The organism is Cobetia sp. UCD-24C (genome assembly GCF_001306765.1).
Taxonomy (GTDB): Bacteria; Pseudomonadota; Gammaproteobacteria; order Pseudomonadales; family Halomonadaceae; genus Cobetia; species Cobetia amphilecti.
This window is the reverse complement of record NZ_LJTD01000015.1, coordinates 1-56,581: the sequence shown is the minus strand read 5'-3', so window position 1 is coordinate 56,581 and position 56,581 is coordinate 1. Positions and strand designations below refer to the sequence as shown.

The 56,581-nt window shown below is 64.0% G+C and carries 44 protein-coding genes and 1 pseudogene; 29 read left to right on the top strand and 16 right to left on the bottom strand.

What is annotated here, in order from left to right; genetic code table 11:
• Positions 1–1,231 (bottom strand): beta-ketoacyl synthase N-terminal-like domain-containing protein (locus tag AOG28_RS16610; RefSeq protein WP_268750742.1); only part of this gene is annotated, 1,231 nt, incomplete at its 3' end.
• Between the two features lie 478 nt (positions 1,232–1,709).
• Between AOG28_RS16610 and trmB the strand changes: the two genes are divergently transcribed.
• A complete protein-coding gene (gene trmB, locus AOG28_RS16605) occupies positions 1,710–2,399 on the top strand; it encodes a tRNA (guanine(46)-N(7))-methyltransferase TrmB (RefSeq protein WP_054557238.1) in 690 nt (229 codons plus the stop codon).
• A 6-nt stretch (positions 2,400–2,405) separates the two neighbouring features.
• Here the strand turns inward: trmB and AOG28_RS16600 are convergent, their stop codons facing one another.
• Positions 2,406–3,332 carry a LysR family transcriptional regulator gene (locus AOG28_RS16600; RefSeq protein ID WP_054557237.1) on the bottom strand — a complete coding sequence of 309 codons (927 nt, stop codon included), beginning with the start codon at positions 3,330–3,332 and terminating at the stop codon, positions 2,406–2,408.
• 141 nt (positions 3,333–3,473) lie between these two features.
• Here AOG28_RS16600 and AOG28_RS16595 point away from each other — a divergent pair, with 141 nt between their 5' ends.
• The 3 genes from AOG28_RS16595 to dacB all read left to right on the top strand — a co-directional run bounded on the left by AOG28_RS16595 (position 3,474) and on the right by dacB (position 5,875).
• Positions 3,474–3,923, top strand: coding sequence for a PACE efflux transporter (locus AOG28_RS16595; RefSeq protein WP_054557236.1), 450 nt, complete (start codon positions 3,474–3,476; stop codon positions 3,921–3,923).
• Positions 3,924–3,927: 4 nt separating this feature from the next.
• Positions 3,928–4,257 carry a DMT family transporter gene (locus AOG28_RS16590; RefSeq protein ID WP_043334608.1) on the top strand — a complete coding sequence of 110 codons (330 nt, stop codon included), beginning with the start codon at positions 3,928–3,930 and terminating at the stop codon, positions 4,255–4,257.
• A 67-nt stretch (positions 4,258–4,324) separates the two neighbouring features.
• A complete protein-coding gene (dacB, locus tag AOG28_RS16585) occupies positions 4,325–5,875 on the top strand; it encodes a D-alanyl-D-alanine carboxypeptidase/D-alanyl-D-alanine endopeptidase (RefSeq protein WP_235507070.1) in 1,551 nt (516 codons plus the stop codon).
• Between the two features lie 303 nt (positions 5,876–6,178).
• Here dacB and AOG28_RS16580 read toward each other — a convergent pair whose 3' ends face one another.
• Together AOG28_RS16580 and nhaB are read right to left on the bottom strand one after the other, a co-directional pair.
• Positions 6,179–7,156, bottom strand: a complete 978-nt coding sequence (locus AOG28_RS16580; protein WP_054557235.1) for an MDR family oxidoreductase — start codon at positions 7,154–7,156, stop codon at positions 6,179–6,181.
• 197 nt (positions 7,157–7,353) lie between these two features.
• Positions 7,354–8,886 carry a sodium/proton antiporter NhaB gene (gene nhaB, locus AOG28_RS16575; RefSeq protein WP_043334613.1) on the bottom strand — a complete coding sequence of 511 codons (1,533 nt, stop codon included), beginning with the start codon at positions 8,884–8,886 and terminating at the stop codon, positions 7,354–7,356.
• A 287-nt stretch (positions 8,887–9,173) separates the two neighbouring features.
• Between nhaB and AOG28_RS16570 the strand changes: the two genes are divergently transcribed.
• The 4 genes from AOG28_RS16570 to AOG28_RS18845 all read left to right on the top strand — a co-directional run bounded on the left by AOG28_RS16570 (position 9,174) and on the right by AOG28_RS18845 (position 14,610).
• Positions 9,174–9,545 (top strand): diacylglycerol kinase, encoded by a 372-nt coding sequence (locus AOG28_RS16570; RefSeq protein ID WP_043334615.1) that lies wholly within the window; start codon positions 9,174–9,176, stop codon positions 9,543–9,545.
• Positions 9,546–9,647: 102 nt separating this feature from the next.
• Positions 9,648–12,737, top strand: coding sequence for a bifunctional [glutamate--ammonia ligase]-adenylyl-L-tyrosine phosphorylase/[glutamate--ammonia-ligase] adenylyltransferase (gene glnE / locus AOG28_RS16565; RefSeq protein WP_082388935.1), 3,090 nt, complete (start codon positions 9,648–9,650; stop codon positions 12,735–12,737).
• Positions 12,738–12,816: 79 nt separating this feature from the next.
• Positions 12,817–13,584 (top strand): hypothetical protein, encoded by a 768-nt coding sequence (locus tag AOG28_RS16560; protein ID WP_054557234.1) that lies wholly within the window; start codon positions 12,817–12,819, stop codon positions 13,582–13,584.
• 141 nt (positions 13,585–13,725) lie between these two features.
• Positions 13,726–14,610, top strand: a complete 885-nt coding sequence (locus AOG28_RS18845) for an ion transporter (protein ID WP_082388934.1) — start codon at positions 13,726–13,728, stop codon at positions 14,608–14,610.
• A 125-nt stretch (positions 14,611–14,735) separates the two neighbouring features.
• On the opposite strand, the gene speD is transcribed toward AOG28_RS18845, so the two are convergent.
• From speD to AOG28_RS16535, 4 genes are all read right to left on the bottom strand, one after another.
• The gene (gene speD / locus AOG28_RS16550; protein WP_043334620.1) at positions 14,736–15,530 is read right to left on the bottom strand and encodes an adenosylmethionine decarboxylase; all 795 of its coding nucleotides are present in this window, start codon (positions 15,528–15,530) and stop codon (positions 14,736–14,738) included.
• Between the two features lie 292 nt (positions 15,531–15,822).
• Positions 15,823–16,248: an OsmC family protein gene (locus AOG28_RS16545; protein WP_054557233.1), complete on the bottom strand. Its 426-nt coding sequence runs from the start codon at positions 16,246–16,248 to the stop codon at positions 15,823–15,825.
• Between the two features lie 178 nt (positions 16,249–16,426).
• Positions 16,427–17,278 (bottom strand): nucleotidyltransferase family protein, encoded by an 852-nt coding sequence (locus tag AOG28_RS16540; protein ID WP_054557232.1) that lies wholly within the window; start codon positions 17,276–17,278, stop codon positions 16,427–16,429.
• Positions 17,278–18,543: an aminoglycoside phosphotransferase family protein gene (locus AOG28_RS16535; protein WP_054557231.1), complete on the bottom strand. Its 1,266-nt coding sequence runs from the start codon at positions 18,541–18,543 to the stop codon at positions 17,278–17,280. The genes AOG28_RS16540 and AOG28_RS16535 overlap by 1 nt, the downstream gene beginning before the upstream one ends.
• Before the next feature lie 381 nt (positions 18,544–18,924).
• On the opposite strand from AOG28_RS16535, the gene AOG28_RS16530 reads away from it, so the two are divergent.
• The 8 genes and pseudogenes from AOG28_RS16530 (at position 18,925) to AOG28_RS16495 (ending at position 27,926) form a co-directional block, all read left to right on the top strand.
• On the top strand, positions 18,925–21,309 hold the full coding sequence (locus tag AOG28_RS16530) for an LPS-assembly protein LptD (RefSeq protein WP_082388937.1): 2,385 nt from the start codon (positions 18,925–18,927) through the stop codon (positions 21,307–21,309).
• Positions 21,310–21,391: 82 nt separating this feature from the next.
• Positions 21,392–22,675 (top strand): peptidylprolyl isomerase, encoded by a 1,284-nt coding sequence (locus AOG28_RS16525; RefSeq protein WP_043334629.1) that lies wholly within the window; start codon positions 21,392–21,394, stop codon positions 22,673–22,675.
• A gap of 27 nt (positions 22,676–22,702) precedes the next feature.
• A complete protein-coding gene (gene pdxA, locus AOG28_RS16520; RefSeq protein WP_054557230.1) occupies positions 22,703–23,719 on the top strand; it encodes a 4-hydroxythreonine-4-phosphate dehydrogenase PdxA in 1,017 nt (338 codons plus the stop codon).
• A 194-nt stretch (positions 23,720–23,913) separates the two neighbouring features.
• A pseudogene (gene rsmA, locus AOG28_RS16515) lies at positions 23,914–24,702 on the top strand (16S rRNA (adenine(1518)-N(6)/adenine(1519)-N(6))-dimethyltransferase RsmA); the annotation flags it as partial.
• A 191-nt stretch (positions 24,703–24,893) separates the two neighbouring features.
• Positions 24,894–25,274, top strand: coding sequence for a Co2+/Mg2+ efflux protein ApaG (apaG, locus tag AOG28_RS16510; RefSeq protein WP_043334633.1), 381 nt, complete (start codon positions 24,894–24,896; stop codon positions 25,272–25,274).
• Positions 25,275–25,345: 71 nt separating this feature from the next.
• Positions 25,346–26,185: a symmetrical bis(5'-nucleosyl)-tetraphosphatase gene (locus AOG28_RS16505; RefSeq protein ID WP_054557229.1), complete on the top strand. Its 840-nt coding sequence runs from the start codon at positions 25,346–25,348 to the stop codon at positions 26,183–26,185.
• A 78-nt stretch (positions 26,186–26,263) separates the two neighbouring features.
• Positions 26,264–26,590, top strand: a complete 327-nt coding sequence (gene glpE, locus AOG28_RS16500; protein ID WP_054557228.1) for a thiosulfate sulfurtransferase GlpE — start codon at positions 26,264–26,266, stop codon at positions 26,588–26,590.
• 91 nt (positions 26,591–26,681) lie between these two features.
• Positions 26,682–27,926 carry a polynucleotide adenylyltransferase gene (locus AOG28_RS16495; RefSeq protein WP_054557227.1) on the top strand — a complete coding sequence of 415 codons (1,245 nt, stop codon included), beginning with the start codon at positions 26,682–26,684 and terminating at the stop codon, positions 27,924–27,926.
• 165 nt (positions 27,927–28,091) lie between these two features.
• Here AOG28_RS16495 and AOG28_RS16490 read toward each other — a convergent pair whose 3' ends face one another.
• On the bottom strand, positions 28,092–28,712 hold the full coding sequence (locus tag AOG28_RS16490; protein WP_082388932.1) for a glycerol-3-phosphate acyltransferase: 621 nt from the start codon (positions 28,710–28,712) through the stop codon (positions 28,092–28,094).
• Between the two features lie 161 nt (positions 28,713–28,873).
• Here AOG28_RS16490 and folB point away from each other — a divergent pair, with 161 nt between their 5' ends.
• Positions 28,874–29,251, top strand: a complete 378-nt coding sequence (gene folB, locus AOG28_RS16485) for a dihydroneopterin aldolase (protein WP_043334640.1) — start codon at positions 28,874–28,876, stop codon at positions 29,249–29,251.
• Positions 29,248–29,787, top strand: a complete 540-nt coding sequence (gene folK, locus AOG28_RS16480) for a 2-amino-4-hydroxy-6-hydroxymethyldihydropteridine diphosphokinase (RefSeq protein ID WP_054557226.1) — start codon at positions 29,248–29,250, stop codon at positions 29,785–29,787. The genes folB and folK overlap by 4 nt, the downstream gene beginning before the upstream one ends.
• A 156-nt stretch (positions 29,788–29,943) precedes the next feature.
• On the opposite strand, the gene tsaD is transcribed toward folK, so the two are convergent.
• Positions 29,944–30,984, bottom strand: a complete 1,041-nt coding sequence (gene tsaD, locus AOG28_RS16475; RefSeq protein WP_054557225.1) for a tRNA (adenosine(37)-N6)-threonylcarbamoyltransferase complex transferase subunit TsaD — start codon at positions 30,982–30,984, stop codon at positions 29,944–29,946.
• A 425-nt stretch (positions 30,985–31,409) separates the two neighbouring features.
• On the opposite strand from tsaD, the gene rpsU reads away from it, so the two are divergent.
• The 3 genes from rpsU (at position 31,410) to rpoD (ending at position 36,123) form a co-directional block, all read left to right on the top strand.
• Positions 31,410–31,625 (top strand): 30S ribosomal protein S21, encoded by a 216-nt coding sequence (gene rpsU, locus AOG28_RS16470; protein WP_024951433.1) that lies wholly within the window; start codon positions 31,410–31,412, stop codon positions 31,623–31,625.
• Between the two features lie 228 nt (positions 31,626–31,853).
• Positions 31,854–33,959: a DNA primase gene (gene dnaG / locus AOG28_RS16465; RefSeq protein ID WP_054557243.1), complete on the top strand. Its 2,106-nt coding sequence runs from the start codon at positions 31,854–31,856 to the stop codon at positions 33,957–33,959.
• 325 nt (positions 33,960–34,284) lie between these two features.
• Positions 34,285–36,123 (top strand): RNA polymerase sigma factor RpoD, encoded by a 1,839-nt coding sequence (rpoD, locus tag AOG28_RS16460; RefSeq protein WP_043334650.1) that lies wholly within the window; start codon positions 34,285–34,287, stop codon positions 36,121–36,123.
• A 210-nt stretch (positions 36,124–36,333) separates the two neighbouring features.
• Here the strand turns inward: rpoD and AOG28_RS16455 are convergent, their stop codons facing one another.
• From AOG28_RS16455 to AOG28_RS16445, 3 genes are all read right to left on the bottom strand, one after another.
• Positions 36,334–36,660, bottom strand: a complete 327-nt coding sequence (locus AOG28_RS16455) for a hypothetical protein (protein ID WP_054557224.1) — start codon at positions 36,658–36,660, stop codon at positions 36,334–36,336.
• Positions 36,661–37,083: 423 nt separating this feature from the next.
• Complete coding sequence (locus AOG28_RS16450; protein ID WP_107335965.1) at positions 37,084–37,818, bottom strand: hypothetical protein; 735 nt, start codon at positions 37,816–37,818, stop codon at positions 37,084–37,086.
• A gap of 153 nt (positions 37,819–37,971) precedes the next feature.
• Positions 37,972–38,982 carry a LysR substrate-binding domain-containing protein gene (locus tag AOG28_RS16445; protein WP_082388931.1) on the bottom strand — a complete coding sequence of 337 codons (1,011 nt, stop codon included), beginning with the start codon at positions 38,980–38,982 and terminating at the stop codon, positions 37,972–37,974.
• Between the two features lie 264 nt (positions 38,983–39,246).
• Between AOG28_RS16445 and AOG28_RS16440 the strand changes: the two genes are divergently transcribed.
• From AOG28_RS16440 to AOG28_RS16415, 6 genes are all read left to right on the top strand, one after another.
• Positions 39,247–40,629, top strand: coding sequence for an L-serine ammonia-lyase (locus tag AOG28_RS16440; RefSeq protein ID WP_043334655.1), 1,383 nt, complete (start codon positions 39,247–39,249; stop codon positions 40,627–40,629).
• A 603-nt stretch (positions 40,630–41,232) separates the two neighbouring features.
• Positions 41,233–42,066, top strand: coding sequence for an ABC transporter ATP-binding protein (locus AOG28_RS16435; protein WP_052384708.1), 834 nt, complete (start codon positions 41,233–41,235; stop codon positions 42,064–42,066).
• Positions 42,063–42,860, top strand: coding sequence for an ABC transporter ATP-binding protein (locus AOG28_RS16430; protein WP_152965467.1), 798 nt, complete (start codon positions 42,063–42,065; stop codon positions 42,858–42,860). Before AOG28_RS16435 ends, AOG28_RS16430 begins: the two co-directional genes overlap by 4 nt.
• A 263-nt stretch (positions 42,861–43,123) precedes the next feature.
• Positions 43,124–44,305 carry an ABC transporter substrate-binding protein gene (locus tag AOG28_RS16425; protein WP_054557241.1) on the top strand — a complete coding sequence of 394 codons (1,182 nt, stop codon included), beginning with the start codon at positions 43,124–43,126 and terminating at the stop codon, positions 44,303–44,305.
• A gap of 107 nt (positions 44,306–44,412) precedes the next feature.
• A complete protein-coding gene (locus AOG28_RS16420; protein WP_043334657.1) occupies positions 44,413–45,300 on the top strand; it encodes a branched-chain amino acid ABC transporter permease in 888 nt (295 codons plus the stop codon).
• A 1-nt stretch (position 45,301) separates the two neighbouring features.
• Positions 45,302–46,303, top strand: coding sequence for a branched-chain amino acid ABC transporter permease (locus tag AOG28_RS16415; protein WP_082388929.1), 1,002 nt, complete (start codon positions 45,302–45,304; stop codon positions 46,301–46,303).
• Between the two features lie 498 nt (positions 46,304–46,801).
• Here the strand turns inward: AOG28_RS16415 and nirD are convergent, their stop codons facing one another.
• The 3 genes from nirD to AOG28_RS16400 are packed head-to-tail and all read right to left on the bottom strand — an operon-like array spanning position 46,802 to position 51,338.
• Complete coding sequence (nirD, locus tag AOG28_RS16410) at positions 46,802–47,245, bottom strand: nitrite reductase small subunit NirD (RefSeq protein ID WP_054557223.1); 444 nt, start codon at positions 47,243–47,245, stop codon at positions 46,802–46,804.
• Positions 47,242–49,899: a nitrite reductase large subunit NirB gene (gene nirB, locus AOG28_RS16405; RefSeq protein WP_082388928.1), complete on the bottom strand. Its 2,658-nt coding sequence runs from the start codon at positions 49,897–49,899 to the stop codon at positions 47,242–47,244. The genes nirD and nirB overlap by 4 nt, the downstream gene beginning before the upstream one ends.
• On the bottom strand, positions 49,896–51,338 hold the full coding sequence (locus AOG28_RS16400; RefSeq protein WP_054557222.1) for an NAD(P)/FAD-dependent oxidoreductase: 1,443 nt from the start codon (positions 51,336–51,338) through the stop codon (positions 49,896–49,898). The genes nirB and AOG28_RS16400 overlap by 4 nt, the downstream gene beginning before the upstream one ends.
• A gap of 841 nt (positions 51,339–52,179) precedes the next feature.
• On the opposite strand from AOG28_RS16400, the gene AOG28_RS16395 reads away from it, so the two are divergent.
• The gene (locus tag AOG28_RS16395; protein ID WP_054557221.1) at positions 52,180–55,044 is read left to right on the top strand and encodes a nitrate reductase; all 2,865 of its coding nucleotides are present in this window, start codon (positions 52,180–52,182) and stop codon (positions 55,042–55,044) included.
• Complete coding sequence (cobA, locus tag AOG28_RS16390) at positions 55,013–55,999, top strand: uroporphyrinogen-III C-methyltransferase (protein ID WP_235507068.1); 987 nt, start codon at positions 55,013–55,015, stop codon at positions 55,997–55,999. The genes AOG28_RS16395 and cobA overlap by 32 nt, the downstream gene beginning before the upstream one ends.
• The last annotated feature ends 582 nt before the right edge of the window (positions 56,000–56,581 follow it).

Sequence of the window (56,581 nt, the reverse complement as noted above, 5' to 3'; positions counted from 1 at the left end):
GCGCCAGCGCCACCGCCTTGCTCAGGGTGATGTAGTTGCCGACGCCGGGCGCCGAGATGGAACGCTTCCAGCCGTCGGCATTGACGAACACGTCCGGCACGCTGCCGATGATGCGAGCGCCGGTGTCCAGCGCCAGATCATCCGCCATCAGGATCACGAACTGGGTCGCTTCCGCGATGGTGAAGCCACAGTTGCGCGCGAACGGGCGACAGGCCTTCTGGTAATCGCTGTCGGTGAGCACTTCCAGCGCGTCGAGGGCCTTGAGGCTCTCGTCATCGGCCAGGGCGCCCATACTGCGGAAGCCCTCGATGACTTCCGGCGTGATCGGCGCATCGGCGGTGCCGACCATCACCACACGGCGACGGCCGCTGCGGATGTCGTTCAGGCCCAGCTTCAGGTTGTAGAGGAAGCTTGCGCAGGCGCCCATTGCGGCACCGGCGCCGCCGACATTGCCCAGCACGTAGGCATTGAGGAAGTCGGCGGGCATCTGGGCATAGCCCAGCGGCATCTGCTTGGAGGTGGCGCGCTCACCGGCCACGAAGGACTTCATCAGTCCGCCCCAGCCTTCGGCGTCCATCTGGCCGATGGAATTGCCGGCGTAGACGGCAATATCGTCCGGATCGAGGCTGTCGCGCAGCGCATCCCAGTCCAGGCCGCTGTCGCCGAGGCAATCGCTGGCACCGAAGATGGTCATCGACAGGCCGCGCGGGTGATGCACGCTGCGATAGAGCTGCTCCGGCGCGAAGCCGCTGGGCAGCTGGCCCGCGGCGCGCACCAGCGCCTGACGATGATCGGGCAGCAGGACATCGAATTCGCCGGCCGGTACCGTGACTTCGACATGACGGTTGTCCAGCTCGCGGATCTGCCAGTCAGCGGGCGGCTGTTCCGGCAGCTGGCGGCTGCGCAGCGTGAAGGTCAAGTCCTGGCCCAGCGTCAGCTTTGACTGACGATTGGCAGGAATGCCGGTCGCGTTGAAGCGCTCGTCTTCAATGCGACGAATCAGGGTGTGGGACAGCACCTGGTCTGCCAGACGCTCCGCAAGCGCCTGAGCCTCGGCGGGCTGGCCTTCGGCATCGAACCACTGGCCCTGATCATCGCAGCGGGCGAGGTTCATGAGCGACGCGAGACCCAGCAGGGTCTCTTGACGGTCTGTCTCCGGCAGGGAGTCGAGCACCGTGCGTCGGAACGCCTGATGGCCCGAAGTTCTGCCGGCGGCATTGACGCCGCCCATGCCGACGATCACCGGTAAGTGTGACAAGCCGCTTTCCTCGTAAAAATACTGTGAGTCGTTGGTCTGGGCGATACCTCTGCGGATATTCGTCCAAATGATGGGCGGATGATAACACCCCCTCAATACAGGCGTCATGCACCCCCGCCTCTACGCGGGCGCGCCAGCGAGCGCTTGCTGCGAACACTGTGCGATATCTCTGCGCTTAGTGCGAGTTCCACTGGCCTGTTTTTGCGCTCGTCATGGCACGGGATGATCGTGATTAAACGTTTGTTTGATTTTCGAATCGCAAGCTGCCATTCTGTCGTGGCTGTTTGAGTTGGTGTAGGCGCGTGCCGCGAGGCAGGCGCCTTTTTTTGTGCCCAGGCCTTCCTGCGCCGCCGGCCCCGGATGGGCTGTACGCCATATGGCGCAGCCCGATGCAGGCGCATCTGCTAGACTCCGCGCGTGATTTTCCTGCCCGTTGCTATCGGAACTGCTGATGTACGCCAACTCCCGCCAGATCGATTCTCCCCAGACCGGCCCCCACGAGGATATCGAGCGTCGCGTGCGCCGTGCGATGGCGCATCCGCTGCGCAAACCCGTGGCGGAGCATACCCGCGAAGCGTTCCTGCAAGCGCAACAGTGGTTGTCGGCTCAGGCGAAGCCCCTGTGGCTGGACAGTGGCTGCGGCGTCGGGCGATCGACCCGTCAGCTGGCACTGGCGCATCCGGACCATGCCGTCATCGGCGTGGACCGCAGCGAAGACCGTCTCAGCCGCAAGCATGGCGAGTTGCCGGACAACGCCTTGCTGGTGCGCGCAGACCTCGTCGACTTCTGGCGCCTGGCGCTTGCCGCGGGCTGGGCACCTGCGCATCACACCCTGCTGTACCCCAATCCTTATCCCAAGGCGCGTCATCTCAAGATGCGCTGGCAGGGCCACCCGGTATTTCCGATCATCATGGCGCTGGGCGGTCAGCTGGAGCTGCGCACCAACTGGGAGATCTACGCCCGGGAATTCGCCCAGGCCATCGGGCATGCCACCGGTGTCGAGGTGACAGCGCACGCCTTCGAGCCGCAGGGCGATTATCTGACGCACTTCGAGCGCAAGTATCACGAGTCTGGCCAGGCGCTGTGGCGACTCGAATGCCAGCTGGAACACACGCCCGAGCGTTACCCACTGCAGGTCTGACGCGAATCACGCCGGGGGCAGGTTCTGGTTGGCGATAGCGGCGTGGCTGTTGTGGAAGGTGTCGCGCAGTGACTGGCGCAGCCAGCTGGCCGCGGGGCCGCGAGGGCTGTCGCGGCGCGAGATCAGTTCGATATCGATGTCGGCGGTGGCGCCCAGCGCGCTCAAGTCCAGAATCTTCAGGCGCTGCTGGAAGGGCGGGTAGTGGGCGATATGGCGCGGAACCTGCGCCCAGCCCAGCCCGCGCGTCGTCAGCTCAGCCATCGCATAGAAGCTGTTGAGCTGCCAGAAGCGCTGTGAGCGCGGCCCCTCGTGGCCGGGTTCCAGTTGCTGGCGTTGGCCAATCATCAGCTGGCGGTGATCGGCCAGATCGCTATGGGTCGGGCTCTCGAGCTGAGCCAGCGGGTGATCGCGTGCCACGATCAGCACCTGCTCCAGTCGCCCCAGCGCCTCGCGCTCCAGCGCCATGACACCCAGCGGCTGATAGAACAGGATGCCGAGATTGGCCTGGTGCTGCTCCACCCAGCGGGCCACCTCATCCTGCGCGCCATTGAGCAGATTCAGCGTCAGCGTCGGGTATTGCACCGCCATCTTTTCCAACACCGCCATCACCGGCGGCATTTCCACCAGCGCCTCATCGATCGCCAGCGTCAGGCTGGCTTCCAGCCCCTGGCTGAGGGTGCGGGCGCGTGCCTCCAGGCGCTGGCATTGCATCAGCACGCTGTTGGCTTCATGCAGCATGGCCTCGCCCGCGGGCGTCAGCACCGGCGTACGAGGGCGGCGATCGAACAGCTCGCAGCCCAGGTCCAGCTCCAGATTGGCGATGGCGGTGCTGACCGCGGACTGCGCGCGACCCAGACGCCGCGCCGCCGCCGAGAACGAGCCCATCTCCGCCACGCAGCGCAGTGTCTGCAGTTGCTCCAGTGTCCAGTTCATTGCCTCGCCTCGCGCTTTGATCCATCTGAATAATAGATGGATACCAACTTTAAACCATCTTGTATCTCTCTAGAATGCCTCCTCCATCCGCGTCGTTCAGCCCATCCGGCATCACACGCGGTGATCGAGAGGAGGTATGACATGCGTTCCAAGAAAGAACGTCTGGCTCAGGCAGGATTGCTGGAATTGGGCGGCATCCTGCTCGTGGCGCCGCTGTCGGCACTGGTCACGGGGCATGACCTGGCGAGCATGGGCAGCCTGGCGGTGGTGATGTCCACACTGGCGGTGATCTGGAGTACGGTCTGGAACTGGATGTTCGATCGCTGGGTGCCGACCCGCCAGCGCAGCGCGACCCAGCGCATCGCTCAGGCACTCGGCTTCGAGCTCGGCCTGGTACTGGTGACCGTCTTCATCGTGGCCGCCTGGCTTGACCTGGGACTGTGGCAGGCATTGCTGCTGGATCTGGGCTTCGTTGCCTTCTTCCTGGTCTGGGCCATGATCTTCAATCCGCTGTTCGATGCCGTGATGAGTCGTCTGCTGGCGCGCAAGGCCGCGCGTGAGCAGCAGCTGGCCCCCCACAATACGAGGTGATTCGATGAGTTATGTCTTCCTGGCAGTGGCCATACTGGCGGAGGTCATCGCGACCAGCGCGCTCAAGGCCTCCGAGTCATTTTCGCGACTCGGCCCCAGCGTGATCGTGGTGGTGGGCTACGGCATCGCCTTCTATTTCCTGACGCTGGTACTGCGTGATCTGCCGTTGGGCGTGACCTATGCGGTGTGGTCCGGGCTCGGCATCGTGCTGGTCACCGTGTTCGGTGCGGTGGTCTATCGCGAGATGCCAGACCTGCCGGCCATCCTGGGGTTGGCGATGATCGTGGGCGGTGTCGCCGTCCTGCATCTGTTTTCCAGCGCCAGTCCTCATTAAGCTAGGGGCATCACGGCGCCTCCCGGCTGTGACATGGATGCTCACCGACGACGTCACTGGATGCCTCATGCCCCTATTTCGCACTGCACCGACCTCTGCGCGACCCTCCCGGCTGTCTCCCCTGTTGCCCTTGCTGAAGGCAGCGCGCCCCGTAGCAGCGAGCAAGTCGCTGCGTTTCACGCGCTCGCTGCGCCGACTGGCCATGGCGGCCGGTGCGACGCTTGTCGTGGCGGGCCCGGCGCAGGCGGCGGGCTTTGACAACCTGACGCGACTGACTGACAAGGGCTTCATCATCAGCGCCCAGGCGCGCATGCTCGATACCGGCGAGACGCTGGCCTCGGTCAATCCCGACCAGCAACTGACGCCGGCTTCGCTGTCCAAGCTCTATATCGCCGGTGCGGCGCTGGACCGTTTCGGCCCGCAGTATCGTTTCTCCACGCGCCTGCGCAGCACGGGCACGATCAGCGGCGGCGTCTTGACCGGTGACCTGGTGCTCGAGGGCAGCGGCGACCCGGCGCTGACCAGTGAAGAGCTGTGGCGTCTGACCGAGGAGCTGCGCTTTCGGGGCATCCGCCGCGTCGAAGGGCGCCTGTTGATCAGTCAGTGGCGCTTCGGGCCGGTGCCCTGCATCAGTACCGATCGCTGCAATGCCTCGCGGCGTTCCAGCAATGCCTATGATGCGCTGCTGTCGTCCGCGGCCAGCAACTATGCCAGCTGGTGCGTGAAGGTGATGCCGGGCGCGGGCAGTCAGGCGCCGGCGCGACTGGCCAGCTGCGACACCACCCAGCCCACCGAGATCTTCGACAACCAGGTCACCACGGTCGGCGCGGGGGGCAAGAGCGCCATCAATGCCCGGCGCACCACCAGCAACGGTCGCGATACGCTGGTCGTCACCGGCACCATCGCCGCCGACAGCCAGCCGCGCAGTATCTACCGCGCCGTCTCCAATCCTGCGCTGTACACCGGTGAGCTGATGCGCGACATCCTGGCGCGCGCCGGGATCACGGTGACCGGCGGGGTGGACATCACCTCGACGGCGCCGCCCTCCAGCGCCGCGCAGCTCGGTAGCGTCGAAGGCAAGCCGATGCAGGAGTTGCTGACGCGCATGCTCAACTACTCCAACAACTTCATGGCGGACCAGCTGACGCTGGCGCTGGTCGGCGGCAGTCAGGCCACCTTGCGCCAGGGCGGCGCCAAGCTCGAGACCTTCGCCAGCGCGATTCCCGGGCACGGCCCGCTGACGATGTATTCCGGCAGCGGCCTGACCTCCCAGAACCGCACCAGCGTCAGTGGGCTGGTGGCGTTGCTCGACAGCATGTATCACCGCCCGGCGCTGTTCCCCACCTTCGTGGCGGGCCTGCAGGCACCGGTCAATGGCCCGATGCGCTTCATCCGGCGTGGCAGCGAGACCTTCCGCAATCACGTGATGGTCAAGACGGGCACGCTCAACAACCCGGTGCCGGTGCGCGCCATCTCGGGATACTTCCGCACGCAAAGTGGCCGCTGGGGCGCCTTCGCGGTAATGGTCAACGGGCGGGCGGCGGTGCCTTATCTGTCCTGGCCGCAGGTGCTGGATCCGGTCGCCGAGGACCTGACCGCGATGATCGAGCGCAATTGAGCTCCTGATCGCGCGCATGAACACGAAAGCCCCGCCAATCGGCGGGGCTTTCGTGTTCATGGCCTGAGTGACAGACACAAAAAACCCCGCCCGAAGGCGGGGTGGTCCTCCACACGCCCGGCATGGCTGAGGGGAGGGCACTCGGGACGCTCGACAGGGCGCAACGAGATAACAAGAGCATAGCGTTGTGTGACGGCGTTGGCTAACGCCAAAATCGCTATTGCACCGCAACAATCAAGGACTTGAAGCGTTTTTGGCGCTGCGAGGGCAAATTTTCCGTCGCGGTTCGTGCGTCGAGTGTCTTCAGCGCGTCGGGTCGAGCAGCACGCGACCGCTGACGCGTCCGTCGATCATCGCCTCGGCGCGTTCGGCGAGGCCTTCCAGGCCGACCGTCTCGAGCTGCATCTGGGCGTGCATCTCGTCCGGCAGGTCGGCCAGACGCTGCCAGACCTTTTGACGGCGTTCGGCATTGATCATGACGCTATCGACGCCCAGCAACGAGACACCGCGCAGGATGAACGGCATCACGCTGGTGGGCAGGTCGGCGCCCGCCGCGAGGCCCACGGCCGCCACCTTGCCATCGTAATTCATCTGCGCCAGCAGATTGGCCAGCACCTGGCCACCGGCGGTATCCACGGCGCCTGCCCAGCGGCTCTTCTCCAGCGGACGGCCCTTGTCCTCGAAATCACAGCGCAGATGGACCTCGCTCGCGCCCAGTGACTCGAGCCAGTCGCGCTGCTCGGCCTTGCCGCTGACCGCGTGAACCTCGAAGCCTTGCCCGGCCAGCATCTGCACGGCCCAGCTGCCGACCCCACCGGTGGCGCCGGTGACAATCACCGGGCCCTGCTCGGGCGTCAGGCCGGCTTCCTCGAGACGCATCACGCACAGCATGGCGGTCAGGCCGGCGGTGCCGAAGGCCATGGCCTGCTCGGCGCTCAGATTGGCGGGGCGCTTGACCAGCCACTCGGGCTTGACGCGCATGCGCTCGGCCAGGCCGCCCCAATGGCGCTCGCCCACGCCCCAGCCGGTCAGGAGGACCTCATCGCCCGGCTGATAGTCCGGCGAGTCGGAGGCCTCGACGCGCCCCGCGAAATCGATGCCCGGCACGAAGGGCAGCTCGCGAACGATCTTGCCACGGCCGGTGATGGCCAACGCGTCCTTGTAGTTGAGCCCGGAACGCTCGATGGCCACCGTGACAGGCAGGTCAGGTAGCTGATCATCGGAGAGGTCGACGACTCGGGCGCGAGGTGTCTCTTCGTGCAGCATCAGTGCGCGGGACATGGCTGTCTCCTTGTGGATGGCGTGGGTGTTGGCGGTCTTCCTGCTTGAGGGTGTCACGGCGTCTGATCGAGACGCGTCATCTCACAGTGCCTGCAAGCGACGCTGTGGGGAAGCCTCGCGATATCGACATTGGGATGAGACTGACGCAACCGGGGCCAGCCGGAGGTGCGGCCGGCCCCGGTAACAGGAGGCGCTGGCTAGATGAAGCTGCGCACGGTGGCCAACCCGACCAGCGTCATCAGCACCGTGTAGGGCAGCGCCATCCACACCATGCGCCCGTAGGAGAGCCTGACCAGTGGCGCGATGGCGGAGGTGAGCAGAAACAGGAACGCTGCCTGGCCATTGGGGGTCGCAACGCTGGGCAGGTTGGTGCCGGTGTTCACCGCGACCGCCAGCGCATGGAAGTGCTCGCGGCTGATATTGCCGGCCACGAACTCGTTCTTGACCTGGGTGATATACACCGTAGCCACGAAGACATTGTCCGAGATGGCCGAGAGCAGCCCGTTGGCCAGAAACAGCGCACCGGCCTGTTCCTCGATGGGCAGACTCAGTACCCACTGGATGAACGGCTGGAACAGATGCTGCTCGTGGATGACCGCGACGATGGTGAAGAACACCACCAGCAGCGAGGTGAAGGGCAGCGATTCCTGGAAGGCGCGGCCGATCTGATGCTCATCGGTGATGCCGTTGCCGGCGGTGAGCAGGATGATCACCGCCAGTCCGATCAGCCCGACCTCTGCCATGTGCAGTGCCAGCGCCAGGACCAGCAGCACGGCCACCACGGCCTGCACGATCAGCGCGGCGCGCTCCCGCGGCGTGCGCCGTGAATCCTGATGATGATCATAATCCTCGAGAATGCGTCGTACGCTGGCGGGCAGGCGTTGGCCGTAGCCGAACCAGCGGCCACGCTCAAGCAGCACGCACAGGGCGAGGCCGGCGAAGAAGGTCGGCACGGTGACCGGCGCCATGGCGAGGAAGAAGTCGATGAAGTCCCATTCGGCGGCCTTGGCGATCACCAGATTCTGCGGCTCGCCGATCATGGTGCTGACGCCTCCCAGCGCGGTTCCCACCGCGCCATGCATCAGCAGCGAGCGCAGAAAGCCGCGGAAATCCTCGAGGTCTTCGCTGTGCACGGCCTCGACGCTGACATCGTTGGCATGGTCATGCTGGGTATCGAAATGCTTGCCCGAGGCCACCTTGTGGTAGACGGAGTAGAAGCCCACCGCGATGCCGATGATCACCGCCGTCACTGTCAAGGCATCGAGAAAGGCGGACAGCAGGGCGCTGGAGAGACAGAACATCAGCGACAGCCAGGTCTTGGAGCGCACGCCGAGGATGATCTTGGTGAAGGCATACAGCAGCAGCGGCTTCATGAAGTAGATGCCGGCCACCATGAACATCAGCAGCAGGATCACCGGCAGGTTGCGCTCCATCTCCTGCATGATGGCCTCCGGCGAGGCCATGCCGATGACGACGGCCTCCAGTGCCAGCAGACCGCCTGGCTGGAGGGGATAGCACTTGAGCGCCATCGCCAGCGTGAAGATGAATTCCCCCAGCAGCAGCCAGCCGACGATCACGCCACCTTGCGGACCGCTGAACCACAGCAGCAGCGGATTGGTGATCAGAAACAGGCACATCAACTGCTTGTACCAGCGTGGCGACTGGCCGAGGAAGTTGCGCGCCAGTCCGCGGCTGAGCGTCTGGCGTGTGTCGTGTGATAGCGAAGGCATGGGCAGTTCCCGGCGTTGATTTGTTGTTGTTGGAGGACGGGATCGGCAATGCCGCTTCAGCGCGTGCTTTGCTATCATCGCCGCCGTCATCGAGCGCCTGGCGGTATTAGAGCACGCCCGTCGATGAGGTCTCGGGTAGCCTTTGGTCGTGAAAATCGCGCAGGCAGCGCTGCGCTGTCGCTGGCCGGTGTGCTGCGAGCTCTCCCGAGGCGTGTTGCTGGCAGACGTCGTCCGATTGAAAGATCGGCCTTTGCAGCCTCCGTGCTGCTTCTGTACGAGACCCGAAGATGAAATCACGGCATACCGGCTTGACCCACCTCAAGCATTCCGCGCGTTACTCGCTCAAGGGCCTCAAGGCCGCCTGGAGCAACGAAGAGGCCTTCCGCCAGGAGATCGTGCTGTGCGCCTTGCTGCTGCCGTTTGCCTGGTGGATCGGTGATTCGCATGTCGAGTGGCTGCTGCTGGTCGGCTCCACGCTGATCGTGCTGATGGTCGAACTGCTCAACTCGGCGGTGGAATCCGCGATTGACCGCATCGGCCCGGAATTCCATGAACTGTCCGGGCGCGCCAAGGACATGGGCTCGGCGGCGGTGATGATCAGCCTGATCTTCGCCGGGCTGACCTGGGGCACCTTGCTCTACGACAAGCTGTTCGGCTGAGCGACCAAGACCCGACCACATCAATGAAAGGGGCAGCGGGCAGGGCCGTGTCATGTGCCTGCGGCCTCCGTTATGCTGAGGGCTGGATCGAAGGAGACGACCATGCCCCAGCCATCCCCCGCGCAGTTCCGCCCACTGTTGCCCGCTGATTTCCTCGCGCCGTCATCGCTGCTGGCCGAGCAGTCGGCTGACAGCCGTGCCACCCTCGAGAGCGCCTTGTACGCAGCCCAAGAGCGCCTCGAAGAGAGCCTGACTCAGGCTGAGAACCTCAGCGAGATGCGTGGCGATGACAGCTCACCGCTTGCGACCTTTCTGGCTCTTGATGAGCGTCAGCGCAGCCAGCTGGGGCGTCTGATCACGCTGTCCGACTTCGCGCTGGAGACGCTGTGCCGTCGCCCAGAACTGCTGTCCGAGCTGCTCGAGAGTGGCGAGCTGGAGCGCGGCTTGCCGGTCGCCCAGCTCACTGAGCGCCTCGCCGCCGGCCTCGCCAGTGCCGATGATGAGAAGGCGATGCAGCAGGTGCTGCGGCGCTTCCGCCAGCTGCGCATGCTGGGCATCGTGTGGCGCGACCTCAACGGCGCCGACATGTGGCAGACCGCGGCGGCGGTCTCGCACCTCGCCGAAGTCACTCTCGAGGGCGCGCTTGGCTGGCTGGAAGCCTCGCTTGAGCCGCGTTACGGCCGCCCCGCGCCGGACCGCTTCGGCGAGCCGCAGCGGCTGGTGGTGCTCGGCATGGGCAAGCTGGGCGCCGGCGAGCTCAACCTCTCCTCCGATATCGACCTGATCTTCGCCTTCCCCGACAAGGGCGAGACATCTGGCGGCCGCAAGTCATTGGATCATCAGGAATATTTCACGCGTCTCGGCCAGAAACTGATTGCCGCGCTGGACGCGATGACCGCCGATGGCTTCGTGTTCCGCGTCGACATGCGGCTGCGTCCGCTGGGGGACGGCGGGCCACTGGTCGGCAGTTTCTCGATGCTGGCCAGCTACTATCAGGATCAGGGCCGCGAATGGGAGCGTTACGCGATGCTCAAGGCGCGCCCGGTGGCGGGCAGCGTCGCTGCCGGCGAGCGTCTGATCGCGCACCTGCGGCCCTTCGTCTATCGCAAGTATCTGGATTTCGGCGCCATCGAGTCGCTGCGCGAGATGAAGGCGATGATCAATCGCGAGGTCAAGCGGCGCGGGCTGTCCGACAACATCAAGCTCGGCTCCGGCGGCATTCGCGAGGTGGAGTTCGTCGCCCAGGCCTTCCAGCTGATTCGGGGCGGGCGTGAGTCGGAATTGCAGGTCACTTCACTCAAGCAGGCCTTTGCGCGCCTGCCAGCCCTGGGCTTGCTGCCGCAGGCGGTCGTGGATGAGCTGGTGCCGGACTACGTCTTCCTGCGCGATATCGAACACGCTCTGCAGGCACAGGCCGACCGTCAGACCCAGACACTGCCGCTGGACCCGCTGGGCCGCGAGCGCCTCGCGCTGGCCATGAAGCTGCCCGATTGGGAGGCGCTCACCGCGCGGCTGGAAGAGGTGCGTACGCGCATCCGCCATCACTTCGACAACGTGATCGCCGCGCCGGAAGACGACGAGGCCGAGCAGGGCGAAGGCCAGCAGGCGCTGGATGAGTGGCGAGCACTGTGGCGTGGCGAGCTGACGGCCGAGGAGGGCGAGGCTCTGCTCGCCGAGAGTGGCTTCGAGAGTGCAGCCGAGAGCTTCCGGCGTCTCGACAGCCTGCGGCGGTCACGTGCAGTGCAGGGCATGCAGCGCATCGGCTTTGACCGCCTCGATGCGCTGATGCCGCCATTGCTGCAGGCGCTGGGCTCGGCGGCGGGCGACCCCGAGAAGCCCGGCGAGCACGATGCCAGCCGAGTGCTGGAGCGTGTGTTGCCGCTGATTGAGGCGGTATTGCGGCGGACGGCCTATCTGGCGCTGCTGCGCGAGAACCCGGACGCGCTGGCGCAGTTGATGCGCCTGTGTGCGGCCAGCCCGTGGATCGCCGAGCAGCTGGCGCGTTATCCGGTGCTGCTCGACGAGCTGCTGCATCCCCACAACCTCTATTCACCCGCCGACAAGACGCGCCTCGCCGATGAGCTGCGCACCGCGCTGTCGCGCATTCCCGAAGATGATGAAGAGGCGTTGCTCGAGGCCTTGCGGGTGTTCCGTCATGCCCAGGTGCTGCATGTGGCGGCCTCCGATATCGCCGGTGTCCGCCCGCTGATGAAGGTCAGTGACTATCTGACCTTCATCGCCGAGGTGGTGCTGGAACAGGTGCTGGCGATGGCGTGGAAGACCCTGACCCGCAAGCATGGCTTCCCCATCGGGCGCGATGGCCAGCCGATCACCGGCGACAGCCTGAGTGGCAGCTTCGTGATCGTCGGCTACGGCAAGCTGGGTGGCATCGAGCTGGGCTATGGCTCGGACCTGGATCTCGTCTTCCTGCATGATGCGGCCAGCAAGGGCCAGACGGATGGCCCGCGGCCGCTGGACAACCCGCTGTTCTTCACGCGTCTGGGGCAGCGCATCATCCACCTGCTGACGGCGGTGACGCCGGCCGGTGCGCTCTACGAGGTCGACATGCGCCTGCGTCCGTCGGGCAATTCGGGACTGCTGGTCTCGAGTCTGGCGGCCTTCCGGGACTATCAGCTCACGCAAGCCTGGACCTGGGAGCATCAGGCGCTGGTACGCGCGCGGGCCGTGGCGGGAGACCCGGCGCTGGCGCTGGCCTTCGAGGAGGTGCGCCGTGAGGTGCTCGGTCAGCAGCGGGACGAGAAGACGCTGCGCCAGGAGGTGATCGCCATGCGCCACAAGATGCGTGATCACCTGGGCAGCAGCGCCAAGGACCGCGAGGCCGGCCAGTTCCATCTCAAGCAGGACGCCGGCGGCATCGTCGATATCGAGTTTCTCGCCCAGTACTGCGTGCTGGCGCTGAGTCATCAGGTGCCTGCTCTGCTCGAGTGGAGCGACAACATGCGGTTGCTGGAAACCCTCGAGTCCTGCGGACGGCTGCCGGGCGAGCAGGCCGGTGAGCTGCGCGAGGCCTATCTGGCCTATCGCGATGTCAGTCATCGCCTGGCGCTGGAGAAGCACGGCAGCCTGATGCGGCTGGAGCAGCACCCGGTGATTGCCGCCCACCGTGAGCGGGTCATCACCCTCTGGCAGGCACTGCTGGGCGAGGATCAGGTCAGCCACGAGGGAGTTTAACGCCAAATCAATGCTCGCAATCCCCTGTCGCTGTCCCCAAGAAAGGGTGCACCAGACAACGTTGACAGGGGAGGTCAGCATGATGGAGTGGATTGCGAATCACTCGAAAACCATCTCGGCGATAGCCAGTATCGGCTCGTTCTTCATCTGGCTGGTCTATGCGCAGCTGCTGTATCACAACTTCCGTCGCCAGCGTCGCCCGCGAGTGCTGATCAATCGCGGGAAGTCCAAGGGTATCGACAGTCTGTGCATCGTCAGCAACATGAGTGCCGAATCGATCTTCATCGAGCACATCATCGCCAGGCTGGATACCAGTCATGGCAGCTTGCTGATGGATGTCACCGAGTTCGAACGCAGCTATCAGGAAGGTGACGAGCAGGGTAACAATCAGCAGGACGGCGACAGCGAGCAGTCCGCGCAGGAGGCTTCCAGCAGCAGTGAATGGCGTATCTCCGATACCACGCGTCAGGGGCCGCTGGGCTCGGGCGACTTCCTGCATATCGGGACTTTCTCTGAAGTCATCGAGCGCATGGCGCGCCGTAATGGCATCTCGCTCGACGGTCACTGGCCCAGCAATGAGCAGCTGGAATTCCAGCGCCTGACGCTGAGCATCATCGGCATCTATGGCAGTGAGGACCATCCGATCGGCGTCGAGCGTGCCTTCCGCCTGCACGATGCCAATGGAGAATGTGCGCTGGTACCGGAGCGCTGGGATTCCAATCGCCTGTCATCACGCAGGCAGCGTCACAAGTTGCGCAAGCTTTTGAATCGCATCAGTGGGGAGGACATCAGCGAGCAGTCCACCTTCCAGCCCCCGAGTGACGAGGAGTCGCGCAACAAGGCTTGATGAGCGCGGGCGCCTGAGCCCAGGGACGCATGAACCATCGGACAGATGAGTGCCCGGGCGCACGCCAGCGGTGGCTGCACACTGTCAGGGCGACGAGGATGGGGTAGGCTTTCCAAAGCCCTATTCACGGAGAGTCTTCGGATGCAGGAACGCGTCACGCCCTTTCAGCTGTTCATCCTGGTGCTGTCGATCTATGTGATCGGCGCCATGGTGGTGGACCTTGTCTTTGTGTTGTCACCCCAGGTCCAGCGGTTGCTGGAGTACATGGACTACGTGGTCTGCCTGTTCTTCTTCATCGATTTCTGCAAGCGCTTCGCCAGTGCCAAGAGCAAGCGCGAGTACATGAAGTGGGGCTGGATCGACCTGCTGGCCTGTATCCCGGCGGGGCTCTTCCAGGGCGCGAGGCTGTTTCGCGTGGTGCAGGTGCTGCGGGTGCTGCGCGCCATCAAGTCGATGGAAATGATCTGGAAGCTGCTGTTCCGCAACCGAGCCGAGGGGGTCTTCGCCTCGGCGGCCACCGCCACGGTGCTGCTGGTGGTGTTCGGCGCCCTGACCATGCTGATGGTGGAGACACCGAATCCCGACAGCCCCATCAATACCGCCGAGGAGGCGCTGTGGTGGGCGGTGGTGACGGTGACCACCGTCGGTTATGGCGACTACTATCCCATCACGACGCTCGGTCGCGTGGTGGCGGTGCTGCTGATGGTCGGGGGCGTGGGGCTGTTCGGGAGTTTCGCCGCCTATATCAGCTCGATCTTCATCGAGGATGACAGCGAGCAGGAGGCCCGGGCGGCGCGTGCCCAGCGCGACATGACGCGGGCGCTCTATCATCAGATCAGCGAGCTGACGACGGAGGTGCGCGAGCTGCGTGAACGGCTGGACCAGGTCGCGCAGGAGCGGGGTGAGTCGCTGGCTGAGCGCGAGCGCCACCGCGAGGCGCTGCATCGCCAGGTGAATGAGGAGATGGAACAGCGCCTGGGGGATGCCGCTCCGCCAGACAGGGAGGGCCCCGCCGGAGAACGTTGAACCGGCAGGCAGGCAACAAAAAGCCCCTGACACCGTGAGGTGTCAGGGGCTTTTTTCGGACTGTCATCAGGCGTCAGGCAAGCAGGCACAGGCGCTGCGACTGCCGTGCATGACGCAGGCGATGATCAGTCGAAGTTGCGCGAGTAGAAGATCTCGAGCATTTCACGACGCAGACGGCCTTCGATGTTGGTGGCTTCCTCGAAGGTCAGCTCGCGACGCGAGGTGCCGAAGAGGTAGTTGTCCAGTTCGAAGTCCTTGAGCAGCATCTTGGTGTGGAACATGTTCTCTTGATACACGTTCACATCGACCATCTGGTAGGCACGCTTGGTGTCTTCCGCCAGGTAATCCTGGATGGAGGTGATGTCGTGATCGATGAACAGCTTCTTGCCATCCACGTCGCGCGTGAAGCCACGCACGCGGTAGTCCATGGTCACGATATCGGAATCGAAGCTGTGGATCAGATAGTTCAGCGCCTTCAGCGGGCTGATCATGCCACAGGTCGAGACATCGATATCGAGACGGAAGGTGCTGATGCCGTTGTCCGGGTGGGACTCGGGATAGGTGTGCACCGTGACGTGAGACTTGTCCAGATGGCCGACGACCGTTTCCGGCAGCGGGCCCGGGCCCGGCGCGGTCTGGGACACGTCCTGCTCTTCCAGCTCGTGCTCGGCGATCAGGATGGTCACGCTGGCGCCATGCGGCTCATAGTCCTGGCGTGCGATGTTCAGCACGTGGGCACCGATGATGTTGGTGACATCCTTGAGGATCTGGGTAAGACGCTCGGCATTGTAGAGCTCATCGATGTAATCGATATACGCCGTGCGCTGCTCTTCGGTCTGCGCGTAGCAGATGTCGTAGATATTGAAGCTCAACGAACTGGTGAGGTTGTTGAACCCGTGAAGGCGGAGTTGATCGCTCACGTCCAGGCCTCCTTGAGATGGGAGGGTGGTATGACATCCGATGCCTCTATCACGCCCGTGTGGCGTTGCCATCCAGGGGTGAACATCGGGCCGAAGAAGGTGTCCTGCGGCGCTCGTTTCGTGGCCGATGGCCGAGGAGCGACCGGGAAGACAACCGGTTTGAGGGGCGTATTATGCACAGGCAGGGCTGACACGCCAGCGACAATTCCCGCCGATTCTGGCGAGACGTCGTCAGTGGTGCACTCCCTCCCGCCGTCGGCGGGGCCTTGAGCGGCGGGAGGGCGAGGCGTGATCAGGCTGCGATGTCGATGACTTCGTAGGAGTGAGTGATCTCGACACCCCCGGCGCTCAGCATCAGGGAGGCGCTGCAGTACTTCTCGGCGGACAGCTCGACGGCACGCTTGACCTGGGATTCCTTGAGGTTGCGACCGGTGACCACGAACTTGACGTGAATCTTCGTGAACACGCTCGGCACGCTATCGGCGCGCTCGGCGCTCAGTTCGGCGTGACAGTCGGTGACCTGCTGGCGGGCCTTTTCCAGAATCTGGATGACATCGAAGCTGGTGCAGCCGCCCAGACCCATCAACAGCATTTCCATCGGACGCGGACCGGTGTTGCGACCGCCGTTGTCCGGATTACCGTCCATGACCACGCTGTGGCCGCTGCCGGATTCGGCGAGGAACTGGCGACCATCGGTCCATTTGATGCTGGCGTTCATTGCCATGTCGGAACTTCTCCTTCTGATAAGTCGTTGATGCTCCACCGGCCCGGCGCTAGTGGCTATAAAGGCCAGGGGCTACAGGAATAAGGGCGCGGTGAGCACGATGGCGCACAGGGTAGCATTGTCATCGGCGTGCCCGGAGGAACGTCCAGCGCTGAGCTTATATCGCGCTGGCTCAGGTCCTGGCGTGGCTCAGCAGCTCATCCAGCTCGGCCAGACGCTGTGGTGTGCCGACATCGATCCAGGCGCCGCGATGATGCAGGCCGCGCACCTCGCCATGCTGCATGGCGTCACGTAGCAGTGACGCCAGCTTGAAGACGCTGTCGGGGCCCTGGTAGGCCGGCGTCTCGGCGATGGCTCGGCGGATCAGGCGCGGTGACAGCCACGACACGCCGGAGAAGGTCAGGTGGGTGCCGGCCTGCTCTTCCTGCTCATCTTTCTCGTCCTGCTCGTCACTCGCGGCGCCGGCTTCATCCTTCACTATCCCCGCCGGGGTGAGCAGGAAGTCCCCCCCGGGATGATGTGGCGGGTTATCCACCAGCACCAGGCCCGCAAGCGCCTGCGGCTGGTCGGCGAGCGGAGCCAGTGAATGGCTCGCCAGCGCCTGGATGGTCAGCAGCGTGAGGTCGACGTCACACCAGACATCGCCATTGATCAGCAGGAAGGGCGTGTCATCGCCTGCGTCCTGCGTCAGCGCATCGGAGAGTGACAGGGCGCGAGCGATGCCGCCGCCGGTTTCCAGCGGCGTCTCCTCGCGCGAGAAGATCAGCGTCAGGCAGCGCTTGCGGCCCTGCCAGCAAGCCTCGAGCTGGCCCTGGGCATTCGGCTTCGCGGCGAAGTGGCTCAGAATCCTGTCGGCCAGATGGCCGACATTGATGACGACCTTGTCCACATCGATCGCTTCCAGGCGCAGCAGATGGTGCTCCAGCAACGGCAGCCCGGCGACTTCCAGCAACGGCTTGGGGGTGTGGTCGGTCAGCGGGCGCATGCGCGTGCCGAAACCGGCCGCCAGAATCATCGCGCGCATCAGTGGCTCCCTGACTCGTTGTCGGCATTTGCTGCGCTTTCCTTGCTTTCCCCACTTTCCTTGCTTTCCCCACTTGCCGAAGCGCTCTTCGCCGTAGCGGCGGCCGCATTGCGCTGCAGGCGGGCGGCGCGATCGGCGAGGGCTGCCAGCTCATCGTAATCATCGAGGTTGATCTCGGGGCGCTCGCCATTGGCGAGGCGTAGATCGCGCGCCTCGCATTCCTTGGCCAGCCGCAGCGACAGCGCCGGCGTCAGCACCTCATCCAGCCAGTGGGTAAAGGAGATCAGTTCCGGGCAGAAGGCCAGACCTTCGCGCAGGTGGCCGAGGAAGCGCGGCATCAGCGTCAGGTAACGGGGCTTGGCGTCCCGCAGTGTCAGACGCGCGAAGATGCCGAGAATCTTGAGATTGCGCTGCACGCCCATGCGCTCGACGCTCTGGCGGTATTCCAGCGGGCTCGGTGCCGGCAGGCCGGCCGCGGCGTAGCGTGGCAAGGCGGCCAGACGCGCCTGCTCGATCCAGCGCGCCATGGCGGGTTCCGGCCAGCGCCAGTGACGGTCACGCAGCAGCGAGATCAGGTCGTAGTTCTCGGGGCCGCTGACGGCGTCCTGGAAGTCGATGATCCACAGCCGGGGCTGGTGCTGGGATGCCGACTGATGCAGGAACAGGTTCTGGGCATGGAAGTCGCGATGCACGGTCACCACTGGTTGCGCGCTGGCGGCCGCGAGCAATTGCCCCGTCAGCTTGTTCCAGGCGGCGTAGCGGCGGTCATGCGGCATGTCGAGCAGCTGGCCGAGACACCACTCCGGAAACAGCTCCAGTTCGGCGGACAGGCGGGTGTCGTCATAGGCAGGCAGGTTGCCGGACGGCAGCTGATGCAACTGCTCGAGCAGCCCGATGGCTTCGCCATAGTAGTGGTCGGCGTGCTCGGTGCTGGTCAGGGCGGTCATCAGCGGGGTGTCGCCGAGGTCTTCCAGCTCCAGAAAGCCGAGTGCCTCGTCGAAGGCGAAGACCTCGGGCAGCGGCAGGCCGGCGTCACGCCATTGGCGGGCGATGGCGACGAAGCCGTGGCTGTCTTCCTTCTCGGGCGGGGCGTCCATCAGGATGCGCGCCGGCGTGGCCGGGTCGAGCTCCTCGAGGTGCAGGCGGAAATAGCGGCGGAAGCTGGCGTCGTCAGCCACGGCGCTCATGCGCACGGCCTCTGGCGTGAGGTCGTGGCGGGCGGCGGCCCAGGCGTGCAGCGCCTGGCGGCGGGCGTCGGATGTCATGGGGCTTGGGCTCCTGTCGGCGTGTGCGGGGCCGGCTGTCAGTTGACGCCTGTGCCGCGGCCCCGCATGCTGTCGTGTGGTGACGAGAAGGCAGGCGGAACCGGCAAGCAGGAAGGCCGGTTGCTGGGCCTGTATAATACCGATTCCCCCAGCCAAGGACACAGAGCAGCCATGGCCCAGCGCAGCCATTCATCCCATCCGGGCAAGCCGACGACCGCTCCCGGGCGACGTCAGCGTCGCTTCGCGACTCCCTCTCTGTCTGCTCATTCCCGGCAGGCACCGATAGCCCGATTGGGCGATGACCGCCCGGTCTGGCAGCTCAAGCCACTGGTTTTCCGTCTGTTGTGGACCCTGGCGCCTCTGGCCGCCGGCGCCCCTCTGATGGCACAGGCCGCTCCGCCCGAGCCCCTGTCAGCCAGTCAGCTCGACTGGCAGCCCTATGATGAGGTGCCGCAGGGCAAGCTGTGCTCCGGGCGCTATGTCACGCCGGCCTACCGTATCGAGGCGGGCGACACGCCGGAGCAGGTCACGACCTCGGCTGACAAGGCCAACTACGGCAACGATGGTGTCGCCACCCTGATGGGGGAGGTGGTGCTGCGCCGCGGCGATTCCCAGCTGGAATCGCCCGAGGTCAGCGTCAACGAGGCGCGTGACACCGCCACCGCCAAGGGGCCTGTCACCTATCGCCAGCCCGGGGTCCTGCTGCGCGGCGACGACGCGCGGGTCTCGCTCAACAGCGATGCGGCCAGCGTCGACAACGGCCACTACGTCTTTCACGAGCAGCATGTGCGCGGCGACGCGGTGCAGCTGGCGCGTCTCGAGGATGGTCGCTACCGCCTGAAGGATGCCAGCTTCACCTCCTGCGAGCCGGGCAACAGCCTGTGGCGCCTGGTCGGCAGCGACATCACCATCGATCAGGACTCCGGCTGGGGAACGGCCAAGCATGCGCGCATGGAAATGGGCGGGGTGCCGGTCTTCTACTGGCCCTACGTACGCTTCCCGGTCGATGACCGTCGCCACACGGGCCTGCTGTGGCCGCAGTTCAGCTATACCAGCTCCAGCGGCTTCGATTACGCCCAGCCGATCTACCTGAATCTGGCCCCCAATTACGATGCCACCCTCACGCCGCGTTACATCTCCGAGCGTGGCGAGATGCTGGAAGGCGAGTTCCGCTATCTATTGCCGCGTGGCGATGAAGGCAGCATCGAGGGTGCCTGGCTCGCCGATGACGATGGCGGCAGCGACCCCGACGATGACGAGGAAGACCTGATCGGTGAGGACCGCTGGTACATCAACTACCAGCATGCTGGCCGCTATGATGCCCGTACCGACTACCAGTTGAAGTACGGCGCCGCCTCCGATGGCAATTATTTCGACGACTTCGGGCGCAATTTCGGGGAAACGGAAACCGATAGCCTCGAGCGTCTGGCACAGCTCGATTACCACGGCGATGTCTGGGACCTGCAGTTCAAGGCGCAGGGCTACCAGCGCATGGACTACCCGCTGGATAACGATGACAAGCCGTTCTACCGTCTGCCGAGTCTGACCGCGGATGGTCGCTGGAGTCAGTCCAACGGTTTCTACGAAGAGTGGAATTCCAACGCGACCTACTTCTGGCGTGATGTCGATGAGACGGATACCGACATCGACGAAGACCAGGCCGCCAATGGTTCGCGCCTGCGTCTGGCGCCGGCGCTGGGCTGGCGCAGCGATCAGAGCTGGAGCTTCATCGAGCCGCGCGCGCAGCTGGTCAGCCTGTCATACAGCCTGGACTACGGTGATCGCGAGACCGATCGCAGCACCAGTCCATCCGCCACCATCCCGGTGCTGTCACTGGACAGCGGCCTGATCTTCGATCGCGAGACCGAATGGTTCGGCGACGGCTATACCCAGACGCTGGAACCGCGCCTCTATTACGCCTACGTGCCGGAGGTCGACCAGTCCGATCTGCCCGACTTCGACACCTCGGAAGACGCCTTCAGCTGGAATCAGCTGTGGTCGCCGTACCGCTTCAGCGGGGGTGACCGCGTCGGCGATACCAACAAGGTCTCCTATGGCGTCTCGTCACGCTTCATCAGCGATGAAAGCGGCCGTGAACGCCTCAAGCTGGGCGTCGGCCAGTCGAGCTATCTGTCGGACCGCAACATCGACATGGACGGTGATCCGGACAAGACCTCACGCTCCGACTTCGACAGCTACTCCGACTACTATCGTGCGACGCGTGACCGTTCGCCGGTAGTCTTCCAGGCCGATGTGGTGCTCAACGACCAGTGGACCGCCTCCCAGGCCGTGTTCCAGGATTTCGATCGTGGCGTGACCGAAAGTGCCCAGACCTCGCTGCGTTATCGTGCGGAACAGGGCACGGTACTGAACTTTGGCTTCAATCGTGAGATCGAAGGCTTCGTGCCTTACGACGATGAGGACGCGGATGACGTGCTGGGCTATACCCGCAACGAGTGGGATTTCTCCTTCGCGACGCCGATGAGCGAGAGCTGGTCGCTGCTGGGCCGCTACATGTATGACAGCACCAATTCCCGTTCACTGGAGAAGGTGTTGGGCGTGCAGTACAACGATTGCTGCTACGGCGTGCAGGTCACCTGGCGTGAATGGCAGGATGACAACGACACCGCCAACACCATCTCGGATGACGAAGAGAAGAATGGCATCTTCCTGACCTTTGAATTCAAGGGCTTGGGAGGCGTTGGCCAGAGTGCTGACAGCTACCTGGAACAGGCCGTACCGGGCTATCGCAACGCGGGCTTCTGAGTCGCCGCGCCAGGCCGTGAATGACGCCAAGGCGCCGCCGCAGGGCGGCGCCATCAACATTTTTACGCCGAGAGAACATGTGATGCGCAAGACCCTGATTGCCCCGCTGGGGCTGGCATTTGTGCTGGCGAGTCTGCCGGCCGGTGCCGCCGAGTTGCTCGACCGCGTGGTTGCCGTGGTCAACAAGGACGCCATCATGCAAAGCGACATGGAGCAGCGCGTCACCCAGGCGAGTCAGCAGTTGCAGAGCCGTGGCATCAACCTGCCGCCGCGCGACGTGCTGGAGCGTCAGGTTCTTGATCGTATGGTCAACGAGCAGATTCAGCTGCAGCTGGCGGAGCAGGCCAACCTCAGCATCGACGATACCCAGCTCAACGCCACCCTGCGCGGCATCGCCAAGGACAACGGCATGAGCCTGGAAGCCTTCGCGGACAAGCTCGAGCAGGACGGCATGTCGCTGGCCCAGGTGCGCGATCAGGTGCGTCGTGAGCTGCTGGTGCAGCAGATCCAGCAGCGCAGCGTCGCCAGCCGGGTGCGGATCTCCGATCGTGAGATCGATCGCTATCTCAATCAGCAGAATGTCGGCAGCGACGTCCAGTACCATCTGGCCCACCTGCTGGTGGCGCTGCCCCAGGAGCCGACGCCGGACCAGGTCAAGGCCGCGCGCGCCAAGGCCGACAGCCTGCGTCAGCAGATCGAGCAGGGCACCGATTTCGCCCAGCTGGCTGCCGCCGAATCCGCCGGCAGTCAGGCGCTGAGCGGCGGCGATCTCGGCTGGCGTTCCGGCGGTGAGCTGCCGACGGTGTTCGCCGATGTCATCCCGAACATGCAGGCCGGTCAGGTCTCTGAGCCGCTGCGCAGTGCCAGTGGCTATCACCTCGTCAAGCTGATCGAGAAGCGTGGCGCGGGCAAGGCGTTGATCTCCCAGACGCGCGCACGCCACATCCTGATTCAGCCCAACCCGAACCTCAGCGATCAGCAGGCGCTTGAGCGTGCCGAGTCCATTCGCCGCCGTCTGCTGGGGGGCGAGGACTTCGCCGCGCTGGCTCAGGAATTCAGCGACGACAAGGGCAGCTCTCTCAAGGGCGGCGAGCTGGGCTGGGTCAGCCCGGGCCAGACGGTCTCCTCTTTCGAGACGGCCATGAATGGTCTGGACGTGGGCGAGATCAGCCAGCCGGTCAAGAGCCGCTTCGGCTATCACATCATCGAAGTCGAGGAGCGTCGCCAGCAGGATGTGACCAACTCCAGCCAGCGTGACAAGGTGCGCAAGACCCTGTTCCAGCGCAAGCTCAATGATGAGCTCGAAGCCTGGCAGCAGCAGGTGCGTGCCGAGGCCTATGTCGACAACCGTCTCGATGAGCAGTAAGTCCAAGTGGAGCAGCGAGACACCGCCATGAATCGTCGCGAAGAGACTGCGCCCGACATCATCGCCCTGACCGCCGGTGAGCCGGCGGGTATCGGCCCGGAACTGCTGGTCATGCTGGCCGGTCAGGCGGAAGCGTTCCCCGCGCAGCTGGTCGCCGTGGCAGACCCCGCCTTGCTGATCAGTCGTGCCCGCCTGCTGGGTCTGCCGCTGGTGGTGCATGAGCTGTCGCCGGGTGACCCGCTGCCGCCGGCCCGCAATGGTGAGCTGGCCGTGTGGCCGGTGCCGCTGGCAGTGCCCAGCGAGCCGGGCGTGATCGATGCGCGCAATGGCGATCATGTGCTGGCGATGCTGGATGTCGCCATCGCCGCCTGCCAGGCGGGTCATGCCAGTGCGATGGTGACGGCGCCGTTGTCCAAGGCCGCCGTGATCGAGGCCGGGCATGCGGGCTTCACCGGCCACACCGAATACCTGCGCGATGTCTGCGGGGTCGAGGAAGTGGTCATGATGCTGGCGTGCCCCGGGCTGCGGGTGGTGCTGGCCACCACGCACCTGCCGCTGCGCGAGGTGGCCGATGCCATCACGCCCGAGGGCCTGACGCGGGTGATGAAGATCCTCGCCAAGGACCTGACGCGCTACTTCGGCTGTGCCGCACCGCGCATCGCGGTATGCGGGCTCAACCCGCATGCCGGCGAGGGCGGGCACCTGGGGCATGAGGAGATCGAGGTGATCTCCCCGACGCTCGACGCCCTGCGCGCGACCGGCATGCAGCTGGATGGCCCGCTGCCGGCTGATACCCTGTTCACGCCGCGACATCTGGAGGGCGTGGATGCGGTACTGGCGATGTACCACGACCAGGGCCTGCCGGTGCTCAAGTATGCCGGCTTCGGTGAAGCCGCCAACATCACGCTGGGCCTGCCGATCGTGCGTACCTCCGTGGATCACGGCACGGCGCTGGACCTCGCCGGCAGCGGACGTGCCGACGTCGGCAGCCTGTTGCAGGCCGTGCGTGTCGCCATCGAGATGGCAGCCGCCGCGCGAGCCTGAGATAATCCCCGCATCACTCGGGCGTGACCGCATGGCGGCACGTCAGGCGTGTGCCACAGCGTGGCGTCTCGCTACCCCAGTCATTCGACCATCGAGGATGGTCTCGCCGCCCCGGTCTGCCTGTGTCCCTGCAGGCCATGGCGGCGTCTTGTTGTCGGGAATCCCGACGGATTCCCAGGAGGAAGGTCAGTCCCATGTCCCAACATTTCCCCGCGCATCGCGCTCGCAAGCGTTTCGGTCAGAACTTTCTGCAGGACCTTGGCGTCATCTCTCGCATCGTGAATGCCATTCGTCCCGCGGAAGGCGAGCGCCTGGTCGAGATCGGTCCGGGGCAGGGTGCCTTGACCGGCCCGCTGCTGGAAGCGGCAGGCAAGCTGGAAGTCATCGAGCTGGACCGTGACCTCATCCCGGGTCTGCGCGTGCAGTTCTTCAACTACCCGGATTTCGTGATCCACGAAGGCGATGCTCTGCGCTTCGATTTCCCGGAGCTGGTCGGTGATGGCCCGGCACTGCGCGTGGTCGGCAACCTGCCGTACAACATCTCCACCCCGCTGATCTTCCACCTGCTGGAAGCACGCGGCGCGATCTCCGACATGCACTTCATGCTGCAGAAGGAAGTCGTCGAGCGTCTGGCCGCCGAGCCGGGTGGCACCGACTGGGGCCGCCTGTCGGTGATGACCCAGTATTACTGCGCGGTGGAAAATCTGTTCCTGGTGCCGCCGAGCGCCTTCTTCCCTGCGCCGAAGGTGGATTCCGCCATCGTGCGTCTGGTGCCGCACCGTGAACTGCCGCATCCGGCCAAGGACGAGAAGCTGCTCGCTGTCATCGTGCGCGAAGCCTTCTCCCAGCGCCGCAAGACGCTGCGCAACAACTTCAAGGGCCGCATCGATGCCGACCAGCTGACCGCGCTGGGCATCGATCCCTCGCGTCGTCCGCAGACGCTGACCGTCGCTGAGCTGGTGATGATCAGCAACCACCTCAGTGAGCAGGGCATGACGGTGGACAAGGCCGACAAGGCACCGAAGAAGCGTCCACGCAGCAATGTCGGCCACGGTGCGCCGGCAGCCGACAGTGCCAGTGGTAGTGATAGTGATGGGAATAGTGACAGTGGCGAGCGCCTCGATGCCGAGAGCGATGCCAAGGGCGATGCCCGCAACGCCAGCGACCACGACGCATGAGTAGCGTGGCGGACATCCGTATCGACGCCGTACCCGAGTACTGCGCCGACGAGAGTCGTCCGAGCGAGAACCGACACGTGTTCCGCTACACCATCACCGTGCACAACGGGACGGATGAGACCGTGCAGCTGCTGGCGCGCTACTGGAAGATCACCCAGGGCAGCGGCGATGAGCAGGAAGTACGTGGCAAGGGCGTGGTCGGCAAGCAGCCGCTGATCGCGCCCGGCGAGAGCTTTCGCTATACCTCGCGCGCCGTGCTCGACATGCCGGTCGGCGTGATGCAGGGGGCCTATACCTTCTGTGACGCGACCCATGCGCGCACCTTCGAGGTCGCCATCGCACCGTTCCGTCTCGCCGGTCCGCATCAGGTTCACTAGGGTGGCCGCGTGACGCAGCGTTTCGTATTCAAGACAGCAAGTCAGACCGCCACGGCGGTCAGGGAGTGGGCATGACGCAGTGGGCGATTGGCGATTTGCAGGGCTGCCATCAAGAGTTTGAACTTCTCTTGCAGCGCCTCGATTTCACGCCGGGGCGCGATGTGCTGTGGCTGGCGGGAGACCTGGTCAATCGCGGGCCGGGCTCGCTGGAGTGCCTGCGTCTGGTCAAGTCGCTGGGCGATGATGCGCGGGTGGTGCTGGGCAACCATGACCTCCACCTGCTGGCGGTGGCTGAGGGCTTCAGCCGCCACAAGCGCTCCGATACGCTGACGCCGATTCTCGAGGCGCCGGACCGTGAGGAGCTGCTGGACTGGCTGCGTCGTCAGCCGCTGATGGTGGATGCGCTGGTCGGCAATCGCCGCACGGTGATGAGCCATGCCGGCGTGTTGCCGAGCTGGACGCTGGACCAGGCGGCCGGTTATGCCCGTGAAGCGCACGCCGTGCTGGCGGGCGACGACTATCGAGGCTTTCTCGGCGAGATGTACGGCAATACGCCGGACCGCTGGCAGGAGGATCTCGAAGGCACGCCGCGCCTGCGCTGTATCGTCAATGTCTTCACGCGCATGCGCTTTCTGCACAGTGATGGCCGACTGGATTTCGCGGCCAAGGAAGGGCTGGACAGCGCGCCGGAGGGGAGCCGTCCCTGGTTCCAGTACCCGCGTCCCGAAGGGGCCTGGGATGATTCGCCGCGCCTGCTGTTCGGTCACTGGGCTGCTCTGGAAGGCGAGGCGCCGGCGGCGCGTCAGGATGTCGAGGCGCTGGACACCGGCTGCGTGTGGGGCGGTGGCCTGACGGCGCTCAATCTCGAGACGGAAGAGCGCGTCTTCGAGCCGGCGCTGACCTCGCGCTGAGCGCCCTCCCGTCGCCAGTGACAGCAGGTCTGCCGTCGCTGGCGAATGCCTTTCCCTTACTCAACAAGCGGAGTCCGCATGAGTTTCGAACATCTTGATCTCGCAACCCTCAGTGACTGGCGCCAACGCGACCCGTCGCTCGTGGTACTCGATATCCGCGATCCGCTCAGCTTCACGCAGGGGCGTATCCCGGGCAGCCGTCATCTGGACAACGCCAGTGCCGGTGCCATTCTGGAAGACACCCCGCGCGACAAGCCGCTGGTGGTGGTCTGCTATCACGGCCATTCCAGTCAGCAGGCCGCCGCCTGGCTGGCGGGTCAGGGCTTCGAGAAGGTCTATTCCCTCGATGGTGGCTTTACCCAGTACCAACTGACACATGGCGATGACGTCGAGAGCGGTAGCTGACGCCGTCTGCACGTGGCTGCCATCACTGGCCTTACTTCCTCGCTTTCCTCATTCAGCTTTGTATCTCGTGCCGCAGGGCAAGGACATTCGCATGACTCAGACGACGCCTTCTTCACTGACCGATTCGCGTGACCGCCTGTTGAGCGGGCTTGAGGTCTATCGCGTGGGCGGCGCGGTGCGTGATGCGCACCTGGGTTGGCCGTGGCACGAGTGTGACTTCGTGGTGGTGGGCGCGACGGTGGAAGACATGCAGGCGCGTGGCTTCCGACCGGTCGGGCGGGACTTCCCGGTCTTTCTGCATCCGCAGACCCAGGAGGAGTACGCGCTGGCGCGTACCGAGCGCAAGTCAGGCCACGGGTATGTCGGCTTCAGCGTGCATGCCAGTCCCGATGTGACGCTGGAAGAGGACCTCATTCGTCGCGATCTGACCATCAATGCCATGGCCGAACCGCTCGACAGCACGCCGGGGCAGGGCGAGGTGATCGACCCCTACGGTGGCCTGGCGGATCTCGAGGCGCGCGTGTTGCGTCATGTCTCGAGCGCCTTCAGCGAAGACCCGCTGCGCGTATTGCGCGTGGCACGCTTTCTGGCGCGCTATCAGGGGCTCGGCTTCACGGTCGCGGAGGAGACACGGCAGATGATGGTCGCCATGGTCGAGAGCGGCGAGGTCTCGCATCTGGTGGCCGAGCGGGTCTGGAAGGAGACCGAGAAGGCGCTGGGCGAGGCCAGTCCCGAGGCCTACTTCCAGCTGCTCGATGAGCTTGGGGCGCTGGCGGTGCTGATGCCGCCGCTGACCCGCGATGCCGAACAGCTCACAGCGGCGCTGGCGCGTCTGGACCGCCTGCCGCGTCAGCTGGTCGATGAGGCGGAGATGGTCTGCTGGCGCATGGCGCGCCTGGTGGAGCACCTGTCACGCGACGAGATCGATGCCCTGGCGCAGGACTTGCGCCTGCCCAGCGCCGTGCGTGACGCCGCCCAGCAGGCACGTCTGTGCCGGGAATTGAACGAGGCCTCGCGGCGGGAAGGTGGCGTGAGCGCAGCCGATCTCAAGGCCTGGCTGGATGGTGTCGATGCCTGGCGGCGTGGCGAGCGCCAGCCGGTGCTGGTGGCCCTGCTGGCCGTCGAAGACAAGGGCCTGGCGCGGCTGGGCAATGCCGTCTGGCAAGCCGCGACGGCGGTGTCGCCGCAGTCTCTGGTCGAACAGGGCCTGAAAGGGGCGGAGATCGGGCGTGCGCTCAGTGAGCAACGCCAGCAGGCCATCGAGCAGGCGCTGAGCGAATGGCAGGCCATGCCGGAAGTGCACGCGCCTCATTGCGGCTGCGGACACAGTCACTGAGCACCTGCTCTGAGCAAATGACCCGAGCATATGATCCCGCAAGCCCCGGCCCTGTGCCGGGGCTTTTGCGTCTTGGCCGCAGGAAGGGGGCTCTGTGAGGCGTAGCGTGCGTTTGAGCAGAGCGTGTTTTTCATGAGCAGTGCGCTGCGTGCGAGCAGAGCATGCTTACAGGCGCGGCTCGCTGCCATCGCTCAGGCGGCGTAGATTCAGCGCATGACGAATCACGATCAGACTGGCGAAGACCAGAATCACGCCGCTCATCTGCGGCGCCAGCCACAGGCTGAACAGGGGTGCCGCCAGTCCGGCCACCAGCGAGGCGATGGCCGCCGTACGCAGTCGCCAGGCCAGCCCGACCCACAGCGCGGCGCAGCTCAAGGCGACGCCCGGCGCCAGCATCAGCAGCACGCCAAAGGCAGCGGCCACGGCCTTGCCGCCGCGATGGCCACGGTGCCACAGCGGCAGGCTGTGGCCGATCAGCACGGCCAGCCCGATCAATCCCAGTGCCCAGGGCGGCAGCGAGAGCGCCAGCCCCAGCCAGAGTGCCGGCATACCCTTGGCGGCATCGAAGACCAGCACCAGGGCGGCGGGCAGTGCGCCATGCAGCCGCAGCACATTGGAGAAGCCCGGATTGAAGGACCCCGCCAGGCGTGGGTCGGCCAGCCCCAGTCGCTGACAGATCCACACCGCGCCCAGCACCGAACCGCTGGCATAGGCCACGGCCATCAGCAGGCTCAACTGTTGCCAGGCGGCCAGTTGCGCGGCCCACTCGATCAGGCCCGTCAGCATGATGTCGACTCGCTGCGTGCCCGAGGTGTCGCACACAGGCAGGGAGATAGGGGCAGGCAGCTTGGCCAAGCAGGGGCCGGGTGCAGTAGAATCAGTCGCATGATGGCGGGGCCTTGGGCGTCGTTTTTATTCGTTCATTCGACAAGCATAGAGGTAACGCCGTGGATCGTGTGCTGATCGAGGCTCTGGCCGTGGAAACCGTGATTGGTGTCTATGACTGGGAGCGTACCATTCGCCAGCGTCTGGTGATGGATCTGGAAATGGCCACGGATATTCGTGCCGCAGCTGCCGACGATGACCTGACGCACACCCTGGACTACGCCGCCATCAGCGCGCGCATCCAGACCTTCGCCGAAGAAAGCCACTTCGAGCTGGTGGAAACCTTCGCCGAGCGCCTGGCAGCGCTGCTGCGTGAAGAGTTCGGCATTCCCTGGCTGACCATGACGGTGCGCAAGCCGGGCGCCGTGCCGGAAGCCGCCGCCGTTGGCGTGCGCATCGTGCGCGGCAGCCTCGAGACCGTCTCGGATGCGCCGGCATGAGTCTGGTACTGATCTCCATCGGTAGCAATATCGAGCGCGAGCATCATGTGCGGGTCTGCCTGGATGCGCTGGAGGCGACCTTCGGCAACCTGACGTTGTCCTCCGTCTACGAGAGCGAGCCGGTGGGCTTCGTCGACGGGCGCAACTTCCTCAACCTGGTCGCAGGTTTCGAGAGCGACTGGAGCGTCGGCGAATTGCAGGCCTGGTGCAAGCAGCTCGAGCTGGCCAATGGTCGCCTCAAGAACAGCGCCAAGTTCAGTCCGCGTACCCTGGATCTGGACCTGCTGACCGTCGGTACCCTGACCGGGGAGATCGATGGCGTGATGCTGCCGCGCGATGAGGTCGATCGCAATGCCTTCGTGCTGCTGCCGCTGGCCGAGTCGTTCGGCGAAGAGCGCCACCCCGTCACCGGCGAGGATTACGCTTCGCTGTGGAAGGCCTTCGTGGCCGCCGGGCGCGCCGAACAGCAGCCGCTATGGCCGGTGGACTTCAGCTGGCGCTGTCGCATGATCTCGCGCGCCGATGCCACGGTCTGACGCTGCTCTCTGATGTCTCGGTCTGATACCATCAGGCAGCACGTCGCTGGTGTCAGTGTCCGGCGGTGAGCATGACTGGCCCCTCAACAACAACGCCCTGCCGATTCTCATCGGCAGGACGTTGTTGTCTGGTAGGGTACCGGCGTCTGACAGGGCTCAGTCCTGCGCTGTGCTCGGGGCCGCCAGGCTGTCCAGCGGCCAGCGCGGCACGGCCTTCATCGGGCCGGTGTCCTGCTCGCCGGCATTCAGGCGCTGCGCGCCCACGTAGGCGATCATCGCGCCGTTGTCGGTGCAGAAGCGGCCACGCGGGTAGTAGGCGCGGGCATTGCGCTTGGTCAGCTCATGGCTCAGACGCTCACGCAGGCGGGTGTTGGCACTCACGCCACCGGCGACGACCAGACGCTTGAGGCCGGTCTGGTCCAGTGCGCGACGACACTTGATGACCAGAGTGTCGACCACGGCTTCCTCGAAGGCGCGTGCGATATCGGCGCAGTGCTGCTCATCCAGGTCATCCGCAGCCTTGGCCTTCTTGAGCGTGACCATGGTGTGGGTCTTGAGGCCGGAGAAGCTGAAGTCGAGGCCCGGGCGATCCGTCATCGGGCGCGGGAAGCGATAGCGTTTGGGGTCGCCCTGTTCGGCCAGCTTCGCGACCTGCGGGCCACCGGGGTAGGGCAGTTCCAGCATCTTGGCGGCCTTGTCGAAGGCTTCGCCGGCGGCGTCATCCACGGACTCGCCGAGCAGCTCGTATTCGCCCAGTCCGCGCACCGCGACCAGCTGGGTGTGTCCGCCGGAGACCAGCAGCGCCACGAAGGGGAATTCGGGCGCGTCGTCTTCCAGCATCGGCGCCAGCAGGTGGCCTTCCATGTGGTGGACGCCGAGCACCGGCACTCCCCATGCCTTGGCGAGGCCATGTGCGGTGGACGCGCCGACCATCAGCGCGCCGACCAGGCCCGGGCCTGCGGTATAGGTGATGGCATCGATGTCAGCGGCCTTCAGCTGCGCCTCATCCATCACCTGCTGGATCAGCGGCAGCAGCTTGCGAGTGTGATCACGCGACGCCAGTTCCGGCACCACGCCGCCGAACTCGGCGTGCATGGCGATCTGGCTGTAGAGGGCATCTGCAAGCAGGCCCTGGTCCGTGTCGTAGATGGCGACGCCGGTCTCGTCGCAGGAAGTCTCGATGCCGAGCACACGCATGGCTGACTCTCAGGAAATATCAGAAGTAGAGGACGGCACGGCCAGCGAGGCTGCCTGAGCGAGCCCGAGAGGCGTGTGTGCCGTGAATGCGCGACATTCTACTGGCTGAGAGCACGGGTGTCGCGCCAGCTGGCGTTGAGGCAGAGAGGATTTCCGGTTTCCGCGTTTGCAAAGCCGGGGGCGGGTGTCTAGAATATGGCACTCTGCAAGACTGGGTCGTGCATCCGACCACCCCGCAAAAGCTCCCCGAATCATGATTCCAGCCAGCGACGGCTACCCTCACCGGTGGTGTCGCAGGCGACTGATTGATGCTGGATCGACCTGCAGGTGGCGGTTTACCGTCGCTGGCTGGTAGCTCCTGAGGAGTGGCTGCACCGGATGTGCGTTCAAACCGAACTCATGATCTCAAGGTAGGTGAGTGTTTAATGCCTTCAGTTAAAGTACGTGACAACGAGCCGTTCGACGTCGCCCTGCGCCGTTTCAAGCGCTCCTGCGAAAAAGCCGGTGTTCTTTCCGAAGTGCGTCGTCGTGAGCACTACGAGAAGCCGACAGCTGTTCGCAAGCGTCAGCAGGCGGCCGCTGTAAAGCGCCACGCCAAGAAGGTTCAGCGTGAGCGCAAGCGTTTCGAGCGTCTCTACTGATCCGTACTTTTGGGGAGTGATAGTCTGCTCTCTGGAAGGACACCAAGCGGCTGCCTCACGGTGGCCGCTTGTTTTTGTCTCTAGTGGTCCGTTTGTTCTCGAGCCGTGTGCCGTTGCCTGGCACATGTCGCTAACTCGAGGAATGGCCTGACCCGAAGGTAGCCGCTCACTTTGCTGAGTCGTCACTATCTTGCGGTCAGTCCGTTTTTCCACGACTTCTGGCGAATCATGGCTGGTCTTATCCCCCAAGGCTTTATTGACGATCTGCTGGCCCGCACCGACGTGGTCGAGGTGGTGGGTGAGCGCGTCCAGCTGAAGAAGGCCGGCAAGAGCTATGTCGGCCTCTGCCCGTTCCATCAGGAAAACTCTCCCTCGTTCAATGTCATCCCGGACAAGCAGTTCTATCACTGCTTCGGGTGCGGGGCGAGCGGCAGTGCCCTCAAGTTCCTGATGGAGTTCGATCGCTTGCCGTTCCCCGAGGCCGTGGAGCAGCTGGCCTCGCGGCTGGCGCTTGAAGTGCCGCGCGAAGGCGGCAACCAGAGTCCGCACGAGCGCCGTGAGCGCCAGCGTCGCGAGCAGGCCCGCGAAGAGGGCGTCAATCTGCTCGAGGCGGCCGCGGACTTCTATCGTCAGCGCCTGACGGAACCGGCCGCGCAGCCGGCACGTGAGTATCTGGAAGGCCGTGGTCTGTCGCGTGAGGTCATGCGTGACTTCGGCATCGGCTTCGCGCCGGAAGGCTGGGAGCACCTCAAGCATCACCTGAGCAAGCTGGGTGTCAGCGAGGATGTGCAGATCGAATACGGTCTGCTGATCCATCACGAGGAAAGCGGTCGCCGCTATGACCGCTTCCGCGATCGCGTGATGTTCCCGATCCGTGACTGGAAAGGCCGCACCATCGCCTTCGGCGGTCGCGTGATGGGCGACGCCAAGCCCAAATACCTGAATTCTCCCGAGACTCCCGTCTTCCACAAGGGACGCGAGCTCTACGGTCTGTTTGAAGCCCGTGAGGCGAATCGCAAGCTGGAACGCATGCTGATCGTCGAAGGCTACATGGACGTGGTGGCGCTGGCGCAGTACGGCATTCGCAATGCCTGCGCGACCCTGGGCACCGCGACCAGTGAGGAGCACCTCAAGCGCCTCTATCGCCTGGTCGATGAAGTGGTGTTCTGCTTCGATGGCGACAAGGCCGGCCGCCAGGCGGCGCGCCGCGCGCTGGAGACCGTGCTCGAGGTCATGATCGATGGGCGTCAGGCGCGCTTCCTGTTCCTGCCGGAAGGCGAGGACCCGGATTCCCTGGTGCGCAGTGAGGGTCAGGAGGCATTCGAGAAGCGTGTCACCTGCGCCTCCGGGCTCTCCGAGTTCCTGTTCGAGCAGGCCGCGGAAGGGCGTGACCTCAAGCGCATGGAGCAGCTCGAGCGGTTCGTGACCCAGGCGCTGGAGTGGATCTCGCGCGTGCCCGAAGGCGTGCTGCGCTCGCTTTTGCTCAAGGAACTTGAGCGGCGCAGTGGTCTGGAGCGTGAGCGGCTGGATGCCATGCTGGTGGAGCGCGCCGCGGCGCGTGAAGCCCAGCAGGCACGGCTGCGTCAGCACCAGCAACTACGTCAGCAACCGCAACAACGTCAGCAACCGCAGCGTTCGCAACAGCAGCAACGTCAGCCCGGCGCGACACATTCGGCACCGCGTTCAACGCCCGCTGCCAGTTCTCAGGACGGCGCGACGCTGAGTGACGCGCAGGATGAGTGGTCGTCGCTGGAGGCGATGGCAGATGCCGGCTTCGGCGACAGCGAGCCCGATGACTGGCAGCCGGATGACTGGCAGTCGCATGGCGAGATGCCTGCGGGCCAAGGCGCTCAAGCCGCGCGTGCGACGCCGGCCAGGTCTCAGAAGCGCACCTCGGTCAGCATGCTGACGCGCCTGTTGCATCTTCTGGTGCACGAGCCGCAGCTGGTCGCCGAGCTGCCTGACTCCAATGAGTGGATCGAAGGAGCGGGCGAGCCGGTCGACAGTGAGGATGCGCAGCTGTTGAACGACGTGGTGCGTCTCTTGAAGGCGGGGCAGTATCGTTCGCCACAGGTGCTGTTGGCGCACTTCCTCGGTACCGCGCAGGGACCGAGGCTTGAGCAGCTGGCAGCCCGTGAATTGCTGATTCCGCGTGACGTGCGCAGCGAAGAGCTGAAGGGGCTGGTGGAGCATTGCCAGCATCAGCAGGCGCGCACCACGCCGGAAGCGGAATATCAGGCCTTGCTGGCCAAGGAAAAGCGTGGCGAGAAGTTGTCGGCAGAAGAGAAGCAGCGGCTGATGGCCCTGCTGATGGAGCTGGCAACACGGCGCTGACGCAGTCTCGGTGCAAGGAAGGCCGACAATGGTGGAAATGCCGTGAGAGCTGAGGCGATGGCGCAGGAAAATACGCCCATGGCCTTGAAAGACGCACTCATGCCCACTATTTAATGAGGTAGCTCCCGATGCGGACTGCCGCAACGTAACCGATAACGCTAACACACCTGGATGGTCCGGCAAATACGCCGCTGGCAGCATCTCCTGATGGCACGCTATACTGGTGCGCTTGATGCTCTCTTCGTCCCTATACCGGCGCCATGCTCACTCGCTGAGCCGCGTCGCGTCCAGGTGCTTCATTCTTCTTCGTCGAGATAGGGGTTCTATGGCTGGTAATGCGCAGCAGCAGTCGCGTCTCAAGGAGTTGATCGCGCGCGGCAAGGAACAGGGTTACCTGACCTATGCCGAGGTCAACGATCACCTGCCCGAGGATATCGCTGATCCCGAACAGGTGGAAGACATCATCAGCATGATCAACGATATGGGCATCAAGGTCGCGGAAGAAGCGCCCGATGCCGATACCTTGATGATGTCTGATTCCTCCACTGACGAGTCTGCCGCCGAAGAGGCCGTTGCCGCCCTCGCCGCGGTGGAAAGCGATGTGGGACGCACCACCGACCCCGTCCGCATGTACATGCGTGAGATGGGCACCGTGGAACTCCTGACCCGCGAAGGCGAAATCAAGATCGCCAAGCGGATCGAGGAGGGCACGCGTGAGGTGATGTCGTCGCTGGCATTCTTGCCGGGGGCAGTCGACTCCATCCTGGAAGCCTACGACGGCACTCTGGGCGAAGACGGCGGACGTCTGTCCGATCTCTTCTCCGGTTTCATCGACCCTGACGAAGGCGTGCCGGGTGTCGCTGAAGTCGAAGTCGAGGAAGTCGAAGAGATTCCCGAGGGCGAAGAGTCCGAAGGCGACGAAGACGAAGACGACGATTCCGCCTCTGAAGGTGGCCCGGACCCCGAGCTGGCCCGCGTCCGCTTCGAGCAGATCCGTGAACAGAACGAGGCGACCAAGGCCGCCATCGAGAAGTACGGTTCCGGCTCTGCCGAGGCGAAAGCCGAGCAGGACCGTCTTGCCGAGCTGTTCTCGCCGATCAAGCTGGTGCCCAAGCACTTCGAGCGTCTGGTCGGTCAGGTTCGCGTGTCCGTCGAGCAGGTGCGCGAGCAGGAAAAGGTCATCCTGCAGATCTTCGTCAAGCGCGGCAAGGTGCCTCGCAAGAGCTTCATCAAGGCCTTCCCGGGCCACGAGTCCGACATGGACTGGTTCGACAGCTTCATCGGTGGCAGCAAGAAGTACGCCGACAAGCTCGAGCCGTTCCGTGCCGACGTGCTGCGTGCCCAGCGCAAGATCGCCTTCGAGCAGGACATGGTCCAGCTGCCGGTCAGCGAGCTGAAGGAAGTGAACCGTCGCCTGTCGATCGGTGAAGCCAAGGCGCGTCGTGCCAAGAAGGAAATGGTCGAGGCCAACCTGCGTCTGGTCATCTCCATCGCCAAGAAGTACACCAACCGTGGTCTGCAGTTCCTGGATCTCATCCAGGAAGGCAACATCGGTCTGATGAAGGCCGTGGACAAGTTCGAGTACCGTCGTGGTTACAAGTTCTCGACCTACGCCACCTGGTGGATCCGTCAGGCGATCACTCGCTCCATCGCGGACCAGGCGCGCACCATCCGTATTCCGGTGCACATGATCGAGACCATCAACAAGCTGAACCGTGTCTCGCGTCAGATGCTGCAGGAAATGGGTCGCGAGCCGACGCCGGAAGAGCTGGGCGAACGTCTCGAGATGCCGGAAGACAAGGTGCGTCGCGTGCTCAAGATCGCCAAGGAGCCCATCTCCATGGAGACGCCGATCGGTGACGATGATGATTCGCACCTGGGTGACTTCATCGAGGACGGCACCATGGTCTCGCCGATCGACTCCGCCACCGGCGAAGGTCTGATCGAAGCGACCCGCGGTATCCTGTCCGGCCTGACCGCACGTGAAGCCAAGGTGCTGCGCATGCGCTTCGGTATCGACATGAACACCGACCATACCCTCGAGGAAGTCGGCAAGCAGTTCGATGTCACCCGTGAGCGTATCCGTCAGATCGAAGCGAAAGCGCTGCGCAAGCTGCGTCACCCGTCACGCTCCGAGTCACTGCGTTCCTTCATGGAAGAGTGATCTGAAGCGCTCGGGGCCACACCTCGACTGCTGGCCTCGCTGACAAGACAACGCCCGCCCCCATGCGAATGGGGGTGGGCGTTGTCGTTTGTGGGCTTTACGTTACGGGTCTTTCTCTACGGGATGTGTCGCCTTCAGGCTTTTCTTTACGGACCTTGCCACCTTCGAACTGCGTCGTTAAAGGTCTGCGTGATGTGCCCTGTGGGGCTATCAGGCGCCGTGGCGCAGCTGGTGAGACGAAGGCGTTGCCGCCACGCTGAAGACGACACGGCCCTTGATGCACTGACGGGAGACTGGCCCCATCTGCTCGCTGCTCAAGCCGTCGGGGTGCTCGCCGCGTAGCCACAGGCGGCCGTTGTCGTCGATGCGATGCAGGCGCTTGACCAGCTGGCCGAGCCTGGGATGTTCCACCACGACGGTGGCGCCGGGCGTCAATCGCCAGCGACTGGGCCAGCGCATGCTGATGATGAGGCTGTGCTGCGGGAGACTGGGGGCAAGACTATGACCGTGCAAGCGGTAGCTACTGAACCAGCGCATGTGAGGCTCCTTGAGAATGAGGGCATGACACGGTCAAGATCCTGTCGGTGCTTTCCTGTGGCAGTGGCGATAGTTGAATTGTATCCACTGCTTAGTAAAATATAATCATTCTCATTTGATGTCCAGCCGTTTTCTGTCAGCGCCTCGCGCAATGGCTATCGAGAGACGGCTGTCTAGCGCAGCCTGTCGAGAGAAGGCTGTCGAGCAGAGACTGTTGAGCAAAGCCTGTTGAGAGTAGAAACGAAAAAAAGCCGCGGCTCTGGTGAGCAGCGGCTTTTGGGAGAGTCACGGGTCTGTCTGTCTCTTGCGCTTCGTGCTGTGCTTCATGTCACGTCACTTCGCGTTGTTTCATGGGGCAGGGCGAAGTGACGGTCGTGCGACAGGTCTTGCGTGCAGCTCGGCAAGAGGGTTTTGCTGTCGGGCTCAGTCGTTGGCGTTGAGCTCACGCAGCAGGGCGCGGCGCTGGCGGCCCATGCGGATCGCCAGCAGCACGATCTCGATCACGGCGATGGCCATCAGGGTGTAGCCGAACAGTTCGGTGACTTCCTCGGCGGCATTCTTGACCGAACGCAGGTAGGAGTCCCCCATCAGGGTTTCCCAGAATTCCGAGCGACCGTAGAGGCGTGAGAAGACGTAGGTCGCCAGGAAGCCGGCGCCGAACAGGCCGAACGCGAAGCTGCGTCCGAAGTGCTCGAACTCGGCAATGAAGCGGCTGCGGTTGCGCCATACGCCGATGATGACCGGGATCGCGACCACGCTGACCAGGAACTGCCAGCTGCCATCGCCGATCATGCCGTCGAGCAGGGCGTCCTGTTCACGGATCAGGGACGCCGCGAACAGGCCGAACAGCAGCAGGCTGATGGTGCGCAGGTCCGGCAGGCGTGAATGCACCAGCCACATGGTGGCTGCGCTCAAGGCCAACAGAGTGCTCTGCATGTGTTCTGTCCAGCTGGCTTCGCTGAAGCCGACATCCCCGAAGTGGTGGGCATCATGCATGACCAGCGACATCATCGCGGCCACCAGCGGCGCATAGATGGCCAGGCGCAGGCAGGCTTGCATGAAGAGCGAAGTGGGCTTGCGCCCATACAGCGGCTGTTCGGCGCTGATGGGGAGCGGGACAGCGTTATGGTGCTGGGTATGCGAAGTCAGGCGAGACAAGGGACTCTCCGGACAGTCCATGGACTGCCTGTCAGGGTGAGGGTGTTGTTTGCCTGCTCATTATAACGATGCAAAGGTGCTCAGTTAATATTCTGGTAAGAAAACTGTGAGATTCCATTTCAGCATCGATGTTGCGCCGAGCGGAAATGTTCGTCAGCTCTGACGTAACCGATCACGCTCGGCTTCCTCGACGATCCAGTCATGCACGGCCTGGATGCGGCCATCATCCAGGGTGCCGTGGGGATGGACGATGACGTAGCGCTTGCCGGTCAGTACCCGCTGCGCGAAGGGCGCGATCAGCGTGCCGCGCGACAGCTCGTCGGTGATCAGCGTGCGCCTTGCCATCGCGACTCCCATGCCGGCGATGGCAGCCTCCATCGATAGGTGGTTGCGGTTGAAGGTATAGCCACGCTGAACGTTGATCTCAGGCGCGCCGATGCTGGCCAGATAGAATTCCCACTCGGCGTGGTCGTGACTGCCGCGCCAGGCGGTGATGTCGTGCAGCAGCGGATACCAGGCGAGGTCCTCTGCGCTGCGCAGCGGCGGGCGGCCGCGCATCAGGCCGGGATGGCAGACGGGGAAGATCTCCTCCTCCATCAGGTCGGTGACCTGCATACCCGGGTAGTGGCCGTCGTTGAGGTCGACCGCCAGCTCGAAATCGCCCTCGCGCAGCGGTGAGTCACTGTCCTCGGCGCGCACGTGCAGCTCGATATCCGGAAAGCGTGCCTGCAGGCGCGGCAGTCGGGGCGCCAGCCATTTGGAGAGGAATGACGGCACCGAACGCAACCTGAGTACACCGCTCATCAAGCCGCTGCGCAGCCGTTTGACCTCCAGTCCCACCGCGCTATAGGACTGCTCCACCACGCGCGCCAGTCGCGCGCCTTCCCCTGTCAGCTCGAGTCCGCGTGAACGACGCAGAAACAGCTTGAAGCCCAGCCGCTCCTCCAGCTGCTTGATCTGCTGACTCACCGCGCCGGTGGTGACGTGCAGTTCTTCTGCCGCACGCGTGAAGGAGCCATGACGTGCGGCGCAGGCGAATACCTGCAGCCAGGCATGGGTCTGACCATTCAGGTGGCGCAGGCTCGGTGTGGTGGCGGGCGTGCCGGTCGCCGTCGGCGGCGCGGCGGGGCCAGTACCAGGAGTGTTGTCGAGGGAAGACGTCATGGGCGGGTCTCATGCAAGTGCTGGAGGCAGATAGTGAGGGAGAAGCCGCGATGGCCAGATGAAGATGGCAGTGATAGCTAAAGGCATCAGGGCACAAGGTGGCGCGAAGAGCATAGTTTACGCCGTTTTTGATGCATGGGGTTTAGTCAGGCTAAACCCACGACCAATTTTTATGGTTTGTCGCGTCCCGCCCCCATCCATCATCATTGCCTCATCCACTGGCAGGCGCTCAGGCGCGGCGAGTTTCCGAGATGAGGTGTTGTCATGTCCATCAGTGTATTTGATCTCTTCAAGGTCGGTGTCGGCCCCTCCAGCTCGCACACCGTCGGCCCGATGCGTGCTGCCGCGCAGTTCGTCGAGACCCTGCGCTCGCGCGACCAGCTGGAGCGCGTGGCGCGAATCGAGGTGCAATTGCATGGTTCGCTGTCTGCCACCGGCGTAGGCCACGGTACCGACAAGGCGACCATCCTCGGCCTGATGGGCGAGCTGCCGGAAACGATAGACCCTGCGATCATCGACCCCTGCATCGAAGAGCTGCTGGAGTCCCAGACACTGCTGCTCGACAACCGCATCGCGGTGCCCTTCGTGTGGGTACGTGACATGCAGTGGCACGATGCGCCGCTACCGTATCACCCCAATGCCATGCGTCTGATCGCCTACGGACATCGCGATGAGCTGTATCGCAATGTCTATTACTCGGTGGGCGGCGGTTTCGTGGTCGACGAAGTCGAGGCCGCGCGTGACCCGCTGCTGGAAGACGAAAGCCTGCGTCTGCCATATGAATTCAACACCGCCAATGAGCTGCTGGCGCTGTGTCGCATGCACAAGATGCGCATCAGCGAGCTGATGATGGCCAACGAATGTGCGCTGCGCAGTGAGACCCAGGTGCGGCGTGGGCTATGGCGTATCTGGGAAGTGATGAACGAGTGCATCGACAACGGCCTGACGCATGAAGGCGTGCTGCCCGGCGGGCTCAACGTCAAGCGCCGTGCCAAGCGTCTGCATGCGCGTCTGCTGGATGTGGAATCCAGCAAGTCGATCATCACCTCGACCTTCTCGGCGATGGACTGGGTCAACCTGTTCGCGCTGGCGGTCAATGAAGAGAACGCGGCCGGCGGCCGCATGGTGACGGCGCCGACCAATGGCGCGGCCGGCATCATTCCGGCGGTGCTCAGCTATTACATGAAATTCCAGGAAGATGCTCGCGAGGAGGACGTGGTCGATTTCCTGCTCACGGCAGCCTCGGTGGGCATCCTGTGCAAGAAGAACGCCTCCATCTCCGGCGCGGAAGTCGGCTGCCAAGGCGAGGTGGGCTCCGCCTGCGCCATGGCGGCCGCCGGGCTTGCCGAGCTGATGGGCGCGACGCCGGAGCAGGTCGAGAACGCGGCGGAAATCGGTCTCGAGCACAACCTGGGGCTGACCTGTGACCCGATCGGCGGCCTGGTGCAGATTCCCTGCATCGAGCGCAATGCGATTGCCTCGGTCAAGGCGATCAATGCCGCCCAGATGGCGATGTGTGGCGATGGCGATCACTTCGTCTCGCTGGACAAGGCGATCCGCACCATGCGTGACACCGGCCGCGACATGCAGGACAAGTACAAGGAGACCTCCAAGGGCGGTCTCGCGGTCAACGCCATCGAATGCTGATACGACCGCTAGCCACTGGCAGGTTCCCTGACCTGGACTGGATTGAGTCTGCGTGACTTGAACCGGCGCGATGTGAATCTGTGTAATGTGAGCCTGAGTCGAACTGCCATGACTTTCCGCCGGAGGCCAGCCGCCTCCGGCCAAACCCGTTGTCTCTTGTCAGGTACATGATCTCCGGCCAGAGGTCATGATCTCGGCAACCCTCGTTGACGCCTCTTCGGCGCGGTATTCCGCGACGGACAGGCGTCTTTTTTATGGCGGAAATAGCGCTCATCTCGACGGTTCGGCTCGGGCTGGTGGGGGAATCTGCCAGCCTTGAGATGTCTCGGGAGGGCTGCGTTGTAAAGAAGTCGCTGATATATCGGCTATTGGTCGAGTGAGCGCGCTTGCCGCTGGCAGCGCGCCTCTCGCTATTCTAGTTTACGTTAACGTCAGTTGCGCCGATCGCAACGATGGCGCATATCAAGGGCCTGTGGATAGCGCCTGTTGATGCTGCGTATCGATGACGAACCGCGATGTTGCGGGCATCCACGCTGACGAACAGCCCTCATGTCTCTTGGAAGACACAGACCACCGGCTTGCCGGTCAGGACGGAGTACTGACATGCCATCACCGCCCATTCAGGGGCCGCGTGCCAGCGGGGGCGCATCAGCGACAGCCCCGATTCTCGAGACGCGTGGCTTGAGCAAGGATTTTCGGGGTTTCACGGCCGTCGATGACGTCAATCTCCAGGTGCAGGAAGGGCATATCCATGCCCTCATCGGCCCCAATGGCGCCGGCAAGACGACAGTCTTCAATCTGCTGACGCGCTTTCTACCGGCCACCCGCGGCGAGATTCTCTATCGCGGCAAATCCATCACTCGCATGAAGTCGCATGAGATCGCGCGCCTTGGGTTGGTGCGCTCCTTCCAGATATCGGCAGTGTTTTCCCAGATGACGGTGCTCGAGAACGTGCGGGTCGCCCTGCAACGCCCCCAGGGCACCTCGTTTCATTTCTGGAAGCCGGAACGCAGCCTCGACAGCCTGAACGAGCAGGCACTGCATCTCCTGGAGCAGGTAGGGCTGCGCGATGACGCCCACCGTGTGACCGCCAGTCTGCCCTATGGCCGCAAGCGCGCGCTGGAGCTGGCGACCACGCTGGCGCTTGAGCCCACGCTGATGCTGCTGGACGAGCCGACCCAGGGCATGGGCGCCGAGGATGTGGACCGCGTGGTCGAGCTGATTCGTGTCGCGGCGCGGGGCCGTACGGTGCTGATGGTCGAGCACAATCTGAGCGTGGTCAGTCGTCTGTGCGATCGCATCAGCGTGCTGGCGCGCGGCCGGGTGCTGGCGGAAGGCGACTACGCCAGTGTGTCGGCCAATCCCGAGGTGCGTGAAGCGTATCTGGGCAGTGAAGCGCCCGAGTCCACGGCGGATGAGCACAAGGAGGTTTCATGACGGTGGTTATGGAGCAGGCGACGGACAGGCAAGCCTCGGCGGCCGACTCGCCGCTGGGGGAAGAGCAGCTCTGCCTGCGCGAGCTGAACGCCTGGTATGGCGAGTCCCATGTGCTGCATGGCGTCAACATGACGGTGCGGCGCGGTGAGCTGGTGACCTTGCTGGGGCGCAACGGGGCCGGACGCAGCAGCACGCTGCGCGCGATCATGAACATGGTCGGCCGGCGCAGCGGCGACATCCTCATCAAGGGGCAGGACAGCATGGGGTTGGCGCCGCATCGCATCGCTCATCTCGGTGTCGGCTTCTGCCCCGAGGAGCGTGGCATCTTCGCCAGCCTGAGCGTCGAGGAGAATCTGCTGCTGCCACCGCTGGTCAGGAGCACAGGACATGACCAGGGCCGGAGCCAGAGCCGGAGCCAGGGCATGTCGCTGGATGAGCTCTATGCGCTGTTCCCCAATCTGCATGAGCGGCGCACCAGTCAGGGCACGCGCCTCTCCGGTGGCGAGCAGCAGATGCTGGCGCTGGCGCGCATCCTGCGCACCGGGGCGGACCTGCTGCTGCTGGATGAGATCACCGAGGGTCTGGCGCCGGTCATCAACCAGAAGCTGGCCGAAGTGCTGATGATGCTGAAGGCGCGCGGCATGACCATCGTGCTGGTGGAGCAGAACTTCCGCTTTGCCGCACCGCTGGCCGACCGTCATTACCTGATGGAGCACGGCACCATTCTGGAAGAGATCAGCGCGGCCGAATTGCCGGCCCGCCACGAATATCTGCACAAGGTACTGGGGGTCTGAGCTCCCGCTCGGGCTGAGCTGCACAGGGCTGGCCGCCATGCACAGCCTTGCACTCGCCAATCTGAAGTCCGTACGTCTCGCCACAACAATCACAATATTGCCGGGTAATCCGGTCTGGAGATGTCATGCACGCCACCGCTTCATCCAACGCCACTGCTACATCCAACGCCACCGTTTCATGCAACACCACTCCTGTCGCATCACCGTTGTCACGCCGCATCACGGCGGCCACACGCCGGCGCCTGTTGCCGCTGTCCGCGCTCATGATGGGGTCACTGCTGTCGGCGGGAATCGCGCAGGCCGATATCAGCGATGGCGTGATCAAGATCGGCTATCTGGCCGACATGTCGGGCACCTATCGTGACCTGGCAGGCCCAGGCGGCCTCGATGCGCTCAAGATGGCCGTCGAGGACTTCGGCGGCAGCGTCAACGGCATGCCGATCGAGGTATTGAGTGCCGACGACCGCAACAGCGCCGATGTCGGTGCCAATACGGTGCGCGGCTGGATCGATCAGCAGAATGTCGACATGGTCGCCGGGCTGGTGGCCTCATCGGTGAGCATCGCGGTGACGCGGATTCTCGCCGAACAGGACACGCTGGGTATCGTTTCCGGCTCGGCGGCTTCCAGCATCACCAATGAGCATTGCACGCCCAATCATGTCCACTGGGTGTATGACACCTATCCGCTGGCGCACGGCACGGCCAAGGCGATCGTCGATGAAGGCGGCGACAGCTGGTTCCTTCTGACCGCGGATTACGCCTTCGGTCATGCCCTGGAAGGCGATGTGGAAAAGGTGGTGAGCGAGAATGGCGGCACCATCGTCGGCAAGGTGCGCCATCCGTTCCCGACCAGTGATTTCTCCTCCTACATCCTGCAGGCGCAGGGCTCCGGGGCCAAGATCGTCGGGCTGGCCAATGCCGGGTCGGACACCGTCAATGCGCTGACTACGGCGAGCCAGTTCGGCGTGGTGCAGGCCGGGCAGTCGCTGGCGGGGCTGCTGATCTTCCTCAACGACGTGCATGCCCTGGGGCTTGAGGTGGCGCAGGGGCTGCAGCTCACCACCGGCTGGTACTGGGATCTCAATGACGAGACACGCGCCTGGTCCCAGCGCTATCACGAACGCAATGAGCGCATGCCGACCATGGTGCAGGCTGGCATCTACTCCAGCACCCTGCATTATCTGAATGCGGTCGCGGCCACCGGCAGCGATGACACCGCCGCCGTGCGCGCCAGAATGGGCGAGACGCCGGTCAACGACATGTTCGCCAACAACGGCACCATCCGTGCCGATGGGCGCATGGTGCACGACATGTATCTGGTCAAGGTCAAGGCGCCCTCCGAGTCCCAAGGCGAGTGGGATGTCTATGACGTGATCCGCACCATTCCCGGCGCTGAAGCCTACCGACCGCTGGCGGACAGCCAGTGCGAGCTGGTCAAGGGCTGAAGCCGAACGTCAGTCGAGTCGCTGAGGCGTATGGCATGGCGCTGCCTGTCGGGTGATCGGCAGCGCCGAGCGGCTGACGCGAATGGGCGCTGAAAAGGAATGTGCGGATGACCATGATTTTTGGAATACCCCTGATGGTGCTGTTCGGTCAGCTGATGCTGGGGCTGATCAACGGTGCCTTCTATGCATTGTTGAGCCTTGGACTGGCGGTGATCTTCGGTCTGTTGCGCATCATCAACTTCGCGCATGGTGCCCAGTACATGCTGGGCGCCTTCGCGGCGCTGCTGGGAGCGCAATATCTGGGGCTCAACTACTGGACGGCGTTGATCGTGGTGCCGCTGGTGGTGGGTGCCCTGGGCATCGTGGTCGAGCGCCTGCTGCTGCGGCGCATCCAGCATCTTGATCACCTCTATGGCCTGTTGCTGACCTTCGGGCTGGCGCTGATCTTCGAGGGCACGCTGGTGAATCTGTTCGGTGTCTCGGGGTCGAGCTATCCGATCCCCGAGGCGCTGAGTGGCGGCTTCAAGCTAAGCTTCATGTTCCTGCCCACCTACCGCGCCTGGGTGCTGGTGGCGGCGTTGGTGGTCTGCTTCGGAGTCTGGTTCCTGATCGAGCGCACGCGCCTCGGTGCCTATCTGCGCGCGGGAACCGAGAACCCGGAGCTGGTGCAGGCCTTCGGCATCAATGTGCCCTTGATGGTGTCATTGACCTACGGGCTCGGCGTGGCGCTTGCCGCCTTCGCCGGCGTGCTGGCCGCGCCCCTGTATCCCGTCTCGCCGACCATGGGCTCGAGCCTGCTGATCGTGGTGTTCGCGGTGGTGGTCATCGGCGGGATGGGCTCGATTCTCGGCGCCATCCTCACCGGTCTCGCGATGGGGCTGATCGAGGGGCTGACCAAGGTGTTCTATCCCGAGGCTGCCAATACCGTGATCTTCGTGGTGATGGTGATGGTGTTGATGCTTCGCCCTGCCGGGCTGTTCGGAAAGGAGGCCTGACATGGCTGTACTGCAACAGGATCACCAGGCCGCGCGTGCAGGCAGCGCGCCGCGCAGAATCACCCCGCTGGGCGTGCTGTATCTCGTGCTCTTCCTGCTCGGATTGCTGGCACCCTGGGTCGCCTATCCCGTCTTTCTGATGAAGATTCTGTGCTTTGCGCTGTTCGCCAGCGCCTTCAATCTGCTGCTCGGCTTCGTGGGGCTGCTGTCCTTCGGGCATGCCGCCTTCCTGGCCACGGGCGCCTATATCACCGGCTTCTTGCTCGCGGAATACCCGGGCCTGAGTCCGGCGCTGGGCATCGTGGCCGGCACGCTCGGCGCGGTAGTGCTGGGGACGCTTTTCGGGGCGCTGGCCATCCGGCGACAGGGCATCTACTTCGCGATGATCACGCTGGCCCTGGCTCAGATGATGTTCTTCTTCTTCATCCAGGCGCCTTTCACCCATGGAGAAGATGGCCTGCATGGCGTGCCGCGCGGTGAGCTGTTCGGCGTGTTCGACCTGGCGAACAACCACACCCTTTATTACTTCGTGTTCGCGATCTTCGTGGCGGCCTTTGCCCTGATCCGGCGCGTGGTGCATTCCCCCTTCGGTCAGGTGCTGAAGGCCATCCGCGAGAATGAACCGCGTGCCATCTCGTTGGGCTATCACACCGATGCCTACAAGCTGGTGGCCTTCGTGCTGTCGGCGGGGCTGGCGGGCCTGGCGGGAGCGACCAAGACGCTGGTGTTCCAGCTCGCCTCGCTGGGTGATGCCAGCTGGCACATGTCGGGGGAGGTGATCCTGATGACATTGCTGGGCGGCGTCGGCACGCTGCTCGGGCCACTGGTGGGATCCGGGCTGGTCATCGGGCTGCAGCATCAGTTGGCGCAGTCCGCGCTGGGGGATTGGGTCAGCGTGATTCTGGGCGCCATCTTCGTGGTCTGCGTGCTCAGCTTCCGCAGCGGCATCATCGGGGAATGCCAGCGCTGGATCGCGCGTCGTCAGCAGCGGGAAGAAAAATGAGTGGCGAGAAGCGAGAGGGGGGGGGGAAGCAAGACAGTGTGAGTGGCCCATCGTGCTCTGAAGCAAAGACATCAATGACTTGTCGCTGTCTGCAGGCATAAAAAAAGTCCACCCCAAATAGGGTGGACTTAAATGCCATTGTATATCGAGGGGGATACGCCGGTCCCGGATCCTCGACTCAGCAATGAGCACGCCATGCGAGATAGCCGCCATTTGCCATCTCGCTGTATAGATTGCATGCCCGATGCCAGCTTTTCAGTATCATCAATAAAAACAATGGCTTGAGATGTTGATGCCTGTTTGTGGGCTGCCAGGTGCCGGTCAGATGACTCGAGGCGTGCGCGCTGCTGGGCGATTCATGGTGCGTTGCAGCATGGTTGTGCACCAAATATGTGCCGTTTTTCGAGCATATGCGTACGTCATCAATAACTTATGTGGCTTGCGGGTGTGGCTTGCGGGTGTGGATAGCGGGTGTGGCTAGCAGACATCGTCTGCCCGCTAGCACTGTATCTGTACCTCGCCGCCTGCCAGACGCACAGGCCACACCGTCAATGCGAGTGTGTCGTCGTCCAGGCATTGGCCATCACTGAGTCGATAGCGCTGCTTGTAGAGTGGCGAGATCACCAGTGGCTCTCCGGCGTGATCACCCAGCAGGCCACGGGCAATCACGTTGGCGCCTGACACCGGGTCATGATGGTCGATGGCGAACAGCGTGAGGTCATTGCTGTCGACTGTGGCCGGCAGCGTGAACAGGGCGATCTGGCTGGCCTGGCCGTCCGCCTCAAGCCAGGCGGCCACGCCGGAGCCCGGCACCAGGTCCTCGCGCTGGCAGAGTGTTACCCAGCGCAGCGGCGTCTGTGCCGTGGCAGAGGTGTCCTGTGTTGCAGAGGACGGGCTGGAGAGCGGATCGGTAGATGTCGTGGCGAGTGCAGGCGATGTCATGAGCGTACCTCCGTGGCCAGGTGGGGCGTTGACAGAGGTTGATGTTCTGCCACTGCTTCGTGGGCGCCACCGTCGCTGGTGATCAGATTGCCACTGGTTAGTTCATCGCGGCTGGCGGGGCGAATCTGGTCACGTTCGACGATATTGACCACGTCAGGGTCCGGGCGCTGGTCATTCACATAGCTGCGGAAGCGCTTGAGCTTCTCGGGGCTCTTGAGCGCATTGGCCCATTCGCATTCATAGCGGTCCACCACCTGCTGCATCTGCTCTTCGAGGGTCTCGCCGAGCCCCAGGCTGTCCTCGAGAATCACCTCTTTCAGATAGTCGAGGCCGCCTTCGAGGCCCTCGCGCCAGACGGAGGTGCGCTGCAGGCGGTCGGCGGTGCGGATGTAGAACATCAGGAAGCGGTCGATGGTGCGAATCAGGCTCTCGTCATCCAGGTCGGTCGCGAACAGCTCGGCATGACGCGGGCGCATGCCGCCGTTGCCGCAGACGTAGAGGTTCCAGCCGTTCTCGGTGGCGATCACGCCGACATCCTTGCTCTGGGCCTCGGCGCATTCACGGGTACAGCCAGAAACGGCGAACTTGAGCTTGTGCGGTGAACGCAGGCCCTTATAGCGGTCTTCCAGCGTCAGCGCCATCGCCATGCTGTCCTGCACGCCATAGCGACACCAGGTGCTGCCGATGCAGGATTTCACCGTGCGGGTGGACTTGCCGTAGGCGTGACCGGTCTCGAAGCCGGCGGCGATCAGCTCGCTCCAGATATCCGGCAGTTCATGCAGCTGGGCACCGAAGAGGTCGATGCGCTGACCGCCGGTGATCTTGGTATAGAGGTTGTAGCGCTTGCCGATCTCGCCGATGGCGATCAGCTTGTCCGGCGTGATCTCGCCGCCGGGGATGCGTGGCACAACGGAATAGGTGCCGTTCTTCTGCATGTTGGCCATGAAGGTGTCATTGGTGTCCTGCAGCGGAATGTGCGAGGACTCGGTGATCGGCGCGTTCCAGCACGAGGCCAGAATCGAGCCCACCGCCGGCTTGCAGATCTCGCAGCCCAGGGCATCCGGATGGCGGCCGTGGCTGGCCATCAGCTCGGCGAAGGTCTCGATGCCTTCGACGCGCACCAGCGAGTAGAGCTCCTGACGCGTGTGCGCGAAGTGCTCGCACAGTGAGCGATCGACCTCGACGCCACGACTTTCCAGCTCGGCATCCACTACCTTCTTGAGCAGCGCCGCACAGCCTCCGCAACCGGTGCTGGCCTTGGTGCAGGCCTTGATGGCGCCCAGGTCACTGTTGCCGGCATCGATGGCGCTGCAGACATCGCCCTTGGAGACGTTGTGGCAGGAGCACAGCGTGGCGCTGTCGGGCAGGGCATCCGCGCCCAGCGTGATGGCTTCGCCACTGGCATCCGGCAGGATGAGTGCCGCTGGGTCCTTGGGTGCCGTGATGCCATTGGTGACGTACTGCAGCAGGGTGTCGTAGCGCGAGTTGTCACCGATCAGCACCGCGCCCAGCACCTGCTTGCGGTCCTGCGAGACGATCAGGCGGCGATAGACACCGTCGGCCTCGTCACAGTAGCGATAGCTGATCGCGCCCTCGGTCTTGCCGTGGGCGTCACCGATGGAGCCGACATCCACGCCCAGCAGCTTGAGCTTGGTGGACATGTCGGCGCCCTGGAAGCGGAAGCTCTCCTGAGAGGCGCTTGCCACATCGTCAGCGCTGGCGGCCAGCAGGGACGCCACGCCGCGGGCCATCTGATAGCCCGGCGCGACCAGCCCGAAGATGCGCGATTGCCACAGGGCGCACTCGCCGATGGCGAAGATTTCCGGGTCCGAGGTGCGGCATTCGTCATCGATGATGATGCCGCCGCGCTCGCCGATCTCGAGGCTGGCGCTGCGTGCCAGGGTGTCCTGAGGACGGATGCCGGCGGAGAACACGATCAGGTCGGTCTCCAGATACTCGCCATCGGAGAAGTTCATTCGCCACTGATGGTGCTCGCCGGGCACGATGTCGGTGGTGGCGCGATTGAGGTGCACCCCCACGCCCAGCGCAGTGATGTGTTGCTTGAGCGCAAGGCCGCCATCCTCATCCAGCTGCACCGGCATCAGGCGTGGCGCGAATTCGGCGACATGCGCTTCCAGGCCGAGTGACTTGAGGGCATTGGCGGCTTCCAGCCCCAGCAGGCCACCGCCGACCACCACGCCATGTGTCTTGCCATCGGCGGCAGCGCGAATCTGATCAAGATCCTCCAAGGTGCGGTAGACCAGACGATTGCTGGCGGCGGCCTCGCTTCCCGGCTCACCAAGGCCCTGGATGGGCGGCACGAAGGGGGTCGAGCCGGTCGCCAGCACCAGGCTGTCGTAGGGGTAGCGCCCGCGCGTGGTGATGACATGGCCGCCATCGCGATCGATGGCGGTGACACACTCGTCGAGGTGCAGGGTGACGCCCGCCTTGCGGTAGTCATCGGCGGTGCCGAGCGCGAGAGATTCGGCATCACGACCGGTGAAATACTCCGAGAGATGCACGCGGTCGTAGGCGATGTGGCGTTCTTCGCCGAAGACATGAATCTGGTAGTGCGCGGTGGCACCCAGTGCGATCAGCTGCTCGACGCAGTGATGGCCAACCATGCCATTGCCGATGATGATCAGGTGTTTCATGCGGCCTCCTCGAAGGTGTCAGGGGTGTTGTCGGTCTTGTCGGTCTTGTTTGTGGTGTCGCGATCACGATGCTGGTCTGTCATGTCTTGAGTGCCCGGCTTGCCACTGGGGTCATCGGGCGCCGTCGGCGGGCCGTCCTGGGTCAGTCCTGCCAGGGCTTCTGCCGGCATCAGCAGGAGGTCTTCGCGAATCCGGGCCAGTGGCGTGCCGGCCTTGAGCGCTTCGAACAGGGCGTTGCCGGCACTGACGTCGCCGTAGAGCACCACGCCGACCAGGCGCTCCTCGCGCAGCAGCAGTCGGCGGTAGTCGCCCAGGGCGTGGTCCTGATAGATCAGCACCTCGTCATTCGGCTGGGGGGCAAGCTCGCCGCAGCTGTAAAGGTCGATGCCGCTGACCTTCAGACGCGTCGCCAGTGGCGCATTGCGATAGGGCGGAGTCGGTTGCGCGAGAAGCTGGCGGGCGAGCACTTCGATCTGCGCCCAGATGGGCTCGATCAGGCCGAAGGTCTCGCCAGCCACCTCACAGCATTCGCCCAGCGCGTGAATGTGCGGATCGCTCGTGAGCAGGTGGCCATCGACCTGGATGGCGCGCTGACAGGCCAGCCCCGCAGCACGCGCAAGCTCGATTTCGGGGCGGATGCCGGTGGCGGCGATGGTCAGTCCGGCGCGCAGTTCGCGGCCATCCGTGAGGCGTACGCCGGTGATACGGCCCGCCGGGGACTCGAGCCACTCTTCGAGGTGCGCGCCAGTGATGATGTCGAGGCCACGCTCGCGAAGTTCCTGCTCCAGCAGCCCGGCCGCGACCTCATCCAGCTGACGGTTCATCAGGCGCTCGCTGCGCTGCAGCAGCGTCACCTCAAGGCCACCCTTGCGCAGGCCCTCGGCGGCCTCGAGCCCGAGCAGACCGCCACCGATGACCAGTGCGCCGGCGCCCGCCTGCCGTCCGGCAAGGCAGGCGGCCTGCATCTGCTCGACATCCTTCAGATCGCGAAAGCCCATCAGTCCCGGCGGCCAGTCATTGGCGGACGACGCCTTTGGCAGGTGAGCGGGAAGAGGCAGGGGCAGCGCCGGGCGTGAGCCGGTCGCGATCACCAGCCGCTGATAGGGGATGCGGCCGCCGCTGGCGGTCTCGACACAGCGGGCGGCGCGATCGATCTGGCTGACGGGGTCGCCGCTGATTCGTGTGATGCCGTGCCGCGAGAACCAGTCGGCCTGCTGGCTGATCAGGCCTTCGGTTCGTGTCTCGCCTGCCAATAGCGGCGAGAGCTGAATGCGGTTGTAGGGGAGGTGGGGCTCCTCGCCGATCACCGTGACCGGCCAGGGCAGCTGCTGATCAGGGCTCAGCGAGACCAGCTGTTCCAACAGCTTCTGCGCCGCCATGCCGTGGCCGATGATGACCAGTGCTGGCGTAGGCTCGCGGGTGGTAGATGACGGATGCATTCTGCCTCCTTGCGCTGACGTTCTGGACGCATAAAAAAAGCGCCTGCTTGCCGCCGTGATGATCACGACGTCAAGCAGGCGCCTTTGCCTGGAAGATGAGGGCTAAGCATTGGATAGCGAGTTGCAGTGTCAGGTGACGATGTCGCTGTCACCCGCAACTGCGGCAGGTCTGGCGGACCGTTGGCTGCTGCATGTCACTCATCGGAGTGATGTACTGCGAGACCTGCGATTCGGGGTCGTCATTGACCCAACCTGCCGATACTCAGGCGAATTCGGTGCCGCTTCAGAGAAAGTCGCTATTTTTCATTAACTTGCAGTTGCAGAGGCTTGAGGCGAGGTCCTGGCATGGTCGAGCCGGTCGCGGTTGTGGGAGACATCAAGGCAGGGATTGGTGCAGTCGCATGCGCTGATGCACATGGCTGGTGCGTCAGCGATGACTGGCGCTGGCCGTCTCGCGCTGTTCGGCTCCTGCTTCGGTAGTTTATGACGGACAAGTGATTGTTATTTATGGTGATTGGTCAGGGTTGGCCTGTTAAGTGCGTCTGTCAGGTCATGGGTGTGATACCTGATTGAGGGTTCGCGACTCCGCAAGCTTCACTGTTGCGAGACTCGCGAACCGGCCAACGGCGGCTCTTCAATCATGCACGCCATGTCGACGTCTCGAAGACGAGATTGCGCACCCATCGACATGACGAGACCGTATCCACCGTCAGTTTTCCTTGTCAGTCTGCAGGGCAGACCAGGACTGACAACGACAGGCAAAGGCGCCTGATGACCGCACATTACGTGGCGGGTCATCAGGCGCCTTTTTTCATGCTTACTGCACCAGGGAGTGATGTCGATGCAGGCCAGCAAGCCCCAGAGCACAAGTGAGTCTTCCCCCTGTAGCGCCTCGACGACCTGCCCGTATTGCGGTGTCGGGTGTGGCGTATCACTTGAGCTGGAAACCCGGGTGCAGGAAGGCGGAGAGCTCAAGCGCAGGATCACCGCCGTCAGCGGCGACAACGACCATCCGGCCAATTACGGGCGTCTGTGCGTCAAGGGGTCTGCGCTTGCCGAGACACTGTCATCCAGCGGCCGTCTGACGCGGCCTCAGATACGCGATGCCGCAGGCGTGCTGCGAGAGGTGAGCTGGGATACGGCGCTGGACTTGATCGCCGCTCGCTTCGGTGAGCTGCGCAGCACCCATGGTGGGGACAGCATCGCCGCCTATCTGTCGGGGCAGCTGTTGACCGAGGACTATTACCTCGCCAACAAGCTGTTCAAGGGCTTCATCGGCACACCGCACCTGGATACCAATTCGCGGCTGTGCATGGCCTCGGCGGTCGTGGCGCACAAGCGTGCCTTCGGGGCAGACGCCGTGCCTTGCAGCTACGAGGATCTCGAGCGTGCCGAGCTGGTGGTGCTGGTCGGCAGCAATCTGGCCTGGAATCACCCGGTGCTGTTCCAGCGCCTCAAGCAGGCGCGTATCGACAATCCCTTGCTGCGTATCGTGGTGATCGACCCGCGCCTGACCGACAGCTGCGAGATCGCGGACTTGTACCTGGGCATTCGCCCCGGCAGCGACGCGCGCCTCTTCAATGGCTTGCTGGCCTATATGGCCGAGCGCGGACGCACCGATCGCCTCTACCTGGAGGCCCACACCCAGGGTTTCGATGCGGCGCTCAAGCAGGCGAAGCGTGACGACTGCTCGCTTTCCGCGATCGCGCGGGATTGCGATATCGATGTGGAGCGTCTCGAGACCTTCTATTACTGGTTCGCCACCCAGCTGCACGTGGTCACGCTGTTCTCCCAGGGCGTGAATCAATCGACCAGTGGCACCGCCAAGGGCAATGCGATCATCAATTGCCATCTGGCGGGCGGCAAGATCGGGCTGCCGGGCGCGGGGCCGTTCTCCATCACCGGGCAGCCCAATGCGATGGGCGGCCGCGAAGTCGGTGGGCTGGCGAACCAGCTGGCGGCACATATGGATTACGACACGCCGGGTGCGCGGGCGCTGGTCAGCGAGTTCTGGAAGGCACCGAACCTGCCCGAGGGGCCTGGTCACAAGGCGGTCGAGCTGTTCGCGGCGCTGGGGCGTGGCGAGATCAAGGCGCTGTGGATCATGGCGACCAACCCGGCGGTGAGCCTGCCGGATAGCGCACGAGTGCGTGCGGCGCTGGCGGCCTGCCCGCTGGTGATCGTCTCCGAGTGCATGGCCGACAGCGACACCCTGGCGTACGCCGATGTGGTGCTGCCGGCCAGCAGCTGGAGCGAGAAGGATGGCACCGTCACCAACTCCGAGCGCCGCATCTCGCGTCAGCGTGGCCTGCTCGCTCCGCCGGGCGAGGCGCGTCATGACTGGTGGCAGCTGGCGGAGGTCGGCAAGCGCATGGGCTATCTGGAAGCTTTCGACTACTCGGGGCCCCACGCGATCTTTCGTGAGCACGCCCGCCTCTCGGGGTTTCGCAATTCTGCGCCGCGTCTCAAGGCTGGTCGCAAGCCATCGGCGACTTCCTCGGTCAAGCGGCTGTTCAACATCGCGCCGTTGGCGGAGCTGAATCGCGCGGGTTACGACGCGCTCAAGCCGATCCAGTGGCCGGTGCGCCGTGGAGACAAGGGCGAGCTGATAGGCACGCCGCGCCTGTTCGAGGATGCCACCTTCAACACCCCCAATGGGCGCGCCCGCCTGGTGCCCGTGGTACCGCAATTGCCGCAACAGGCGCTGAGCGATGCGGCGCCGCTGCGCCTCAATACCGGGCGTATCCGTGATCAGTGGCACACCATGACGCGCACCGCGCGCAGTGCTCGCCTGATGAATCATCGTGCCGAGCCTTTCGTGGAGCTTCATCCGCAGGATGCGGCAGCTCGTGATTTGCAGGATGGCGGTCTCGCGCAGCTCAAGGGGCGTGATGAGCAGGGCGGGCTGCGTGGAGATTATCGGGCTCGCATCCGCATCAGCAGTGGTCAGCGTCGCGGGGAGGTGTTCATTCCGATGCACTGGAGCGACCACTTCGCGAGTCATGCCCGAGCCGGTGCGCTGCTGGCGGGGCTCGTCGATCCCTTCTCCGGACAGCCGGAATCCAAGCATGGCGCGGTTGAGGTCGCGCCATTGCCGTGCGAGTGGCAGGCCACCTTGTTGATCGCCCCCTCCATCCTGGCCGGGCGTAAGGATCTGGCGGATGCCGTGGCCCAGCTCGATGGACGCTACTGGGCGCGTATTCCGCAATCGGCATTGGTGCGCTATCAGCTGGCAGGTCAGGGTCAGCCGGATTGGCAGCATTGGTGCGAAAGCCATCTGGGTGTCTCGGCGGGGCTCTGGGCGCAGGACGCCGCCCAGGGCGGCATCAGCGCAGCGGGCTTTCGTGATGGACGCCTTGTCTGGTGGCTGAAGGTGATGCCGGGTGACGCACACCTCGATCGCCAACCCAATATCGCCTGGCTGGGCGAGTGCTTCGCATCAGAGCAGCTCTCCGCGCATGAGCGGCGCAGCCTGCTGGCCGGCCGTCTCTCCGGGCAGGCGGATGTCGGGGCGATGGTCTGCGCCTGCCATCAGGTCGGCGAACTGACCATTCGTCAGGCCATCCAGTCCGGTGACGGTACCGTGGAAGCCTTGGGCGCTCGACTGGCCTGCGGCACTCGCTGCGGTTCCTGCCTGCCTGAACTCAAACGTCTTGTGGAAGAGGAGCGATCCGATGAGCGGACTGATTCGTTGGAAATGGCGTGACCTGATGTCGGTATCCAGCAGTGCAGAGTCTCTCGGGATTCTCATGGCACGGCTGACCGACGGCCTGATGTCGCGGCGCGAGTGGCGTGACGAGAATCGGCAGGCGCCAGCGCGCAGCGATGCCAACGGGATTTCTCCCGCCTGGGAAGCGTTTCTTCCAGGCCAGGTCGCGCTGGTGGGCGCGGGGCCGGGGGATCCGGACCTGATGACGCTCAAGGCTTGGCGAATGCTGAATGCTGCGGATGCGGTGGTCTATGACCGCCTGGTCGGCGATGAGATTCTCGCTCAGCTACCGGTTCACTGTGAGCGCTATTACGTCGGCAAGGCCTGCGGCAATCATAGTGTGCCGCAGGATGAGATCGGCGCGCTGATGGTGCGCCTGGCAGGGGAGGGCATGCGGGTCGTGCGCCTCAAGGGCGGTGACCCCGGTGTCTTCGGCCGCATGGGGGAAGAGATCGCGGCCCTCGATGATGCCGCTATCACGCGTCATATCGTGCCTGGCATCACCGCGGCTTCCGGTGCGGCCGCTGCCCTGGGAATGCCATTGACGGACAGGGCGCATGCACAGCGTCTGCGTTTCGTGACCGCTCAGCTCTGCAGCAAGAGCGAGCAGCCTGAATGGCAGCAGCTGGCGCGTCGCGATGAAACACTTCTCTTCTATATGGGGCTCAATCGTCTCGAGGTGATCTGTGATGAGTTGCAGCGTCATGGGCTGCCGGCGGACTGGCCGATGATGCTGGTCGCCAATGCCAGCCTTCCCGAGCAGCAGGCTCTTCACGGTTCGCTCGGCAATATGGTGAGTCGTCTGGCCGAGCATCCATTGCCGACACCCTGCCTGATCATCGTGGGCAGTGTCTGTCAGATGGCGGCGGGGCGAGAGAGTGCGCTGGCCGATGCCGTCGCGCATGCAGCGGCTCACGTGTCTTGCAGGGAAGCTTTTGAAGAAGCTTGTTGAGGGGGATGGAAAATGCGCTTGATGGGGCGGCGCTGGAAGCGCCGGTAGAAAGCTGACTATATAGAGGGCTCTCCATGTGGTGCCCTTCGAGTTGTCACTCTGATGGCATTAGAGAAACGCATGGGCCCGCTTTGCACTCTTTTGGGCATTGCTGCCAAAAAGCCCTTGCCCTCACGCCGGTTCGTGCGTAAAGTACGCATCCGCTGCCGGGGACGCATGGCGTTACCAGCGGTGAAAGAGGTTTGCAGGTGATTGTTTTGCTTGATGTTTTTGAAGCCCGCTTCGACATCATCGATTGACAATCCCGGGCGATTCGCTAGAATACGCCGCACTACTTACGGAACAGGTGATCGGGCAGCGCTCCTCACCACTTGATGATGCTTAGAGGCAGTCGACTGACTCATCATCAAGTGCTTGACTTCTCAAGCGTTCCAGGTAAAATATGCCTCCTCGCTTAACAGCGACGCTCTTTAAAAATTTGATCAGGTAATTCGTGTGAGCGCTTGCCGATGAGTGGTGACAAGGTCACCAAATATCGGAGCAAGCCTCTCACGAGAAGTTTGACTCTGAACCAAGTTTGGT

What these genes read in the sequence shown, in the direction of transcription:
- apaG (WP_043334633.1), top strand. Translation starts at nt 24,894, where the DNA reads ATGAGTAGCGTGGCGGACATCCGTATCGACGCCGTACCCGAGTACTGC.
- dacB (WP_235507070.1), top strand. Translation starts at nt 4,325, where the DNA reads ATGCCCCTATTTCGCACTGCACCGACCTCTGCGCGACCCTCCCGGCTG.
- AOG28_RS16590 (WP_043334608.1), top strand. Translation starts at nt 3,928, where the DNA reads ATGAGTTATGTCTTCCTGGCAGTGGCCATACTGGCGGAGGTCATCGCG.
- rpoD (WP_043334650.1), top strand. Translation starts at nt 34,285, where the DNA reads ATGGCTGGTAATGCGCAGCAGCAGTCGCGTCTCAAGGAGTTGATCGCG.
- AOG28_RS16525 (WP_043334629.1), top strand. Translation starts at nt 21,392, where the DNA reads ATGCGCAAGACCCTGATTGCCCCGCTGGGGCTGGCATTTGTGCTGGCG.
- AOG28_RS16595 (WP_054557236.1), top strand. Translation starts at nt 3,474, where the DNA reads ATGCGTTCCAAGAAAGAACGTCTGGCTCAGGCAGGATTGCTGGAATTG.
- AOG28_RS16530 (WP_082388937.1), top strand. Translation starts at nt 18,925, where the DNA reads ATGGCACAGGCCGCTCCGCCCGAGCCCCTGTCAGCCAGTCAGCTCGAC.
- folK (WP_054557226.1), top strand. Translation starts at nt 29,248, where the DNA reads ATGAGTCTGGTACTGATCTCCATCGGTAGCAATATCGAGCGCGAGCAT.
- AOG28_RS16395 (WP_054557221.1), top strand. Translation starts at nt 52,180, where the DNA reads ATGCAGGCCAGCAAGCCCCAGAGCACAAGTGAGTCTTCCCCCTGTAGC.
- pdxA (WP_054557230.1), top strand. Translation starts at nt 22,703, where the DNA reads ATGAATCGTCGCGAAGAGACTGCGCCCGACATCATCGCCCTGACCGCC.
- trmB (WP_054557238.1), top strand. Translation starts at nt 1,710, where the DNA reads ATGTACGCCAACTCCCGCCAGATCGATTCTCCCCAGACCGGCCCCCAC.
- AOG28_RS16535 (WP_054557231.1), bottom strand. Translation starts at nt 18,543, where the DNA reads ATGACATCCGACGCCCGCCGCCAGGCGCTGCACGCCTGGGCCGCCGCC.
- AOG28_RS16455 (WP_054557224.1), bottom strand. Translation starts at nt 36,660, where the DNA reads ATGCGCTGGTTCAGTAGCTACCGCTTGCACGGTCATAGTCTTGCCCCC.
- AOG28_RS16570 (WP_043334615.1), top strand. Translation starts at nt 9,174, where the DNA reads ATGAAATCACGGCATACCGGCTTGACCCACCTCAAGCATTCCGCGCGT.
- AOG28_RS16490 (WP_082388932.1), bottom strand. Translation starts at nt 28,712, where the DNA reads ATGCTGACGGGCCTGATCGAGTGGGCCGCGCAACTGGCCGCCTGGCAA.
- cobA (WP_235507068.1), top strand. Translation starts at nt 55,013, where the DNA reads ATGAGCGGACTGATTCGTTGGAAATGGCGTGACCTGATGTCGGTATCC.
- AOG28_RS16415 (WP_082388929.1), top strand. Translation starts at nt 45,302, where the DNA reads ATGGCTGTACTGCAACAGGATCACCAGGCCGCGCGTGCAGGCAGCGCG.
- rpsU (WP_024951433.1), top strand. Translation starts at nt 31,410, where the DNA reads ATGCCTTCAGTTAAAGTACGTGACAACGAGCCGTTCGACGTCGCCCTG.
- nirD (WP_054557223.1), bottom strand. Translation starts at nt 47,245, where the DNA reads ATGACATCGCCTGCACTCGCCACGACATCTACCGATCCGCTCTCCAGC.
- AOG28_RS16540 (WP_054557232.1), bottom strand. Translation starts at nt 17,278, where the DNA reads ATGCGCGCGATGATTCTGGCGGCCGGTTTCGGCACGCGCATGCGCCCG.
- AOG28_RS16560 (WP_054557234.1), top strand. Translation starts at nt 12,817, where the DNA reads ATGATGGAGTGGATTGCGAATCACTCGAAAACCATCTCGGCGATAGCC.
- AOG28_RS16400 (WP_054557222.1), bottom strand. Translation starts at nt 51,338, where the DNA reads ATGCATCCGTCATCTACCACCCGCGAGCCTACGCCAGCACTGGTCATC.
- AOG28_RS16420 (WP_043334657.1), top strand. Translation starts at nt 44,413, where the DNA reads ATGACCATGATTTTTGGAATACCCCTGATGGTGCTGTTCGGTCAGCTG.
- AOG28_RS18845 (WP_082388934.1), top strand. Translation starts at nt 13,726, where the DNA reads ATGCAGGAACGCGTCACGCCCTTTCAGCTGTTCATCCTGGTGCTGTCG.
- AOG28_RS16435 (WP_052384708.1), top strand. Translation starts at nt 41,233, where the DNA reads ATGCCATCACCGCCCATTCAGGGGCCGCGTGCCAGCGGGGGCGCATCA.
- glpE (WP_054557228.1), top strand. Translation starts at nt 26,264, where the DNA reads ATGAGTTTCGAACATCTTGATCTCGCAACCCTCAGTGACTGGCGCCAA.
- nirB (WP_082388928.1), bottom strand. Translation starts at nt 49,899, where the DNA reads ATGAAACACCTGATCATCATCGGCAATGGCATGGTTGGCCATCACTGC.
- AOG28_RS16445 (WP_082388931.1), bottom strand. Translation starts at nt 38,982, where the DNA reads ATGACGTCTTCCCTCGACAACACTCCTGGTACTGGCCCCGCCGCGCCG.
- AOG28_RS16505 (WP_054557229.1), top strand. Translation starts at nt 25,346, where the DNA reads ATGACGCAGTGGGCGATTGGCGATTTGCAGGGCTGCCATCAAGAGTTT.
- tsaD (WP_054557225.1), bottom strand. Translation starts at nt 30,984, where the DNA reads ATGCGTGTGCTCGGCATCGAGACTTCCTGCGACGAGACCGGCGTCGCC.
- AOG28_RS16440 (WP_043334655.1), top strand. Translation starts at nt 39,247, where the DNA reads ATGTCCATCAGTGTATTTGATCTCTTCAAGGTCGGTGTCGGCCCCTCC.
- dnaG (WP_054557243.1), top strand. Translation starts at nt 31,854, where the DNA reads ATGGCTGGTCTTATCCCCCAAGGCTTTATTGACGATCTGCTGGCCCGC.
- AOG28_RS16425 (WP_054557241.1), top strand. Translation starts at nt 43,124, where the DNA reads ATGATGGGGTCACTGCTGTCGGCGGGAATCGCGCAGGCCGATATCAGC.
- AOG28_RS16545 (WP_054557233.1), bottom strand. Translation starts at nt 16,248, where the DNA reads ATGAACGCCAGCATCAAATGGACCGATGGTCGCCAGTTCCTCGCCGAA.
- nhaB (WP_043334613.1), bottom strand. Translation starts at nt 8,886, where the DNA reads ATGCCTTCGCTATCACACGACACACGCCAGACGCTCAGCCGCGGACTG.
- AOG28_RS16430 (WP_152965467.1), top strand. Translation starts at nt 42,063, where the DNA reads ATGACGGTGGTTATGGAGCAGGCGACGGACAGGCAAGCCTCGGCGGCC.
- AOG28_RS16600 (WP_054557237.1), bottom strand. Translation starts at nt 3,332, where the DNA reads ATGAACTGGACACTGGAGCAACTGCAGACACTGCGCTGCGTGGCGGAG.
- AOG28_RS16580 (WP_054557235.1), bottom strand. Translation starts at nt 7,156, where the DNA reads ATGTCCCGCGCACTGATGCTGCACGAAGAGACACCTCGCGCCCGAGTC.
- glnE (WP_082388935.1), top strand. Translation starts at nt 9,648, where the DNA reads ATGCCCCAGCCATCCCCCGCGCAGTTCCGCCCACTGTTGCCCGCTGAT.
- AOG28_RS16495 (WP_054557227.1), top strand. Translation starts at nt 26,682, where the DNA reads ATGACTCAGACGACGCCTTCTTCACTGACCGATTCGCGTGACCGCCTG.